This window comes from Neobacillus pocheonensis (assembly GCF_050477905.1).
GTDB lineage: Bacteria > Bacillota > Bacilli > Bacillales > Cytobacillaceae > Neobacillus > Neobacillus pocheonensis_A.
On sequence record NZ_JBCNAD010000021.1, the window covers coordinates 1 to 57,671 of the forward strand.

A 57,671-nucleotide genomic window follows, 5' to 3' on the forward strand; every position below is an offset into this window, starting at 1 on the left:
AGCGCATACAAGAGAAATTAGACTACCATTCACCAATAGAGTTTGGTCAAATGGCAGCCTAAGAGGGTGTTTTATTCGTGTCTCAAATCACTAGGTCAGTCTAGTCTACAAGCTTTTTTAAAGGGTTTGAACTTTATTGGTCGAATACATATTACGTGGTTTTTATAGGATAAGGAGTTGAAAAGATGAAAAGTACGATTGAAATGTTTGTAATCGCTGCAAGAGATGGAAACAACGCGAAAGACTTTTATGAAAGTCTTTTTAATTGGAAAATTATCGATGTGGGCCCTCTGCTGCAAATTTCTGGTGCAGGTATCAACGGACACATTTTAAAATGGCCGCATCAAAATCATCCGACGCATGTCAGCATCTATATGAACGTGGATAACATTCAGGAAAGCTTGGAGAAAGTTGAGGAGACGGGCGGCACTGTTATCTTGCCGGAAATGGCGGTTCCAACTGGCGGTTCCATCGCTCAGCTCGTCGATCCTGATGGAAATATACTCGGCATTTATAAAGGCAGCGGACATAAGTATAAGGAACATAATGAGGAGATAGCATTCCATCAAATTGGATTCTTCGAAATAGCCACAAGAGAAGGGCATCGCTCGCAACAGTTTTATGAAAGTGTCTTTAATTGGAAAATCACTGATGATGGTCCTGTCATGAGTATTTCTAACGAGAATGCTGGACTGAATGGTCACCTCTTCAATTGGACACATGAAGAACTGACCTACCTGACACTGTACATAAAAGTAGATACGATTCCTGATTATTTAGAAAAAGTAACCCAGTTGGGCGGGAAGGTCATCGTCCCAGAGACGCCAATTCCTGAATTCGGTACCTTTGCTCAACTCCAGGATCTCGATGGAAATGTGATGGGAATTTATAGCGGAAGATAATTAATAATGAAACCGGTGGCTGTTAAAAAAGTTGCCGGTTTTTTTGCGTTCACAAAAGATTCGGAATTGTGTAGTTCAGATTGGTTTACGATGATAATAGAATTACAAATCATTTTTGAAAGGGGGAAGAACATCATGAAATATCAAAAGGCTATCAGTATTCTTGTATACACCATCACCATATTAGCCATCGCTGCCACATCCATTGCCATTTTCTCCAACCAAGGACCAGGGGAGTACAAACACTACTCTATTTATGGAGAATCCGTCGCCATTTATGGAAGAGGTCTCTACCAACACGATTCAGCAGCCATGGCGGCTCAAGCCATCGCCCAGGATTATGTCACCTTGTTTTTAGCGATTCCTTTGTTGTTAGTTTCGCTCTATATGACCCGAAAAGGCAAGATTAGAGGAAAACTGCTTCTCGCGGGAACATTAGGATATTTTTTATACACCTATGCCTCTTATTCATTTCTTTCAATGTACAATTCACTGTTCCTAGTCTATGTATCACTAATGTCCGTGTCCTTCTATGCCTTCGTTCTAGTCATGATGTCTTTTGATATTCCTAGCCTGCCGCTTTTTTTTAGCAATAAGCTTCCCATTAAATTAATAGGCATCTTTCTAATCTTTCTATCCGTCGTATTTAGTCTAATGTGGCTGGGTAAAATTGTTCCTTCACTCATAGATCGGACCCCGCCAGATGGCCTTCAGCACTATACCACCCTTGTTATTCAAGCACTAGATCTGGGGTTTGTGATTCCACTAGGAATCTTGGCAGGTGTTTTACTAATGAAGAGAAAACCGTTTGGGTATTTACTTTCATCTATGATGATAATAAAAGAGCTCACTTTATTGACCGCTCTATCTGCGATGGTATTATTCCAAATCCTAGCAGGCATCGAGGTCTTAATGATTATTTTTTGGACCATTCTCCTAATTAATTTGCTGGTGGTTTACTTGATATTTTTGATATTAAAAAATATTAGGGAACCTATTCTAAATGGACCAACGAATATTAGTGCATAAAAAAAGCTATTTGGATCCAGCAAAAATTATTGGATTCAAATAGCTTTTTCTTATTCTATGACTAACCCAGCAATTAATAATGCAAATGGAAAAAGAGCTACGAATAGAATTCTTGCCAAACTCACCCTGCCATATAAAACAATGGTACCAATTTGTTCATCCCAGGTAGATTTCCCATTCTTATTAAGGTCGAAGTAGGAAAAATAAAAGCAAATGAAGTTAAGAATTGGAACGCCAAAACCCATCCCGGCAGCATTCACAAAAATACTTCGCTTTAGTGCAGTCAGAAAGTCAATCGGGTCACCGTTAATGGTTCTCAGTTTAGCATTTAGTAAAGACTTCCCTAGGGTATTTCCAAATATCGAAAGGATTACAGCCTCCACTAAGATCCAGAGGATGAGACTTAACATAAATACAAACAAGCCAGAAGAGTTAACAATAAATTTGGGAGAGAAAATCGATATAAAAGTTATCAGGACTAATGAAAATAAAGATAAATCAAAGAATCGAGCTAAATATCTTACAATAGGTCTACCATTTGGATACGTATCTTTCTTTACTTCTTTCCATTCACTGGCATAATTTAGGAGAAGTGATTCTTCTGTGTAGTTGGAAAATAAATCAAGTGTATTGGCCATTTGCCAACCTGGCAGGTCTTTCGTCCAAATAAAGGTTTCACTGGATAAAATTTTTTGTTCAAACATTTTTTTTAGCTCAAAAAAACCAACTGGTCCTTGCTGTTTGTGATCGCGAATGTAAAACCAGACATTTCCCTCTGCTGGCTCCATTTTACCGCCTCCTTGATTAGGTAAATTATACCATGTAACCGTTTTCGATAGTCTGTATCTATTTTTGAAAAATTTATGACACTTTCAAAGAGCCGGATAAATTTTATGAAAAGAAAAATACTAACAAATGTTCGGAGGTGGAAGGAATGGAACAGAAGGATTTTGAAGAAATTTATGAGCAGTACAAAGAACAAAGCGAGCAGCAAGCCCAAATGGAAGCAGGTCGAAGTAATAGTGATGGGAAAGAAGAGTTCGTCGCGGTAAGGAAAAATGATGACGGGGATATTATTGCCTTTAAAACGAGTACTGGGCGGGAATTAGATTATATTACAGCATTAGACGAAGCCAAGGCTGGTAAGCTTGCCCATGTTGATGTTTTTCATAAATATGGGAGAGACATTATTCGCAGCGAGCCGGATGGGATTAAAGAAAACAATTTAGATCAGTTACCGGAATTTTAATCTTAAAAGACTGAGAGTCCAATGATGCTGCTCAGTTTTTTTCTGTAAGGAAGAACTATCAGTCGGTCAGTAAAAAAAGAGCTTGGAAACCCAAGCTCTTTTACTTATGAGCAAGCTCATATTCACTAATTTTTTCTTCGTAGCTTAATGTGACGCCGATTTCATCCCAGCCGTTAAGCAGCATTTGCTTTGGATAGGGAGCGATATCGAATTTCAGTTCAAAGCCTTCATTGTCATACACGACTTGCTCTTCAAGATTCACGGTTAACGTATAGCCTTCAGTGTCAGCTTTTTTCATAATTGTTTGGACATCGGTTTCGCTTGCTTGGATGGCAAGAATACCATTCTTCACGCAGTTATTTTTAAAAATATCGGCGTAGCTTGGTGCGATAATGACTTTGAAGCCAAAGTCCTGTACAGCCCACGGGGCATGCTCCCGGGAAGAACCGCAGCCAAAATTATCGCCTGCTACCAAAATGGATGCACCTTGATATTGAGGGGCGTTTAATGGAAAATCCTCACGTAGTTCTCCATTGTCATCGAAACGCCAATGATAAAACAGGAATTGACCAAAGCCGCTACGCTCAATCCTCTTTAAAAACTGCTTCGGAATAATTTGGTCTGTATCAACATTAGTCCGGCTTAATGGACAAACAAGGCCTTGATGTATACGTAATGGTTCCATTTTTTAACTAACCTCCTGTGCAGTGAATTGGCGGACATCAACAAAACGGCCAGCGACCGCAGCGGCAGCAGCCATTTCAGGGCTGACTAAGTGGGTACGTGCGCCGTTACCTTGACGGCCTTCAAAGTTTCGGTTAGAAGTTGAAGCACAGCGTCCGCCTGGAGGAACGATATCGTCATTCATCGCCAAGCACATACTGCAGCCGGCTTCGCGCCACTCAAATCCTGCCTCTTTAAAGACTTCGTCTATGCCCTCTTTTTCAGCAGCCAGTTTGATGCTGAAGGAACCTGGAACAACGATTGCTTTTACAGAAGGATTAACCTTACGGCCACGGATAACTTCAGCCGCTTTACGTAAATCACTTAAGCGTGAGTTTGTACATGAACCAATGAATACATGGTCAATCTGAACACTGGAAATCGGCTGACCAGCTTCAAGACCCATGTATTGAAGGGCGCGGTTAATCTCGTCTTTTTCACTTGGTTTATCTGTTTCATCTGGAGTAGGAACAGTTGCTGTGATAGGTATACACATTCCTGGGTTAGTTCCCCATGTTACCTGCGGTTCTACTTCGGATGCTTCAATTTCGACTACAGCATCATATGTGGCACCTTCATCAGTAGCAAGTCCTTTCCAGCGAGCGACAGCTTTTTCGAATTCCTCACCTTGAGGAACATGACGGCGACCTTTTAAGTATTCAAAAGTCGTTTCATCAGGGGTTATAAGTCCGGCTCTTGCACCAGCCTCAATCGACATGTTGCAGACAGTCATTCGTTCTTCCATAGACATGGCGCGGATGGATTCACCTGTGTATTCCATCACATAACCGGTACCAAATTGGACCCCGAACTTTCCAATTATCGCAAGGATTAAATCTTTTGCTGTTACGCCTGTCCCAAGTTTCCCATTTACTTTTACATTTAGGGTTTTTGGTGGTGCCTGCCAAAGGGTTTGTGTTGCAAGGACATGTTCCACTTCGCTTGTACCGATACCAAACGCTAGCGCACCGAATGCACCGTGGGTAGAAGTATGGCTATCACCGCAGACAATCGTTTTTCCAGGCTGAGTAAGGCCTAGTTCTGGACCAATAACATGGACAATTCCGTTATCAGGATGATGAATGTCAGCCAGTGGAACTTCGAAATCTTGGCAATTTTGCTGTAAGGTATCGATTTGTTTTTTCGAGATCGGGTCGTTAATCGTAAGACGCTGGCGAGTTGGAACGTTATGATCCATTGTCGCAAATGTAAGATCCGGCCGGCGCACTTTGCGTCCGTTCATTCGTAAGCCCTCAAACGCCTGAGGAGAGGTTACTTCGTGAACAAGATGCAAATCAATATATAGTAAATCAGGTTTCCCTTCTTCCTGATAGACAACATGCTGTTCCCAAATCTTTTGGATAATATTTTTTGGTGTTTGCATAAGCTTCTCCTTCCTCACATTAATAGATAGGATGAATATTTCTTGCTATTAAGAATTTATCTGCGGAAAAAATCATTTTATCTGCGATAATTAACTATTTATCTGCGAAAACACATATTTTATCTGCGATAATCGACTGTTTATCTGCGGAAATCATTCATTTATCTGCGAAACCCAAAAACTCAGGCAGATTCTAGTAATAAACCGCCAGGACCTCATTCGAGCCTGACGGTTTCACTAACGCTTTTTTAAACGTAACAGCTCATGATACATTTAGAAGGACTTTGAGATTTGATATAATCAACAATCAATCGAGTCATTTCCGCTGTACCTACTTGGCGGCCCTCAGTAATCTGCAGATCGGCTGTGTGGAAGCCGGCATCCAGTACGGATTGGACCGCATCCTCAATCATTTTCGCTTCATCATCTAATTTGAATGAATATCGTAGCATAAGTGCAGCAGATAAAATCATCGCGACAGGATTGGCAATACCCTTGCCGGCAATATCTGGAGCAGAGCCATGAACAGGTTCGTAAAGTCCAACACCGGATTCATTTAAACTAGCAGAAGGGAGCATGCCAAGTGAGCCAGTTAATACCGAAGCCTCATCACTTAAGATATCTCCAAACATATTCTCCGTTACGATAACATCGAAATGAGATGGATTGGTAATCAGCTTCATTGCTGCCGCATCCACTAAAACATGTTCAAGGGCAACATCTGGATATTGTGCCTTTTTCTCTTCGACAATCTCACGCCAAAGCTTACTGGATTCAAGCACATTAGCTTTATCAACTGAAGTAAGGCGTCCGCGCCGGCCTTGTGCTGCCTGAAACGCTTTGTCTACAATTCTTTCAATCTCCCCGCGAGTATAGGCAAGTGTATCAACTACTAGCTGGCCGTTGTCACGACGTTCACTTGGAGATCCAAAGTAAATACCGCCAGTTAATTCACGAACAATAAGGAGGTCGCTTCCTGAAACTACTTCTTCCTTTAATGGTGAAGCATGGAGCAAATTCTTAAACCCTTTAATCGGACGAAGGTTTGCATATAAGTCCAATGCTTTGCGGATACCTAGCAAGCCTCTTTCAGGACGTAAGTGGGAAGGGTTGTTATCCCATTTTGGCCCGCCTACTGCACCAAGTAATACCGCATCTGCTTGCTTGCAGGCATCAACGGTTGATTCTGGAAGGGGAGTGCCGTAAAGGTCAATGGCTGCTCCTCCGATTTCATGGGTTTCGAAGCTAAAAGAGTGGTTATATTCTTCAGCAATTGCATTTAATACATCTTTCGCAGATTCAATAACTTCCTTGCCGATACCATCACCGGGAAGTAAGACAATTTGTTTTTTCATTAGAAGCAACCTCCTCATTTTTTGTATTGGTTCTTTTAAATTTGTCTGTTGATTTCCGCTCCAGGCACTCGCTTTCCGCGGGCGGTTCGGGAGCCTCCTCGGCGCTTGAAGCGCCTGTGGGGTCTCCCTTGACCCGTTTTTCCCGCAGGAGTCTCGCGCCTTCTGCTCCAATCAACAGAGTAGTAAAATCAACGATTAACTCTTGTAATGGATGGGCGCCTGTGAGTGAGGCGCCTAGAACTATTAAAGTGCTGCTGGTTCTTTAACAATAGCTTTTTGGTTAAAAAATACACGATTGACAGCATTCAAAAACGCTTTTGCGGAAGCTTCCAACACATCCTGAGCTGAAGCACGTCCGCTGACATTCGTGCCGTTTACGGTCATTTTTACATGGACTTCAGCAAGTGCATCTCGTCCGCGGCCTACTGAACTTAAGTTAAAATCAGTAAGATGGATTTCTTCTTTTATTAGTGCTTCCAATGTGTTCATTAGAGCTTCTACGCTACCGGACCCAGTTCGGGCAGTTTCAACCCGAATGCCTTCAGGAGTCGTAAGAGCAACTGTGGCAGTCGGCAGATTCGCTGATCCGTATTGAACCTGAAACGCAACAAGTTCATATTTTTTCACATCGATAGCCGCTGTTTGGATATCAATTAAAATCGTAAATAAATCCTCATCGGTTACTTCTTTTTTCCGGTCTGTTAATTGCTTGAAAGACTGGAAGGCTTCATTAAGCTTTTCTTGAGATAATTCAAAGCCCAACTGCTCGATTTTGTCTTTAAAAGCATGACGTCCTGAATGCTTACCAAGGACAAGATCATTGGATCCGACCCCAACCATCGAAGGTGTAATAATTTCATAAGTTAACGCATTTTTTAACACGCCGTCCTGGTGAATCCCGGATTCATGGGCAAAGGCATTTTTTCCAACAACGGCTTTATTAGGAGGGACCTTCATCCCGGTAAAGCGGCTTACTAAGTCGCTGGTGCGTTTGATTTCTTTTAAAACTAGATTCGTAGTAAATGGATATTTATCTTTGCGAATATTTAAGGCAACAGCAATTTCTTCTAATGATGCGTTTCCAGCACGTTCACCAATTCCGTTGATCGTTCCTTCAACTTGAGTTACGCCATTTTCAATCGCTGCGAGCGAGTTAGCAACGGCCATTCCTAAGTCATCATGGCAGTGGCAGGATAATGCTGCCCTATGGATATTTGGAACGTTTTCCCTTACGTAACGGAACATGCGACCGTATTCCTCTGGTGTTGTGTAACCGACCGTATCTGGAAGATTAATAACGGTTGCTCCAGCATCAATGACTTTCGTAATGATTCGGACTAGAAAATCAAGATCGGACCGGGATGCATCTTCAGCTGACCATTCAATATGCGGAAATCTCTGTCTTGCATAAGCGACCATGTCTACCGCAGTCTGAACAACTTGATCCTCAGTTTTCATTAATTTATATTTCATATGGATAGGGGAGGTAGCTAGGAAAACATGCAATCTTGGTTCTGCTGCATCTTTTAATGCATCCCACGCAATGTCAATGTCCGATTTTGTTGCTCGGGCCAAACCAGTGACGGAAGAATTTTTTATCGTTCTGGCAATAGCTCTTACGGCTTCGAAATCGCCTTGAGAGGAAGCCGGGAAGCCGGCCTCCATAATATCCACGCCAAACCGCTCAAGCTGTCTGGCAATTTCTAATTTTTCAAGCTGGTTTAAATTTACACCAGGAGATTGTTCGCCATCGCGTAAGGTCGTATCAAAGATGTTAACGTGAACCATTTACCACCACTTCCTTCTTTTGGTTTACTGGCTTTTTAATAAATGGCATTAAAGCGCGAAGTTCACGGCCAACTACCTCAATTTGGTGATTGTTTTCGCTGCGGTTAATCGCATTGAATTGTGGACGATTAGCCTGGTTTTCTAGGATCCATCCTTTTGCGAAGGCACCTGTTTGGATATCCTTTAATACGTCTTTCATACGTGCTTTTGTATCTTCATTTACAACGCGTGGTCCAGAAACGAAATCTCCCCATTGTGCTGTATCAGAGATAGAATAGCGCATGTTTTCTAATCCACCTTCGTATAAAAGGTCAACGATTAATTTCAATTCATGTAAGCACTCGAAGTAAGCAACTTCAGGCTGATATCCTGCTTCTACTAGCGTTTCGAAGCCTGCTTTGATTAGGGCAGTAGTACCGCCGCAAAGAACTGCCTGCTCTCCGAATAAATCTGTTTCTGTTTCTTCTTGGAAAGTAGTTTCTAGTACACCTGCACGGGCTGCTCCAACTCCCTTTGCATATGCAAGTGCTAGTTCACGTGCTTGACCAGTATAGTCTTGGTAAACGGCATAAAGGGCAGGAACGCCAGCACCTTCTGTATACGTACGACGTACTAAGTGTCCTGGACCTTTTGGAGCAACTAGGAATACGTCAACATCTGCTGGAGGAACGATTTGTGTAAAATGAACGTTGAAACCATGTGCAAAAACTAAAGCATTTCCAGCTTCAAGATTTGGCTTGATGCTTTCTTCATAAACCTTTGGTTGCATTTCATCTGGAAGAAGAACCATAATCACGTCACCTTGACGGGCAGCTTCTGCTACAGTTGTTACTTCAACACCATCTTCAACTGCTTTATCCCAAGATTTACCTCCGCGTAGACCAACAACAACATCAAAGCCGCTTTCCTTTAAGTTAAGTGCGTGTGCATGACCTTGTGAGCCATATCCGATTACTGCGATTTTCTTTCCTTGTAAAACTGCCTCTTGAATATCACCGTTATATAGTACTTTTGCCATTTTAAATCATCCTCTCAAATATATTAGTTATTTTAATAGTGAATATGTTGCTAGTTCGTTTACTTGCGGTTGATGACCGCGTTGGAAAGCAGTCAGGCCAGTTCTGGCAATTTCTTTAATGCCGAATGGTCTTAGTAACTCAATCAAAGCATCGATTTTATCAGGACGGCCTGTGATTTGAACGGCCAAACTATCTTTACTCACATCGATGATCAAGGCACGGAATGGATCGATAATTCCGTTGATTTCGCTGCGGAGTTGTGAACTGCTCGCCACTTTTATTAGTGCTAGTTCCCTTACCACGATTGCTTTATCGGTAATATCGGAAACTTTTAAAACATCAATTTGCTTGTTTAATTGTTTTGTAACCTGCTCAAGGCGTTGGTCATCTTCGACTTCGACGACTAGAGTCATTTTTGAGATTCCTTCTGTTTCGGTTTTTCCTACTGAAATGCTCTCAATATTAAATTGCCGCCTTTGCAAGAGACCAGTAACTCGGTTCAAAACACCACTTCGATCTTGGACCGTTAGAGTGATAATTCGTTTCATGATGGTTTCACCCCAATCATTTCATGTATCCCTTTACCTGGAGCAATCATTGGAAAAACTTTTTCCTGCTGAAACACTCGGCAATCCATGAGTACAGGACCGTTATAAGCAAACACTTCTGGAAGCTTGGTGATTAGTTCTTCCTGGGTTTCGATTTTCAATCCGCGAATATGATAGCTTTCTGCAAGCTTTACAAAATCCGGCTGTGAATGAAGAATCGATTCAGAAATACGATTGCCGTGCAGCAATTCCTGCCACTGACGAACCATTCCGAGTGCTCCATTATTAACGATAATGATTTTGATTGGCAGGTTCTGTTCATAGATTACAGACAGTTCCTGTAAAGTCATTTGGAAACCGGCATCACCGACAATTGCGACAACAGTGCTTTCATGAGAAGCCATTTGTGCTCCAATTGCAGCAGGGAAGCCAAAGCCCATTGTTCCTAGTCCACCGGAGGTGACCCAGCGATGTGGTTTTTCAAAATTGTAATATTGTGCGGCCCACATTTGGTGCTGACCAACATCGGTTGTGACGACTGCATCACCACTTGTTACTTTATGAATGGCTTCAATCAGCCATTGCGGGCTCATTCCGTTTGGAGTGTGTTTATACCAAAGCGGGAATTCATCTTTATATTTGGCCAGTGTTTCTAACCATGGTTCGTGTTCGGGCGATTCAGGTGTTTGATTGATCAGCTCGACTAATGCTTCCTTTGCGTCCGAAACGATAGGTATTACAGTTGGAACATTTTTTCCAATTTCTGCAGGGTCGATATCGATATGAGCGACCTTTGCACTTGGTGCATAGTGTTTTAGATTTCCAGTAAGACGGTCATCAAAACGTGCCCCAATATTGATGAGTAAGTCACATTCGTACATCGCCATGTTGGCTGCATATGTTCCGTGCATACCACCCATTCCAAGAGAGAGAGGGCTGTTAGCAGGGAATGCTCCAAGACCAAGCAGTGTAGTCACTACAGGAAGTTGATGCTTCTGTGCAAAAGCTGTTAATTCTGCAGAAGCTTTGCCGTGAAGGACACCAGCACCCGCTAGTACGAGAGGCTTCTTCGCCTTAACAAGTGCATCTGCCAGTTTTTTGATTTGCAGCGGATTTGGCTTTGTTGTCGGCTGGTAACCTGGCAAGTGAATGCTTACTTCTTCTTGTTCTCCGGTTACAACTCCAGCTGAAATATCTTTTGGTATGTCGATAAGGACTGGTCCTGGTCGGCCGGTAGAAGCAATATGAAAGGCTTCCTTTACGATTCTTGGCAGGTCAGTAATGGATTGAACCTGATAATTATGTTTCGTAATCGGTGTCGTGATCGCCATAACGTCCGCTTCCTGGAAAGCATCGGTTCCAATGACACTGCGTGCAACCTGGCCTGTGAAAATCACGAGTGGTAAGGAGTCCATCATAGCATCTGTAATTCCTGTAACCAGGTTTGTTGCCCCAGGTCCTGAGGTGGCAAGGACTACTCCTGGCTTCCCAGTAATTCTCGCATAACCTTCTGCAGCATGGATACTGCCTTGTTCGTGACGGAAGAGGACATGCTTGATTCTATCCTGTGCCCGATAAATGGCGTCATATATTGGCAAGACAGCACCACCTGGATACCCAAAAATGGTATCAGCTCCTTCATTTATCAGTAAATCAATGAGAAGGTCTGCACCTGTTTTTGGTGCGGTACTGGTTTGGAATTCCAGCTTTGCTTCAACTTTCACCTTGTTTCCCTCCTTAAGGGTATTTGAATATTAAAAAAACTCAGCGTATAGCTTTGTCTTGTTTAAACATAGTAAAAAAGACCTTATTCTCCCCGAATAAACTGCAGTTAAGAAATCAAAGCAGAATAATCGGGGAGAAAAGGCCTTTCATTTTCTCGGTACCACCCGGTTTTTACAGTATCCTTACGAATACTGCCTTATGAAGCGACTATTAAATCAAAAAACGCTTCTTTTTGTAACAGGTGTCAAAGCTAACACCCGGTTGCGCCTACTAAACTCATGGCCGTTCAGCACAACACTCAGGGATGATGTCAGAATAGGTTGTATTACTGGGCTTCCAGCGACCCCAGCTCTCTGAAAATACAATTGTCTATTCCTTTATTCCCGTCATCGATTTTTAATATTTTTTTGTCAAATGATGAATCATTTAACGCTTTAGTACCTTAGCTTCCTTGGGAAGGGGAGGGGTACTACTAATTCCCATTTGTATTCTCTATATCTTCATGATTCCGCCAGTATTGGCAGAGGTAACAAGCTTTGCATATTTTGCAAGATAACCAGTTTTAATTTTTGGCTCTGGTTTAACCCAAGCAGAGCGTCTTTCAGTTAAAACCTCGTCATCGACGAGAAGTTCAATGGATCTTGCTTCAAGATCAATTAAAATTTTGTCACCATTTTCAACTAGAGCGATAGGTCCGCCTTCAGCTGCTTCAGGAGAGATATGACCGATTGAAATTCCTCGGCTGGCTCCTGAGAAACGTCCATCAGTAATGAGGGCGACTTCTTTTCCTAAGCCGCGGCCAGCAATAGCAGAGGTAGGAGCAAGCATTTCTGGCATCCCCGGTCCGCCTTTTGGACCTTCGTAACGAATAACAACAACATGGCCTGATTTTACAGTACCATTATTAATGTTTTCTTGTGCGTCATCCTGTGACTCAAATACAATTGCTTCCCCAAGGAAGGTTTTAATCGATGGATCGACGGCGCCAACCTTGATAACACCGCCATCTGGTGCAATGTTTCCATACAGGATGGAAAGTCCGCCGACAGGGCTATATGGATTGTCTTTTGTCCGAATCACCGCTTCATTTGTGATTGTTGCTTCCTTCACATTTTCGGCAAGTGTTTTTCCAGTAATCGTCAAGCAGTTATCATGCAAGGCGCCTTCAACTTTGTAAAGCTCATTGATGATGGCACTAACACCGCCTGCACGGTGAACATCGTCCATGGAATAATCAGATGCTGGCATAATTTTTGCTAGATAAGGAACTTTTTCTGCAATTTTGTTGATTTCGCGAAGATCGTACTCAATACCAGCTTCATGGGCGATGGCTAAGGTATGTAATACCGTGTTAGTTGAACCGCCCATAGCCATATCAAGTGCAAATGCATTATCAATCGCTTCTCTTGTAATGATATCGCGTGGGCGAATATCTTTTTTCACTAATTCAATTAGATGTCTGGCAGCCTGACGAATTAATTCATGTCTTTCTTCTGAAGTCGCAATGATTGTTCCGTTTCCTGGAACCGTCATTCCTAGAACTTCCATAAGGCAGTTCATGGAGTTTGCTGTAAACATCCCTGAACAAGAGCCGCATGTTGGACAAGCGTTTGTTTCAATGTCAAGGAGCTGCTGCTGAGTAATTGTACCGTTATGATAAGCACCAACTCCTTCAAAAACAGAAGTGAGAGAAAGCTGCTTCCCGGATGAGGATACACCGGCTTCCATTGGACCACCAGATACAAAAACAGATGGTACATTAGTTCTAGCCGCTGCCATTAACATTCCTGGAGTGATTTTGTCACAGTTTGGAATGTAAAACACTCCATCAAACCAATGGGCATTAATAACTGTTTCAGCACTATCCGCGATAATCTCACGGCTTGGAAGAGAATAGCGCATTCCAATATGTCCCATGGCAATACCGTCATCGACACCGATGGTATTAAATTCGAATGGGATACCACCTGCTTCACGGATTGCTTCTTTTACAATCTCACCGAAATGATTAAGGTGTTTATGTCCTGGAATAATTTCAATAAACGAGTTACAAACACCGATGAACGGCTTTTCTAAGTCACTCGTTTTTACCCCGGTTGCGTATAATAAGCTGCGGTGGGGGGCTCGATCAATCCCCTTTTTAATCATATCGCTTCGCATTTTTTTATCTCCTAACTGACGATGGCGTGACCTGCGCTTGTTGGATAACAAGCCACTCCGTCCGTTGTGACAATTCGTCTAAATTCCTCTAATAATTGATTTGTGATTTTCCCTGGTTTACCGTCTTTAATCACTCGTCGATCCACATCAATGACGGCAATCACTTCGACAGCTGTTCCAGTTAAGAAAACTTCATCTGCGGTATAAACATCGTGTCTTGTAAAAGGTGTTTCTCTTACTTCGAAACCTTTAGCCCTTGCGACATCGATAATGGCATTTCGTGTAATTCCTTCTAATGCTCCTAAGTAAACCGGAGGAGTATAGATGACTCCATTTTTTACAATGAAGATATTATCAGCTGATCCTTCCGTAACATAACCTTGGTCATTCAGCATTAATGCTTCCTGGACACCAACCTGATTGGCTTCCAGCTTTACAAGGATATTATTCAAGTAGTTCAGCGATTTAATTTGTGGGCTCAGTACATCTGGGCGATTTCTTCTGCTCGCAACAGAGGCGATTTTGATTCCATGCTCGTAAAACTCCTTTGGATACATGGTCAACTCCTCAGCGATAATGATTACATTTGGATTAGAGCAGGAAGAAGGGTCCAGTCCGAGATTCCCTTTACCGCGTGAAACAACGACACGAATATAGGCGCTTTCTAGCTGATTTTTACTAATCGTTTCTACGATTAGTTGTGTCATTTCCTCCTGTGTATATGGAATCTTCAACATAATGGATTGTGCTGATTCATATAGCCTTTTTAGGTGGGCATCGAGCCTGAAGACGTTTCCGCTGTAAACACGGATACCTTCAAATACTCCATCACCATATAAAAAGCCATGGTCAAATACTGATACTACAGCATCCTCTTTCTTGACGAACTGGCCGCCAAGGAATATCCATTGACTTCCCAACTTAACCACTCCTATATATCAGTTTCTTATTGACGATAATCATACAACCAATCGGAAACATGGTCAATATAAAAATCAGACAATTCAAACTAATCAAAATAATTGGTAGCGTTTTCATTCTTGTTCTAATAAGGAAAAAGCGATTAAAAATTTTTTTGAAATTTTTTTCTATTAAGTATTTTTGGGGTGGTAAGGAGGAGGTGGAAATGAGAGGAAAGTAAGGTGGAGGTTTTAGAAACTATTAAAAAGATAACTCTAAAACTTTATTACAATTCGAACTAAAATACCTACTGTAAGATAGTTTTTTCTATTCCAACTTTGCTAGTTGTTCATATACTTCCTGTAAAGTAGTAAATCCTTTCTTTTGAGCGATTTCTAGATAATACCCCCAAATTTGGGCGGTCATCATGGCATCCCCAAGGGCATGGTGCCGATCACGTATCTCAATCCCACAAGCGATGCATACCTCTTCAAGCGGGGATGATTTCATAGATGAGTCAACAAGACGAATTAAAAAAGAAGTATCTATTATCCGATGGCTAAATTTAGTTCGTAAATGATCTCGAGTCATTTTCTTCATAAAAGAAAGTTCATGGTTGGCGTGATGGGCGACAAGTGTTGCTCCATTAACAAACTTGAAAAACTGCATTAACACATCTGAAGCATTCGGTGCATTCTGTAAATCAATTTCTCCTATATTGGTTAAAGTGGTAATTTCAGCAGATAGTGAGAGGTTTGATTTAATGAGTGAATAAAAAGTTTCTGCTGTCTCAATTTTCAAACCAGTCATCTTAATGGCGCCGATAGAAAGAACATAATCTCCTTTTTCGGGGTAAAATCCTGTTGTTTCCAAATCAAACACGACTACCTTTAACTCGCTAAGAGGGGTGTCTAAGCTGCTTTTTTGTTTCATTTCATTTTGAAGATTCCTAATGAAAGCTAGTTGCTGTGAAGTAGAATACCCCCCCATACCTGCATAAATACTCGAATTGAGCTTCCCGGATATTTGCCGGAAAAATTGGATCATTTCATTCATTCCCATTTTAATCATCCTTTTCTAGTAACTTCCTCACAAGTCGATAAAAGACAGCGCCGTTTCTGATGATGTCCTTTAACTCTCTTTTTTGTTTTTTGGTTAACGTTTGGATGGATAGAAAATGTCCTGATTCATAGTTAGTATGATTTCCAAATAATAGGCGGTAGTTTAAGAGTGTTACTAGATGCCCTTTATATAATTCTTTTTCAGAAGAGGGAAGAATGTTATTTTCCAGTCTATCGAGTCTTGATAGGGTTGAGGTTTCCAACATATTTTCGTGAATGGCTAAAAGGCGTACGGCATTTACATACGGGAATAGACCAATTTCCTTTAGATTAAGTGATCCTGCAAAGGGGCCATGTGTTTCAACTAATAAATTCCCTAAAATGTTTATCCCTCTTTTAACGAACATCGTATTACCTAGAACCTTTGAGATAAGATGTTCTTTATGCACGGTTTGATAAACAAGCGTTTTTAGTTTGTCGATATATTCAGGCTCACCAAACAAGGATCTTCCATCAATAAAAATTAATAGATGTCGAATCGATTCCCAGGAGGAGTCAAGAATCCAATTCATTAATTGCTGCTCCCATTCAAATAAGGATTTACACCACATTGGGTTGCTGGACATGACTCCGCCATCACAGTAATCATAACCGGCTTGGTATAGGCCTTCGGAAATTTCCTTTCCCAATTGTAAAAAATAGACTTGTGTGTCTGGATTTGTTTCCTGATAAATGATTCCGTGGTCTTGATCACTCCAAATAGATTGTTCCGATCGACCTGCACTTCCCATAATAAAAAAAGAGAAAGGACATGGCGGTGGGCCATTTTTTACAACTATTTGATTGATGGATAAATGGATGACTCGCTTCATGATTTCATCATGGAGACGGTTAAGTTTAAAGTGGTCAAGAGAGACCTCAGGTATCTGCCGATTCCTGTAGTCCCTAATCTCTAAGTAGCTGGTTTCATTCATCTATTTCACCACTTTTCTATTAAAAATTGCCCCCAGCCCCAAAAAGGGGCGGGAAGCTAAATATAAGGGTTAAGCATTTAGTTTTTGCTCTGCTTTTACTAATTCCGGATAGCCGTAGCTTCCATGTTCGCTCAAATCAAGACCAATAATTTCTTCCTCTTCTGTCACTCGCAGCCCATTCATGACTGCCTTCATGATGGATAAAAGAATAAAGGAAACGATAAAGGCAAATGCGCCGCAGGCGAGAACCCCAATGGCCTGAACCCCTAACTGATGAAGGCCGCCTCCATAAAATAATCCAGGTTGGCCAACGGTTGCTAATTTCTTTGTAGCAAAAAATCCAGTGGATAATGTACCCCAAACTCCGGCAGCACCATGGACAGATAAAGCTGCGATAGGGTCATCAATTTTTCTATTTTCAAAGAATCTAATGCTGTAAAATACGAGGATCCCGGCAATAAAGCCAATCACAACAGCTGCCCAAGTATCCACAAAGGCACAGGAAGCGGTAATGGCAACTAAACCTGCCAATGCGCCGTTTAACATCATTGGTACATCTGCTTTTCCCATTACTATCCATGATATGATCATTGCTGCTATTGTCCCGGCGGCAGCTGCCAGATTTGTATTTAGGGCAACGAAGCCAAAGAAGCCTTTATCAACGGATAATGTACTGCCGGCATTAAAACCGAACCATCCAACCCATAAGAGTAAGACACTTAACGCTGTAAACACTTGGTTATGTCCAGCTAGATTATTAGCAGAGCCATCTTTATTATATTTCCCAATCCGAGGTTTCAGGATTATTGTTGCTGCTAAAGCTGCCATTGCACCTGTTAAATGGACTACTGTAGAACCGGCAAAGTCTTGTTCACCATGTTCTGCTAACCAGCCGCCGCCCCAAATCCAATGGGCAATTGGGGGATAAACAATAACGGAGAATAAGACCGCGAATACTAGGTATGCTCCTAATTTTGCTCGTTCAGCAAACCCGCCAAACGCAATCGTTAAGGAAATACCTGCAAAGGCTAATTGGAATAAAAAGAAAACCGAACCGGAGAGCGATAGACTATCTATATCATATCCTGAGTAAAAGAAATCAGAGAAGCCGATTAGAGAATTGCCCTTTCCAAAGATTAACCCAAAGCCGACTGCCCAAAATACAATCGAGCCTATCCCAAACGTTAGAATGGTTTTGCCGGCAATGTGTCCAGCGTTTTTCATCCGGGTGGACCCTGTTTCTAATAGGATAAACCCTCCAATCATTAAAATGACAAGGACAGCACCAAGCATGACCCACATACTGTTCATTAAGAATAATGTATCCATCGATTCTCCTCCTTTTTAGTTATGTTAATTTTCTTAACATTCGATGTAGTTGTATTTTTACACGGATGAGGAGATGTTTCTACAAGTTTGTCAGGATATCTAACATGATTTTTTGTTTTACAAAATAAAGGCCCAACTTCTGTTAGGAAGATGGACCTTTTCGTGAACCGAACTGAGCATTTAATTGTCCTTGGATCATTTTTCTTCTGACATCGTTTTGATTTTGTTTTTTCTGAGCGCGAAGCATTTCTTTTCTAATTTCATGTGTCTGGACACCGTCTTCGATTTTGTTAGCGATTTCTACTAGAAGCTCTACATCTGCAAAGGAATATTTTCGACTTCCTCCTGGTGTTCTTTCAGGGAATATTAATTTTCTCTCTTCATAGTAGCGAATTTGTCTTTCGGAAAGACCGGTTAGGTCTCGGACAACCCCAATGGTAATGACCTTTTTATCTTTATAAGATGTCTCATTTGCCATGACTCTCTCTCACCACACAATATTAGCATTCTTAAAAACTATTACGTACAAGATATTTTATGTTATATTTTCTCACATGAGACGGAAAAATTGAACGAAAAATGCTTTATATTGAAAAGATTTTTCCACGGGGGGTCTAATTCTTATTGTTGTTAGGGGAAAGATTTTTTTTATAAATAGCCTCCAATTCACTGATTGTGAAGGAGGTAAGTTTAGGGTCGGATGATTGAAGGATGCCTGAGTCTAACAATCGTTTCATATAAAAATCACGAAGTTGCCCTAATCCATTTCGTAATTGTTTTCCCAATTTTTCCCTCTCCCTTTTTTGTATTTAGCAATTTTGAAGTGTTCGTAAAAGATCATTTGCTTTAGATCCGAGTGCAATCATTAGTTCTTCATACAGCTCATCTCTTAATTGATCTAACTTAATGATTTTTTCAGCTAATTGAATATCATCCTTTTGATACATATCTATCTTCCTTTCGATGGTTATATTGCAAAGTTAGCTGAATTTTTAAAATCTGTCAGTGAATTTGTAAGATTAATTCACATGGTTTTCTTATTATGTAAAAAGAACCGAGCGGGAGCGCCCAGTTCTCTATTTTTAATAGTCTCCGTCAAAAGGTGTAAATGGAAAGTTAAATCTTCTTTCAACTGCACGAAGTCGTTGATTAACACGCTGCAGACGACGTTGGAGTTGGTTTACATCACGCTGGAGCTGATTGATTTCCCTTTCTTGGCGCTCGCTTTGCCTTTCAAGTTGATTGAGGCGGCGCTCTATTTGTTGAGGTTGTCTATCAGGTTCGTAGTCATAATATTCTTGCTGTTCATATGGCATTGATTGTGTATACGGGTTTAATTGTCCGTAAGGGTTATAGTCAACTGGCGTTTGTGGTGCTTGATAATAGTCGTAAGGATACATCGGGCAACTCTCCTTTTGGTAATAGATACCCTATAGATTATGTAGTTATTCGCGGAGAGAGACGGCGAATGCCCATAGACAACCTCTGATTTAGCCCAAATAATGGGTTTTTTGCCTATAAAAAAACGAGATGACGAAGGTCATCCCGTAGTACTGTTCATTTATAATTTGGCTCTGTTAAATTTGTCTGTTGATTTCCGCTCCAGGCGCTCGCTTTCCGCGGGCGTGCCGGGGGGCCTCCTCGGCGCATTAGCGCCTGTGGGGTCTCCCCTGCCCCGTACTCCCGCAGGAGTCGAGCGCCTTCCGCTCCAATCAACAAAGTATAAAAAACAACAATATCGTTTAACAGAGCCTATAATTTAACAATCGTCCTTCCCCGGATGTTCCCTTTAAGAATGGAGGAGAGGTATTCTGGCAATTCGTCGAGCGATACTTCGGCATTTATCACGTTCATTAAATGATCTGGTTTAAAGTCCGTCGCCATTCGCTGCCACAATGCGATTCGTGTTTCCATCGGACAATAAACGGAATCAATTCCAAGTAGATTAATGCCTCTTAAAATGAATGGGAAAACTGTCGTTGGCACATCGCCGCCCCCTGTAAGGCCACTGACGGCTACAGAACCGTTATAAGCTGTTTTACTAAGAACGGAGGCCAATGTTCGACCGCCAACAGGATCAACCGCGGCTGCCCATAATTGCTTATCTAATGCTTTTATTTTTTCCCCGGCAACCTCTTCGCGAGAAAGAATTTCTTGAGCACCAATTTCGGTTAAATAGCCATGCTCAGAGCCTTTCCCAGTACTGGCGACAACATGATAGCCGCGTTTTGAAAGGATCGCGACAGCCATGCTGCCAACTCCACCGGTAGCACCTGTCACAAGAACTTTCCCTTTTTCAGGTGTTAAGCCGTTTTCTTCTAAGCGCTGCACCGACAATGCCGCCGTAAATCCAGCAGTTCCGTAAACCATCGCTTCTTTTAAGGTTAGGCCATCAGGTAATGGTACGACCCAATCAGCAGGGATTCGGGCATACTCGCTAAAACCGCCGTAATGGGAGACACCAATCTCATAGCTAGTGGCAATGACTTCGTCGCCTTCATTAAAGCGTGAATCATTCGAGCTAACCACAGTACCAGCCAAGTCGATACCGGGGATGAAGGGGTAGGACCTGACAATTTTCCCATTAGGGCTAGCCGCTAATCCATCCTTATAGTTCACGCTGGAAAAATTGACTTTGATAAGTACCTCACCTTGTGGCAGGGCGTCAATCTTTAATTCCTGTACTTTCACAGTAAATTCACTTTCAGATTTTTTTACTACCAATGCTTTAAATGGCTGATTCAACATAATTCCCCCTTAATTCCAATTATTTAAATATATTAAAACATATCGATTGAATCAATGACAGGGTTGTGACAGATTTACGGGAGGTTCGTGACATAGGAAGAGCAAGATGGTTTAGATTACTTTTTTTAGAATATTTATGAGTAAGATAATGCTTTACCCTATTAGTATAGTAAAAAATTAAAATATTGAATAAAAAAACATAAAAAGTTATAATTATTTTTATTCAAAATATTATTAATTTTTGATAATATTATTTTTATAAAAAAATATTTAGGAGGTCAAAAGATGAAGAAATTTAAATTTATTTCGACAGTGTTAGTAGCTGCTTTTGTTTTTATTCTCTCTGCTTGTGGGACAAGTAAAACAACTGGAGGCAATGGAGGCGGCGATGAGAAAACGCTAAAGGTTGTAACAGACGCAGCCTATGCTCCATTTGAATACTTGGATAAGGGGAAAGTAGTCGGATTTGATGTTGATTTCACGAATGCTGTTGCAAAAGAAGCGGGAATTAAAATTAAGATTGAGAATGTAGGCTGGGATCCTTTATTCGTGGAATTAGACAAGAAAACGGCTGATATCGGTATGTCAGCGATTACCATTAACGATGAAAGAAAGCAAACATATGATTTTACAAGACCATACTTCTTATCTACAAACAAGATTCTCGTGCCAAAAGGCAGCGATATCAAGAGCGGTGCTGATTTAAAAAATAATAAAAAAGTTGCTGTTCAAAATGCAACAACTGGACAGGAAGCTGTTGAAGGCCTTCTTGGTAAAAATAATGAGAAAATCAAAAAATTTGAAAATAACAATCTTGCAATCCAAGAACTAAAAAGCGGCGGTGCAGATGCAGTCGTAGCTGATAACACAGTTATTGAACAATACGTAAAAAACAATCCAAATGATAATTTTGTTGTTATTGAAGATTCAACTGCCTTTGCTCAGGAATTTTATGGGCTTATGCTCCCTAAGGGAAGTAAGCTAAAAGCTGATTTAGATAAAGCGATTAATACTCTAATGGAGAATGGTGAATATACAAAAATTTACAAAAAGTGGTTTAAAGTAGAACCTGATTTAACCAAAATACCAAAAGAATAAGAATCAAATGTAAAAAGAAATTGCGTAACTCACTTAAACTGGCAGTTACGCAATTTTTGGTTATATTGCTGAAACTTTACTTCATTAGTACCATGCAGAAAACAGGCAGGGGGATGTTAAATGGATATTAGATGGGATATTTTAGCCGAATACGCTCCGTTTTTTCTAAAAGGGACGTTATTAACGATAGGTCTTTCAATTGCAAGTATAATAATTGGAACTGTACTAGGCTTATTAATAGGCTTAGGAAAAATGATGCAAAATAAGCTGCTTTCATTACCGTTTAGAGTGTACATTACATTTTTTAGAGGTACACCTTTACTCGTGCAAATTTTATTAATCCATTTTGCTGTTGTACCTCTTTTTCTTGGGGAAACAAATGCGGTTATTGCTGCCATTGTAACACTTTCGTTAAATGCCGCAGCCTACATCGCTGAAATTTTCCGCGCTGGTATCCAATCGATTGATCGAGGGCAAATGGAGGCAGCACGCTCACTCGGGATGAATCATGTACAAGCTATGCGACATGTTATCCTGCCTCAGGCAATTAAACGAATGATTCCTCCGCTAGGAAATGAATTTGTTGTCTTGATCAAAGAGTCATCGCTGGCATCAATTGTTGCCGCTCCGGAGCTAATGTATTGGGGAAAAGCGATGCAGGGCCAATATTTTCGAGTCTGGGAGCCGTATGTAACCGCGGCAATTATATATCTAGTGTTAACACTTTCCCTAAGCTTCCTGTTAACGCGTCTTGAAAGGAGATTGGCAACAGAATGATAAAAGTAGAGAAATTAAAAAAGTCTTTTGGAAGTAATGAAGTCCTCAAGGATATCAATGTTACCGTCAAACCTCAAGAAGTAGTTGTAGTTATCGGACCTTCAGGTTCAGGGAAATCAACGTTTCTCCGTTGTCTCAATATGTTAGAGACGATTACGGGAGGGCATGTCTATATAGAGGGAATCGATTTAACTGACAAAAAAACAGATATTAATAAGGTACGGACTGAGGTAGGGATGGTTTTTCAGCAATTTAACCTGTTTCCTCACAAAACCGTCATCCAAAATATTATGCTTGCACCAATGAAGGTAAGAAATGTGCCAGCAGAAAAGGCAAAAGCAAAAGGTTTAGAGCTTTTAAGAAAAGTAGGCTTAGAGGAAAAAGCAGAGGCTTATCCGGATTCATTATCTGGCGGGCAGAAGCAGCGTGTGGCCATTGCACGAGCGCTTGCAATGGAGCCAAAAATCATGCTTTTTGACGAGCCAACCTCGGCACTCGACCCAGAAATGGTCGGCGAGGTACTAGAGGTAATGAAGCAGCTTGCTAAAGAAGGTATGACCATGGTAGTGGTAACGCATGAAATGGGCTTTGCGAAGGAAGTAGGTGACCGCGTCATTTTTATGGACGGCGGTGTCATTGTCGAAGAAAACCTTCCGAAGGAATTATTTGAAAATCCTAAAGAAGATCGTACGAAGGCGTTTCTAAGTAAAGTGTTATAAAAAATTGGAGGCTGAAGAAGCCTCCTTTTCGTTTTGTTAAAAATATTAATTCCATCTTTCAAGCTTATGGATATTTCTCGTAAACATCACAGCAATGAATTTAGGCATGCCGAATTCGACGATTTTTTGTTTTACTCTTCCCTTCATTTCTTCTACTGTAATATTCGGTAATGTAAATTCGCCATTCATATAGCAATGGCTGCAATATTTGGTGCTTTTTGCACCGCTCTTTTCCGTCCCGCCGCCTTGCTCATCCTTTGCCATAGGCATTCCGCAGCCTTGACAGTTTTTATATGCCGCCATTAGAAAAACTCCTTTATTTTTCAACATCAAATACGTCAACAATGCGATCAGCTTTTATCCTGTTTTGGCATAACTTGAATAATTGGGTATAAAATTCATCTACTTCATTTGCAGACGCAGGCAGTTTGATTTGTACCGTTGTTGAGCCAAACATTTGCTTGAAATAGGCTTTCCGCTGATCGTTTTTTCCGTCCCGTTTAAAAGGCTGGTACCTCCAAACAATGTGGGGGGAGCCGTCTATTTCTTGTACCTGACGCAGCTCTGCTACCGTTGTTGATTTATCATGTGCGTAAATTACCAAATAATAAATATCATTTCGATGCCAATCAATAAAGACAAAATAATAGCCAGTGTCGGTGCTTGGTCTTCTTACATCATAAGCCGCTAACGTTTTCTTTCCGTTCGTCCACTGGTGAAATTTCGGAAGGGTGCCTGACACCGTTTCTAATTTTATTAGCTCGTAATTAGTAGAATTTGCATTCTCCATACAATTTGCGATAAAGAGGGCTTGTTCCTTTTCCACGGAAGATTTCTCCTTTAATTCTTTGTCCTCATTATACGTTCTGAGGAATAAAAAAGGAAGAAAGGTCACTTTAGAAGGTTTGTTGCCAAACTGAAATACAATTGACATCTTATTACAAAATTCCTTTGATAGAATTGTAACAATTGGGACTTAAATTCTAACCTTTATTCGAATCGTATGAGGAATAAATATGCCTCTTTACCATATGAATGACATAGAGTGGTTGCCATTGGAGGGAAAGAAATGACGTTAGAGAAGCAATTGAAGCAAAAGAAATATTATGAAATGTTCATCAATGAGCATGAAAATATCCATCCTATTCGCGTCCTTGGTGAAGCGTTTCAAGAAGAAGCCCAAAAAGATATGCCTGATTTATCGCATATCCGCTTTGCGCAGGGAGAAGTCTATTTTCACCATAAGGATTTTGAAACAGCGATTTTTAAATGGGGAAACATCGCCAATGAGCTTGAACAGTGGGCAAAGAAAAATACTGCCGATGCTTACTATGAGCTCGGAATGCTATCAACTGCCGAAGATATTTACAGTGGTATTGAAACCGATGATCTTACGTTAACAACTGAGGTAGCCTTACAATTATTTTCGCTTTATATCGAACGAGGAAAACTGGAAGCGGCTATAGCAATTATTAAAAAGACCATCAATTCTAACCCTGACTATCCAAACGTAACAGAAATCGCCCGCGCATTTTTTGAGGAGCAGCATGACTGGAATAATGCCATTGAGTTGGCCGTGAATGAAGCAAAACGGACAGAAACGTTGGAATGGTTTGAAGTTCTACATAATTATGTGGAAAAAGGTGTGACGAAAAACTTCGCTCCTAGCTATTTTTCACAAGCGTTAATCGTTCTGTTTAACTTGGATAAGAAGGGCTTCGAGCAGCTTGTTTCTTCGCTATGGAATAGCTATCGAAGTGAAGAATCCTATTTTTCTTGGTTAAGAGAAATAAACCACTTGTTACTTAATCTAGAGTTAAATCGGAATGATGATTATGACGAGCTTTCTAAACATCATAAAGAAGCATATTTTAGCTTTATTGATGGAAGGTATTTTATTAAAACACTACAAGAACTTATCCCGGATCTTTTAACGAATTGGCTGCGGTTGGCAGACAAAGCCAATACTGTATTGGCTGCAGCATCCGTTCTCTCCTGGAATGAGCTTTTTCCAGCAAGCATCAGTCAGTCGATCGTTAGTGAGGCTGAAAACCTGATCAGCATAACGGAATCCGACATGGATGAACTTGAAGAATGCCTGTCACTTTTTGATTCTATTTTAAAATGGGCTTATACCCATGAGATGGGTGCGAATAACCGAGTAAAATGGCTTGCCGGTCAGTTGGTGGATTTTCAAACTCAGCATATTCTTGTTGCCGGGTTTAAGGGCAGCGGGAAATCTTCATTTATTAACACGATTCTTGGCGACGAATTACAAGTTGGCCCAACATCGTCTGTTGTCATGTTCAAAGCTGCAGAGGAATTAACCATCTCAGAAATCACCGACAGGGAAATTAGCAATCTATCTGGTCTAGAGGAATTCCAGGAAAAAATGGATCGTAAACGAAATGCATTAGAATCGATAATAGAATTGAAGAGTCCAATGTCATTTTTAGAGGAAAATAAGGTTGCGTTTTTGGATACGCCTGGGCTTACTGGTTCGCTCCATTATGATCGCTATGAGGTGCTTAAGAACCTTCAGGTTGCCGACACAATTCTATTCGTGGTAGATGCCAATGCCTCGTTTGCGGATAAAGAGTGGACAGCGCTTGGACAAATACAAGAGATTGCGCCTGATATTCCGGTTCATTTCTTGATTAGCAAAATGGAGACGATTGATAATGAGCAGGAAGCACTTAAGATATATGATGATATAAAAGCGATGGTTAATTCTTATTTACCAGACGCTAAAGTGTTTGCCTTTTCAACAAAATATGAACGAAATCAGCAGTTGAATGAACTAAAAGGGTTTATTCAATCCATCAAAAATACAAGAAATCTAGCGGATAAACGCCTTGCTAAGTTGTTGTATTTTATCCGGACAACAATTTCTAGTCTGCTACAAAAACGAATCGATGTTGAAAATCAGTTAATCGAATCTGTTCGATGGAATGAAGATATGCTGATGAAGCTAAATGGGGCAGTAAATCAGCTAAGCGATACCGAAGTACAAAGAGCAAAAGCAGTTATGAAGTCTTACCGGGCAATTAAGGAATCCATTGAGACGGATATTGCGGTTGCCGTGCCGAGGATGCTTCAGGAGTGCTCTTCTTTCATTACGGAAGACAGTGATTTTAGCAAAATTCACCTTGATCTCAATGATGAGATGAACAAAAGACTTCAAGATTATTTGGAGCAAAAGGTGATGCCGAAATATTACAGCAAACTTCAAGAATGGATTGAACGCTCTCATGGAGAGTTTAACGAAAGCCAAGAATTTTTGGTTGAGATGAGAGATGGCTTCAATCAGATGTATGGAGAAGAACGAATGGAGTTAGCTTGTGATTTTAGGGTGCTCGATGATTGGCGTCGTGATACCGATCGGATGACAACAAGGTTCCAGCTCGAAACTGTCAATATCCTGCTGCGTCGGACGCCTTCGCAATTTTTATTAAAAAGTGCAGGGAAGCTATTTGGGGCACTATCACAGAACAAAACGATGCTTTTCAATAAATACAAGTCCTTTATTGAAAATGAGGATTATTCTGAAGCTATTTCAGCTGTTAATAAGCAATTCTTCCAGCCATTTGAGCTGTTTGAAAAATCTCTCGAGCGGGATGTCACTATATTTTTCAAAGGTCCAAAAGCTATATTAAATCGATCTGTTGATGAAGCGCGCACAGAAATAGAGAAAAACCAAGAGATGCTAAATAAAATGAATGAGAATCCGGAAATGTTCCGCGATCCTTTAACCCTATTTGAAGTAAGGCTTCGTCAGTTCGAATGGATGACAGTGGCGGGGAAGGGCATGCAAACGATCTATTAATAATTATGAAAATGGAGGATGTTCCGTTGGGGCATCTTCTTTTTTATCCAAATTTTAGTTACTTATAACATTTTTTTCGGAACTTACGACATAATTTCGGAGACTTACAACATAGATTAAAAAACTTACGACATTTACTGGATATTAATTGGAAATATCAGCGAACTTCTGTAACTTATTACATATTTTTCGGAACTTACGACATAATTTCGAAGACTTACAACATAAATTAAGAAACTTACGACATTTGCTGGATATTAATTGGAAATATCAGCGAACTTCTGTAACTTATTACATATTTTTCGGAACTTACGACATAATTTCGGAGACTTATTACATAAATTAAGAAACTTACGACATTTGCTGGATATTAATTGGAAATATCAACAAACTTCTGTAACTTATTACATATTTTTCGGAACTTACGACATAATTTCGGAGGCTTACAACATAAATTAAGAAACTTACGACATTTGCTGGATATTAATTGGTAATCCACCTAACTTCAATTACTTATTACATGTTTTTAGTTACTAATGAAATATTTTTTCCAACCTATAATCTCCTATGTGACTCATTGAAATTAAGAGAAGAGGAGAATAACATTTGACAGCGAATAATAGATGTTGGATTAAAATAATACTAAGGATACTTTAGGAGTGTATTACTTATTAATAATGGAGGAGCAATTATAAAAATTTTAAGAATTACAAGGAATAACTGGATAATTTATACACTTATATTTTTGATCATTTTATCCATTCTTACCGAGATATTGAATAATTATGTTTTTAATTTTTTAGTTGGAGTTTTTATCATTTTTCCTTTAATGTTGGCTTTATTTATTGGTGGCATTGTGCTTTTCATAATTTCGATCATTCATATTTTCAAAAAATATAAAGCGACCAAGATCAATAGTCTACTTCCTTTACTTCTAAGTGCAGTGTTACTTTTCCTAGTTATTGAGCGGCCCTTTTCACCATTATTCCAACATGTAGAGTTTTCACTTAAGCTTGATGAACGCGAAAAAGTTGCTGGTCAAATCTTAAAAGGGGAAATTAAGGCTTCAGATGAGAACAGTGATCTATTTCCAGTATCCAAAAACCTTTCCGACGGAAATGAAGTAATGAAGATGGGTGATAAATTACTCTTTTTTACAGTAAGGGGGATTCTTGATAATTTTGCAGGTTATGTTTATTCCCCAGATGGTTCGGAACCAACCAATGGAGATGTTCAGGCGAATATCGTAGAAATTAAAAAATTGAATAAACACTGGTATTTTGTTTCGTGCACGTAATATAGTTTAGTTATGAAAAATTCATTGCTTGAACGGATTGCCCATGATAGCCTATTCTTAATCTATTTTACAAAAGGAGGGAAAACTCGTGATTAAAATAACCGGGTCGCAAACAGAAGCGAAGGTATTCTCCAACTATCCTCAGGAGACGGCGCTTGAGCAGATTCAAGAGTTGTGTAATCAAGCTTTTTTAAAGGATTCAAAGATTAGTATTATGCCGGACTATCATGCTGGAAAGGGCTGCGTGATTGGAACAACCATTCAGTTAAAGGATAAAGTCGTCCCGAATCTAGTAGGAGTCGACGTCGGCTGTGGCGTCTTAACCGTAAAGCTTCAGGATAAAAAGGTTGATTTTAATAAACTTGATCAGGTCATCCGCAACTATGTGCCAAGTGGGATGGAGATTCATTCCGATGAAACGGCCCAGTTTATTAACACGAACTTTCCATCTACGGAGGAGTTTAAAGCTAAGCACATCCTAAGCCAGAATAAAAGCCGTTATAGCTTAGGAACTCTAGGCGGTGGCAACCATTTTATCGAGGTTTCTGTCGACACTGATGGCTATCACTATTTAACGATTCATACTGGAAGCCGATATGTGGGGGCAAGGATTGCCGCCTATTATCAAAAAGTAGCCATCTCTAAACTCAGGAACCATGACTTAATGGAGATGATTGATAAATTAAAGGCTGAAGGGCGCCAAAAAGAAATTCAAGCTGCCATTCAGAACTACAAGGAAAAGAATCCTTTCATTCCCAATGACTTAGCTTATTTGGAAGGCGAGGATTTTGATCATTATATTCACGACATGAAATTGGCCCAAGCGTTTGCAAAGGCAAACCGTGAAGAAATTGCCAGTGCCATAACGGAATATATGGAGTTTGAGGAGCAAGACCGTTTCGATACCGTGCATAATTATATTGATACAGAAAACCTGATTTTACGTAAAGGGGCTGTTTCTGCGCAAAGGGGGGAACGCCTCATTATTCCAATTAATATGAGAGATGGTTCAATTTTGGCTGTGGGCAAAGGTAATGAGGAATGGAATTACTCTGCACCACATGGGGCTGGTCGGGTCTTAAGTCGAACTAAAGCAATGAATACTCTTAATATGGATGATTTCCAAAATACTATGAAGGGTATCTGGACAACATCTGTTTCTGAAGAAACTTTGGATGAGGCTCCAATGGCTTACAAATCGATGAATGAAATCTTAGAAAAAGTGGAAGAAACAGTTGAGATTGCGAGCTTTATTAAACCTGTTTATAACTTTAAAGCCAGCGAAAAATATGATGCTGGTAGATATAAAAAGTCATAGAGTCTGTCAAAAAGGGTACCTCACACAGTGGAGGTGCCCTTTTATGACAGGGACCTAATTAATAAGTTCATTTACTATTTTTAACAGCAAATCCGGCCGATTCGTCAAAATCCCGTCGGCACCTGCATCAAGTAATCTCTTCATTTCCTTCGGATCATCAATCGTCCAATAATGCATTTGCATTCCACGGCGATGCGCTCCGTAAATCAACTTTTTATCGGTTAAATCAAATCCGCTGTCTGCTACTGGGATCTGAAATGCATCAACATGGGGCTGATAAAGGTTGCGTAAAAAGAATTTATGGAAAATCACAAAGCTTTTCACTTCTTGTTTACCCGCTGAGGTAGCAACCCTGCCCTTTGCATATTTATTGAAGGTATTTAGAATTTCTTGATCAAAGGAGGCAACCAAAATTTTATCTTCCATGTGATATTTTTTTATCAGACTCCAAAGCTTGGAGGCCATTTCATCATATCGTTCAGGCGGATTATCGTCTTTAATCTCCATCTCGATTCGCATATTGCCAAAAGTTTGGAACATTTCTTCGGCAGTCGGGATATAGACACCCTTTCCGCGGTAACTATATTGACCTTGCAAATCTTTAAAATGATATCCGGCATCAAGCTTTTGAATTTCTTCCAGGGTCATATCGGCCACTTTTCCATGTCCATTGGTTGTCCTGTCCACTGTTGGGTCGTGGATCGCTACCAAATATCCATCCTTTGTAATATGGAGGTCTGTTTCAAGAACATCCACCCCGATGTTGGCAGCATTCTTAAACGCCGCCATTGTATTAGAAGGGGCAAGCAGCTCGCCGCCTTGATGGGCAATCACCAACGGACGGTTATTTTTGAAAAAGCTTTTCTCTTTGATGGTGCCAACATGTAGAAAATTAACTGCCAATAAAAAAATAAGCAGGGTAGGAATTACCCATTTAAGTGCTTCTAACATGCGTTTCTTTTTTGGTGTTTTTTCAATGGTTACTTGCTGCATGAAAAAGCTCCTTTGTTAATATCCTTTTGAGTAATCAACAAGATTTATGGATGGTGCTTTACCCATTAGATAGTCTTTAAGGTTAGGAATCAAAATATTTTCTACCACCCTCTTGTTGTAATGCTCTGTTGAGCCTGAAGTGTGAGGAGTGATGATCACATTTTCCATCTCCCATAAAGGACTATCAGGAATTAATGGTTCTTTTTCAAATACATCAAGCCCCGCTCCAGCAATGGTACCTTCTCTAAGTGCTTCAATTAGGTCGGTTTCAACAACAATTTCACCACGGCCGATATTAATGAAAAAGGCCGAAGATTTCATTTCCTTAAATTGCTTGGCACCAAATAACTGTTTGGTCTCTTTGGTTAGAGGCAAGGTAACCACCACATAATCACAATTCGGAAGGATTACATCTAACTGATCTGGGGTGTACATTTCATCAACAAACTCTTCGGATTTCCCTGAGTGCCTGATACCAAGTACCTTCATCCCGAATGCTTTGGCAATTTTAGCTGTTTCTTTACCAATTGCACCAACGCCAATAATTCCAACGGTCTTTTCGTGTAATTCCAAATTCATATTAGCATGATGCCATGTTTTCGTTTGTTGATTTTTTACATATGTATGGATTTTTCTTGTTAATCCAAGCATTAATGCAAAAATCGTTTCGGAAATCGGAAAAGCATGCACGCCATTTGCACTTGTTAATTGAATATTCCTAGATTCAAGTTCAGCAAGTGGAAAGGAATTGACGCCTGCACTCCATGATTGCAGCCAATTTAAACGGGAATTTGGAGCAAGACAATACTCTTCTAACCCCTTCTTCCAGCCGGCAATGATTTCTGCATCCTTTACATGCCCTTGCCAAACTTCTTTATCCTTGCCAACAATCAGTTCCCATTCGGGAATAGTCTCTTTAATTTGTTCAACCAGTTCTTGTTCAAGATTATGGGTAACGACTAATTTGCGCATTACGAATTTCCTCCATTCAGATAGTATTATCTACATTTATGATAACAGCTTTTTATACTAAAAGATGTACAATAATTGGTCACTTTTACTCTTAAAGTGTCCAGTTGAAATACAGGAAGGTATTGGAATGCCTAGTTTTCTATTCTTTTTTCTTGGCACAATACTTGCAAATTAAATATATAGTAATTTTTTGGAGGGATAGATTATGAATATACAAGAATGCCGTGCAATTGTGACAGGAGGAGCATCTGGACTGGGTGAAGCCACTATCCGTAAAATCATAGAAAAGGGAGGAAAGGCAGTCATCTTTGACCAATCAGAAGAACATGGGCGCCGTCTTCAAGAAGAATTAGGTGAGTCTGTATTATTTTTAAAAACTGATGTAACCAAAGAAGAGGATATTCAAGAAGCCCTCAACAAAGCAGCTGATTTTATGGGGTCTGTAAATGCTGTTGTAAACTGTGCCGGAATTGGCATTGCTGAGAAAGTAATTGGCCGGAATGGGGCACATAACCTATCACTTTTTTCGAGAGTAATAAATGTAAATTTAGTAGGAACTTTTAATGTGATTCGCCTCGCTGCCGAGAAAATGGTAACAAATATAGTGAATGACCAAAATGAAAGAGGTGTGATTATTAATACTGCCTCTGTAGCGGCTTTTGATGGACAAATCGGTCAGGCAGCCTATAGTGCTTCAAAAGGCGGAATTGTTGGAATGACACTGCCAATTGCAAGAGAGTTAGCCCGATACGGTATTCGCGTCATGACCATTGCTCCTGGTCTTTTCCACACCCCAATGTTTGATACACTGCCACAAGAAGCCAGGGATTCCCTTGGAAAAATGGTTCCGTTTCCTCCAAGGCTTGGCTATCCAGGTGAATATGCACAGCTTGTCCAAAGCATTATCGAAAACTCAATGTTAAATGGTGAAACCATTCGTCTTGATGGAGCAATTAGAATGCAGCCGAAATAATCACAAAAATGGGAAGGCACGAATGCCTTCCCTTTAATATGTCATCGGCTACTGAAAAAAAGATTCAGTATATTTGAAGCATTAGAGGATTACTTGTTAATAAAGAAGGATAAAGGTTTCAAATAAAAATTTAGTATTGTTAAAATATTCAAAAATATCTCTCATTTTTGATACAATAAAGGTATGTGAAGAAGTGAGGAGTGAGGAGATGCTCCAATTTAAAGATATTATTACGCCTGTTGATTGTGTAGTAACAGAGGGAACAACGCTGAAAGAAGCGGTCGATTTAATAGACAGGAAGAAGTGGAACCTGCTGCCTGTAACAGACCAATCTAGAAAATTAATGGGAATTTTTACGAGAAGCAGTTTATTACACATGGTTTTAGCAGAACTTCCTCTATCCACACCTATTAAAAAATACATAAAAGAGCAGGTTGAGACTGTTTCGGTTGATACGCCATACGAAAAAGTTGAAGAGATTGTAAAAAACAGCAAAGTCGGAACTGGCGTGGTCGTGGATGATGAATACCGTGTAGTCGGTATCCTAACCAAAACGGATATGATCATGTCTCTGCTCCAAACCTCCCAAGAATTACAAACGATTAAAAACTTAAAGAGAACGTTAGAGACAGCCCTTGACCACGCCTTTGACGGAATTGTGATGACCGATGAAAAGAAGGACATCCAGATGGTTAGTCCTCCCCTTCTTGAATTATTCAATCTACCTTTAGAGCAGGTATTGTACCAACCGTCTTCAAAAGTTTTGCCGCAATTGCAATTAGATCAAGTGTATGAATCGGAGACAGCCGAGGTAAGTGGCTTTTTAGAAATGAAGGGTATTAAATATATCGTTCATCGCATACCTATTCTTGAAGATGGTAAAGTCATCGGCGCCATTGGAAAAGTGGTATTCAGGCAGTTAAATGAAGTAAGTGAACTATTCAAAAAACTGCAGAAAGCGGAAAATAAAGCAAACTTTTATCATCAGCAGTATCAGAAGTCGGAATCAGCCAGGTTTACCTGGGAGCATATCAAAAGTATGGATCCTTATATGGAGAAGCTGAAAAAAAGTGCGGTAAAAGCGGCGAAAGGCCGGTCAACGGTTCTAATCCGTGGTGAGAGCGGAACCGGAAAAGAGCTGTTTGCTCACGCCATACATAACAGCAGTGCCAGGAGTACCGGCAAGTTTGTTGTCGTTAACTGTGCGGCCATCCCAGAGGATTTGCTAGAATCAGAGTTTTTTGGCTATGAAGAAGGGGCCTTTACCGGGGCTAAGCTAAAAGGAAAAATTGGCAAGTTCGATTTGGCCAATGGAGGAACCCTTTTTCTTGATGAGATTGGTGATATGTCTTTAACCTTGCAAGCAAAGCTCTTGCGAGTCCTTCAAGAGAGGGAATTCTACCGGGTGGGGGGAACGGTAAGAATTCAAGTGGACGTCAGAATTATCGCGGCGACTAATCGGAATTTGGAGGAAATGGTCAAAGAGGGACTTTTTAGGGAAGATTTATATTACCGTCTCAATGTCATTTCGTTAAATGTTCCACCGCTTCGTAACCGTCTTTATGATACTGATTTTTTAATCGGGAAGTTTATGGTGGAATTCAATCAAATACTCGGCACAAGTATTACTGGAATTGAGGAAATGGCAAGAGAATCTCTGCTTGGTTACGATTGGCCGGGGAATGTCCGGGAATTACGGAATGTAATGGAGAGGGCGATGACTTTTGCGGAAAGCGGAAAAATCAAATACGAGGATCTTCCTGATTATTTATTGAAGCAGGCCAATAAATCGGAGCCTGCTCAAAAGGTGTCCATGGTCGAAACTGCTGAACTCGAAGCTATTAAAAAAGCACTGATTCAAGTGCAAGGAAATAAGGTTCAGGCTGCTAGATTACTAGGAATCAGCCGCTCAGGATTATATGAAAAAATAAAGAAGTATAAACTGCCTACTTGATACAGTGTCCATTAATTGGACACTAGATTGTTTTTTATGTGTGTACGGTAAACATATAAATTGCACAATGAACCTCTATATCCATTTTCTGAATATTGGCACATAAATTGCATATTTAAAAATGGATATATATTTTTAAAGGAGGTTTGACCAGATGAAGATTGGAAGCCTTTTATCCCAAAGTGCCCGCAAGTTTCCCGAATTATTAGCGATTGAGTGCGAGGGAAGAAGCTATACCTATCGCCAATTTAATGAGGAAGTAAATAGGCTTGCACATGGTTTACTTTCCCTAGGATTAAAAAAAGGTGACAAACTGGTATTGATGATGAAAAATTCAGACCACTTTGTCTTTACCTTTTTTGCTGCTGCAAAACTCGGCGCTATTGCCGTTCCCGTTAACTTTCGGCTGACCGAATCAGAGGTTCATTACATTTTAGAGCAATCGGACTCAAGTTTTGTGGTGTGTGACAAAGAGTTTGAAAATATTATTTCTGAAGCAAAACAAGGAACGGTTGTCCGGTCTGTGATTTCGGTAGGAGAACCTGAAACGGTAGGCTTCAATTCCTATGAAAAAGTACTATCAGAGAACAAGCATGAGCCAGAAATAGAAGTTTCCGAAAAGGATGATTTAGAAATATTGTATACCTCTGGGACAACAGGGCGCCCAAAGGGAGCTCTTTTTGATCATAGCCAGATTTTTAAGGTTGGCATTTCCGTTTCTATCAATATGGGGCTGCGGCAGCATGAACGAATTCTCCACCTAGCACCATTATTCCACTCAGCCCAGTTGAATCTTTTCCTTATCTCAGGCGTAGCTCTTGGCGCAACACATATTATCCATCGTGATTTTCACCCAGTTAAAACCCTGCAAGCGATCCAAGAACATAAGATAACCCACCTGTTTGCGGTTCCAGCTATGTATACATTTCTTCTCCAGGTGCCTAATGCAGCAGAATATAATTTGACCTCTATTAAGAGAGTTGGATACGGTGCGGCCCCAATGGCACCGGAGCTCGTCAAAAAAAGTATGGAGCTTTTTAAAACCGATCAGTTTTACAATCTATGCGGCTTAACGGAGGGAGGGCCAGGCGGCATTCTCCTAGACCCTGAGGGGCATAAGCAGCATCTTGGCAAAGGCGGAAAAGCGATTTTCATGACGGAAACACGGGTCGTGAATGAGGAAGGTATGGATGTGCTGCCAGGTGTGATAGGAGAATTTATCCTTCGCAGTCCGATGGTCATGAAAGAATATTATAAAAAACCAGAGGAAACAAAGAGTACTTTAAGGGGGGGATGGCTTTATACAGGTGATTTAGCAACGATTGATGAGGAAGGCTACATCACGTTAGTTGACCGAAAAAAAGACATGATTATCTCCGGCGGGGAAAATGTTTACTCTGTTGAGGTAGAAAGCGTCCTATATGAACATCCTGCCATTCTCGAAGCGGCCATTATTGGCCTGCCGGATGAGGTCTGGGGGGAAGCCGTATGCGCGGTCATTGTCCCGAAAGAGGGGGCAGTGTTGGATGAACAGGAATTACGAAGCTTCTGTCGTCAAAAGCTCGCGGGCTATAAGGTTCCAAGAAGAATTTTTATTGAAGAGCAGCTGCCGCGCAATGCGTCAGGGAAAATATTAAAATATCAGCTGCGTCAAAAGATGAATCAAATTAACGTTTAAAACGGAAGCGTTTTCATACAAAGAAAGGAGTTTTTTCAATGAAACATCCATATTTAAACGAGGATCATGAAATTTTTCGGGCATCGTTGCGAAAGTTTTTGGAAAAAGAAGCATATCCCTTTTATGAGCAGTGGGAGGAGGACAGGATGATACCCCGCTCCTTCTGGAGGAAAATGGGCGAGCAGGGTTTTCTATGCCCTGATATTGACGAGAAATATGGGGGAAGTGAGGTCGACTGGGGATTTGCTGTTGTGATCAATGAGGAATTAGAACGGGTCGGTACTGGTTTGGTAGGGATTGGTTTGCACAATGATATTGTAGTGCCTTACATTACTGCATATGGAACAGACGAGCAAAAGCAGCGCTGGCTTCCGAAATGTGTCACCGGTGAAATCATTACCGCGATTGCGATGACGGAGCCAGGTACGGGCTCTGACCTCGCGAATATCAAAACAACGGCGAAACTTGACGGTGACCATTATATTGTCAATGGACAAAAAACGTTTATCACAAATGGAATCCAATCAGACCTTATTATTGTCGCTGTTAAGACAGACCTTCATGCTGTTCCGAAACATAAAGGGGTTTCACTATTGGTCATTGAGCGGGACACTCCAGGTTTTTCAAGAGGCAGAAAGCTGAACAAAGTCGGTCTGCACTCCCAGGATACTGCGGAATTAATCTTTGAGGACTGCCGTGTACCGAAGGAAAACTTGCTTGGAGTGGAGGGCAAGGGGTTCCTATATTTAATGGAGAAACTCCAGCAAGAGAGGCTGCTTACTGCGATTGGCGCACAAACGGCAGCGGAAGTCATGCTAAAGACGACCATTGATTATGTAAAAAGCAGAGAAGCATTTGGAAAACGAATCAGCCAGTTCCAAAATACGCAATTTAAAATCGTTGAAATGGCTGCAGATGTACAAATGGGCCGCTCCTTTTTAGACCAGTTAATCGCGGAGCATATTGAGGGGCAAAACATTGTGACCAAGGTGTCGATGGCGAAATGGAAGTTGACGGAAACCGCTAAGAAAATTGCCTCGGAATGCATGCAGCTCCATGGAGGCTATGGTTACATGGAAGAATACGAGATTGCGAGACGATTCCGTGATATTCAGGTCGCAAGCATCTACGCCGGCACAAATGAAATTATGAAAACAATCGTTGCAAAAAATCTAGGATTATAGAAAGAGAGGATGATCGTTATGCGTGAAGTAGTAATTGTTGAAGGTGTCCGTACTCCGGTGGGAAGAAGAAATGGATTATTAAAGGATATCCGTCCTGATGACCTGGCAGGATTAACACTAAAAGAGTTGGTGAACCGTGCTGGTATTGACCCAGCCATTATTGAGGATGTTATTTTGGGCTGCGTTACCCAATCGGGCGAACAGGCAGGAGATATTGCTAGAGTCGCTGCTCTTATTGCCGGCTTTCCAATTGAGGTGCCAGGCACCACGATCGACCGCCAATGCGGCTCGAGCCAACAGGCGGTACACTTTGCCGCGCAAGCTATTCTAGCAGGTGATATGGATGTCGTGATTGCCGGCGGTGTCGAAAGCATGTCCCGTGTCCCAATGGGCTCGAACTATAAAGGTGCCGAAGAGCCTTTTAGCCCAAATTTAAGGTCCAAATATGAAATGATCCATCAGGGATTATCTGCCGAGCGGATAGCCGAAAACTATGGTTTTACCCGTGAGGAACTCGATCAGTTTTCGCTTGAAAGTCATCAAAAAGCATTAAAGGCCCAGGAAGAAGGCTATTTTGCTAGAGAAATATTCCCATTAGAAGTAACGCTTCCGGATGGAACTACGGCTGTCATCAAAGATGATTCAGGCCCTCGAAAAGGAAGCTCCCTTGAAGCATTGGCAGGACTCAAAACTTCCTTTAAAGAAGATGGAGTGATTCATGCCGGGAATTCCAGCCAAATTAGTGACGGGGCTGCTGCGGTATTGCTAATGTCTCGTGAAAAAGCGGAACAACTTGGTCTTAAACCGCGTTTCCGTGTTCATACCCGCGTGGTTGTTGGCTCTGATCCGACATTAATGCTGACAGGACCTATCCCGGCGACACAAAAAGCATTAGAAAAGGCTGGTTTATCCATTGATGATATTGATGTATTTGAAGTGAATGAAGCGTTTGCTCCAGTTCCGCTCGCCTGGTTGAAGGACACTGGTGCAGATCCAAAGAAACTTAATCCAAACGGCGGAGCGATTGCTCTTGGTCATCCCTTAGGAGGAAGCGGTGCTCGTTTAATGGTAACAATGATGCATGAGTTAGAGAGAAGTGGTGGCCGCTATGGTCTACAAACGATGTGCGAAGGCCATGGGATGGCGAATGCGACGATTATTGAACGATTGGATTAATTCGTGATTTTGGATTCGCAAATAAAAGTCAAAAAAGGCAGTCGGCCTCGCCGATTGCCTCCAAAATTTACTGGTGGAGGCGATTGAATGAGCATTACAATAGGAAAAGTCTTCGATTTAACGGTAAAAAAGTTCCCAAACAAGGAAGCGATTTATGATGTAAGAAAAAATGTCCGCTACACATATCTAGAATGGAGCGAACAAGTCAACCGCCTTGCCAATGCCCTTTTAAATGAAGGTGTAAAAAAAGGAGACCGTGTTTCCACGTTCATGTTTAATACCGAAGAATTAGGAACCGCCTTTTTTGCTTGTGCGAAAATCGGTGCTGTTTTCAACCCGATCAATTTCCGGCTAATGCCCGAAGAAGTGGCCTATATTTTATCTGATGCTGCTCCTAAGGTTGTTCTGTTTGAAAAAGCCCTGGAGCCTGTCATATCCGCAATCGAAAAGCGCTTTGATAAAATTTCTTTCTGGTTTATTGATGAAGAAATGCCATCTTATGCGTCTAGTTATCAAGAGAAATTGTCTTCCTCCAAAGGAGAGGACGTTCAAAGTGAAGTGAATGAAAATGACCTGTATGCATTTATCTATACAAGCGGGACAACCGGAAGACCTAAAGGTGTTATGCATAGTCACCGCAATATGATTGAGCAAAGCGTCCTTTGTATTGCATCCTGCAAACTTGAGCCAAATGATGTTGGCCTCGTGACAGCACCAATGTTTCATTGCGCCGAACTTCATTGCAACTTCCTTCCAAGAGTACATGTAGGCGCAAAAAATGTCGTTCTTCACCAATTCAATCCTCCAAAGATCCTTCAACTTATGGAACAAGAAAAAATAACAAAGCTTTTTGCGGCTCCAACGATGTGGAATATGCTACTTCAGGAGGACTTAAGTAAGTACAATCTATCAAGTTTGAAGCTTGGGTTATATGGTGCAGCCCCGATGGCGCCATCACTTGTTCATGGCCTGCATGATCGATTAGCAATCTCTTTAGTTCAGGCTTATGGTATGACAGAAATGGGTCCAGCGATCACCTTCCTGTCAGAAACCGACCAATTGAGAAAGGCGGGATCTGCGGGTCAGGCCGCCCTAAGTCACGATATCCGGATTGTCCGGACGAGAGAGGACGGGCCATCTGACCCAGATGATGTTGTCCCAGCTGGAGAAACAGGTGAAATCATTGTTAAAGGCCCAAGTATGATGATTGGTTATTACAATCGAGAAGAAACAACTGAGAAAGCAATGTATAAGGGTTGGTATCATTCAGGGGATATTGGCTATCTCGATGATGAAGGCTACCTTTTTGTAAACGACCGTGTCGACGATATGATTATCAGCGGTGGTGAAAACATTTATCCACGTGAAGTAGAAGATGTTTTACATGCCCATCCTGGTGTTCTAGATGTAGCGATTGTCGGTCAACCGGACGACCGCTGGGGTGAAACGGTTACTGCTTTTGTTGTAAAAAAGGACCCGAATGTAACGGAACAAGAATTAGATGAATTCTGCAAAACTAGCGATAAACTCGCAAACTATAAACGGCCTCGTAAATATATATTCTGTGAGGCACTGCCGCGAAATGCCAGTGGGAAAATCCAAAAGTTTATTCTTCGCAAACAATTGGAAGAGCTATTTGCTCCTGGGTCAACGAATTCGTAGAAAGGAATTTGAATATGCTGCAAGGAATTAAAGTAATTGATTTTACCAACTATCTGCCAGGGCCCTTCGCGACATTACGATTAGCTGATTTGGGTGCGGATATTATTAAAGTAGAACCGCCCGGTGGTGACCCCGCACGTCACACCGGGATTTCCAAACAGGGAGATGGGATAGTTTTTCAAGCCAATAATCGGCAAAAGAAAAGCATCACCCTAAACTTGAAGGAAAAAGACGGACTGGAGACCGCTTTAAAATTGATTGCCAATGCCGATGTTGTCATTGAAAGCTTTAGGCCTGGGGTAATGGGAAAGCTTGGGCTCGGGTATGAGGATGTTAAAAAAGTGAAGCCGGATATCGTTTACTGTTCTATATCGGGCTATGGTCAAAAGGGGATGCTGAGCGGGCTTGGCAACCATGATATTAACTATATGGCGTTAAGTGGTGTGCTCGCGCAGTTCAAAGATAAACAGGGACGGCCGGTTCATCCTACGATTACATTTGCTGATTATTTAGGAGGGTTCGCGGCCAATGAACGGATTTTGGCTGGGCTGGTTTCTCGTTTTTTGACTGGCAAAGGAAGCTATCATTCTATTGCGATTACCGACCAACTAGTTTCCTTACTAGGTAATCATGTCATGGTTGAAAAAGAAACAGGAGAGGGCACGGGCATTTCCGTTTTAAATGGAAGCACCATCTCGTACGCTTTATATGAAACGAGGGACGGCCGCTATATGAGTATGGGGGCACTGGAGCCAAAGTTTTGGGAGAATTTTTGTCTCGCTCATGGCAGGGGAGATTGGATCCGGGCTCATTTTTCAAAAACGGACGAGTCAAACCCTGTATATCAAGAAGTTAAAGCTATTTTTAAAAGTAAGCCATTCTACGAGTGGATCGAGTTTTCCCAAAAAGTAGACTGCTGTATGGCACCTGTGCTGGAAATAAGGGAGCTAGTGGAAAATCCATATTTCAAAGAGAGGGAGCTCATTTTTACTTCTTCTTGGGGGGACTGCCAAGTAAAAATGCACAGTGACATTTCGCAGGAACAAATGGCAGGTCCGCCTAGAGTTGGCGAACACAAAGATGAAATTTTAAATAGTATTTTAATATAAATGGGATTGAAGGCTATCGATAAGAAATCGATAGTCTCTTTTTTGCGGTTTTTTCTACAGTGCCCGTGAAGGGGAAAAAAGAAGGCTAACGGTCACTGTGAGTGCGTAAGATGAAGAAATCAAACAAAGTTTTAATACTGATTTTCCAAATACTATTAGACAGGAGTATAATAGAGTAAGGTAAAAAAATGCATTTTAAAAATTGAAAGGAGGAAAATTCTTGTTTGCAAAAGCACTACCCCTACTTGAATCTCATTTCGGCTATAGCTCTTTTCGTAAAGGTCAAGAGCAAGCAATTCAATCGGTACTAGAGGGCAGGAATACCATTTGTGTCATGCCAACTGGCGGTGGAAAGTCCATATGCTACCAAATTCCTGCCCTTGTACTATCAGGCACAACAATTGTAATATCCCCGTTGATTTCTTTAATGAAAGATCAGGTCGATGCCCTCAATCAAGTCGGTATTCCAGCCACATTTATCAATAGCTCCCTTAGTTTTCATGAGGCAAATGAGCGAATTCGCGATGCGCAGCAAGGGAAATACAAATTACTATACATAGCACCAGAGCGTTTGGAATCGCGTGAGTTTATCGAAGACCTTCAAGGGATGGAAATCCCATTAGTGGCCGTCGATGAAGCCCACTGTATTTCTCAATGGGGACACGATTTCCGTCCAAGCTACCGCCACATCCAGCAAATGGTCAAAATTCTTTCCCAGAAGCCGATTGTTATGGCCCTTACAGCAACTGCAACACCAAGGGTACGGGAGGATATTTGCCATCTGCTTAACATTGATGAGGAAAATACCATTATTACAGGATTTGAAAGAGAAAACCTGTCTTTCTCGGTAATTAAAGGACAGGATCGTCTAAAATTTCTCCTAGATTACCTTAAAAAGAACGAAAAAGAAGCAGGTATCATTTATGCGGCAACACGAAAAAATGTTGACCAGCTTTTTGAACGGCTGCGAAAAGAGAATATTAATGTGGCGCGGTACCATGCCGGCATGGGAGATTCAGAGCGCGTTCGTGAACAGGAACGCTTTTTAGAAGACAAAGCATCCGTCATGGTGGCCACCTCCGCCTTCGGAATGGGAATTGATAAGAGTAATATCCGATATGTCCTCCATTTTCAGATGCCGAAAAACATGGAGAGCTATTACCAAGAAGCAGGGCGTGCTGGACGTGACGGTCTCGCAAGTGAATGTACCCTTTTATATTCCCCGCAGGATGTTCAAATCCAGCGCTTCTTAATTGACCAAGCTATTGATCGGAGCAGGATTCATGCAGAATTAGAAAAACTGCAGCAGATGGTGGATTACTGTCATACGGAGAACTGTCTCCAGGAATTTATTTTAAAATATTTCGGTGAAACAGAAACCGAGCCTTGCGGCAGATGCGGAAACTGCACCGATTCACGGACAAGCATCGAGGTCACAAAAGAAGCACAAATGGTCATGTCCTGCATGATACGAATGGGACAGCGCTTTGGCAAAACACTTATAGCACAGGTGTTAACGGGCTCGAAAAATAAAAAAGTAACGGAGCTTGGCTTCGAAAGACTATCAACCTATGGAATAATGAAGGACAAAGGTGCAAAAGAGGTCAGCGATTTTATTGAATTCCTGATTTCGCAGGAGTTAATCGCTATTGAACAAGGGCAATTCCCTACACTTTATGTTTCCACAAAAGGTAAGGACATCTTGCTTGGGAAAGAGAAAGTATATCGCAGAGAGATTGTCCAGGTGAAACAGGTTTCAAAAACTGACCCATTATTTGAGGCATTAAGAGAAGTACGGAAAAGAATAGCCGAGGCTGAAAAAGTGCCGCCATTTGTGATATTTTCTGATGCAGCGTTGAAAGATATGTGTGCTAAGCAGCCGAAAACCAACGAAGAGTTCTTACAGGTCAGCGGTGTCGGAGAACTTAAACTGCAGAAATACGGGCTTGAGTTTCTTCAGGCCATCCGTGCTTTTCTGCAAACCAATCTAGACTATCAAAGCGAGTATGAATCAGAAATGAAAGCAGTGAAAAAGCCTGCCAAGAAGGCCGTCCGCGATTCTCACCTTGAAACCTATGCCTTGCACTTGGATAACTATTCTCTAGAAGAAATTGCAGAAAAGCGAGAACTGTCAATGTACACCGTTGGCGAGCATTTAATCCAGTGCGGCCAGCAGGGAATGGAAGTGGATTTCGCTAAATTAATCCCAGAGGAATTCATGCCATTAATAGAAAAAGCAGTCGCTGAAGCAGGTAGGAGTCGCTTAAAACCGATTAAGGAACTCCTGCCTGAGGAAGTTAGCTATTTCATGGTAAAGGCCTATTTATATTTTCTAAGTTAAGATAAAAAGTTAAATGGCTGACACAGGAAGCATTCCCATTGTCAGCCATTTTGCTTTTTATTCTTCTTATAGAATAACAGGTAGAATATGTTAATATTAAGCTACCAATATGTGAGAAGGTGATGACCATCGAAGCGAACCAGGAAGTGGTACTTTCCTTGACGGATTTAAAGAAGAATTATGGCACAAAAAATGTTTTAAAAGGCATTGATCTAACAGTCCATCGCGGGCAGATTATCGGTTATATCGGGCCAAACGGTGCGGGGAAAAGTACGACGATAAAGATTTTGCTCGGGCTCGAAGGGGAATACGACGGCAAGGTTGAGATTTTTGGCGAGGAAATCACTGAAAATAATATTAACTACAAAAGAAAAATAGGCTATGTTCCCGAAGTGGCTGAGCTGTTTGATAATCTTACTGCGATGGAGTATTTAACTTTTGTTGGTGAATTATATGGAATGGACATACAGAGTGCTGATGAAAAAGCACAAAAGCTGATGAAGGTCTTTGGATTGGAAGAAGTTTATCATTCGCGAATCGCATCTTATTCAAAAGGGATGCGCCAAAAGGTTCTCATCATCTCAAGCTTATTACATAATCCTGACCTGTTATTTTTAGATGAGCCGTTAAGCGGACTTGATGCCAATAGTGTCATGGTATTTAAAGAAATTTTAGCTGTGCTTGCTTCCCAAGGTAAAACAATTTTCTACTCCTCCCATATCATGGATGTGGTTGAGAAAATCAGCAACCGCATTATTCTCATTAATGCTGGAAAAATTGTCGCCGACGGCAGCTTTAATGAGTTGAAGGAGCAAAACAAGGAAGGGACACTGGAGCAGATTTTTAATCAGCTGACAGGATTTAATGAATATAAAGCGTTAGCCGAGGAATTTGTGTCTATCGTTCAAGAGGTATAACGATGAAAAACTTTCGAACGCTAAGATTCCTGGATTTATTTCGCGGTCTTTTTGAAAGCTTTGGCATCAATTATACAGTTATGAGAAAAATTTTGGCTGTCAAACTGACCATGGATGGAAGAAGAACTCCGACTATATTCAATCAGCAGGCAAAGAAAAAAAAGAGACCGGAAGAAAACGGTTTTATCAAATCATTAGGGATTTATGTGTTATTAAGCCTCATGCTCATCCCATTTACCATACTTAGTGAAAATTTTCTCTATCAAATGAGCATTTTTTATGGTATTGTCATGTTTCTTGTTATGACGTCGATGATTTCTGACTTTTCGAATGTCCTCCTTGATGTCAGGGATAAGGGAATTATACTGACAAAACCGGTCGATAAGAAAACACTAAATGCGGCAAAGATTATTCATATTTGTATTTATTTAAGCTTTTTATCGGCTGCCCTTACCGTTATTCCTTTAGTGATTGGGACATTTAGACATGGGATATTATTTTTACTCCTATCATTAATAGGGCTTATTTTAGTAAATTTATTTATTGTGGTGTAACGGCTATTATTTATTATTTCATTTTGCGCTATTTTGATGGGGAAAAACTGAAGGATATTATCAATTATGTGCAAATTGGTTTATCAGTTTCGATTGCGGTTGGATACCAGGTAGTGGCAAGAGCCTTTAATGTTGTCGATATGAACATTACGTTTACACCAAGTTGGTGGCAATTCTTTGTACCGCCAATATGGTTTGGGGCTCCCTTTGAGTTATTCTTACAGAACCATTCAAATATGTATCTTATTTCATTTTCGCTGCTAGCCCTGGCTATTCCGATTTTCTCCATTATCATCTATAGTCGGATGATGCCTTCTTTTGAAAGAAATTTGTTAAAACTGACGAACAACAGCGAGGGAAGTAAACGAAAGAAACACTGGTGGATTAATCGGCTCCTTCCTATTATTTGCCGAAGCAGAGAGGAAAGGATATTTTTCCGCTTCGCCGATAACATGATGCGAAACGAAAGAGAATTTCGCTTAAAGGTCTATCCGTCTTTGGGGCTGTCACTTATTTTTCCGTTTATCTTCATGTTTAATGAAATTCAAATGCATTCTTTTGCCCATATGGTTTCAAGTAAATGGTATTTAGCGATTTATTTTTGTTGTTTAATGATTCCTAATGCAATAACCATGTTAAAATACTCGGGGAAATACAAAGGGGCTTGGATCTATCAAACTGCGCCGATTCAAAATCTTGCTCCGGTATACAGTTCGGTCTTAAAGGTGTTTATAGTCAATCTCTTTATACCAATCTATGTAATATTATGTGTGATTTTTGCAAGCATCTTTGGAGTGAGAATCATCGATGATTTAATAGTTGTACTGGTGACAGCTATTTTATACACGGTCATTTGCTCGAACTATCTGAGAGGGACACTGCCATTTTCTGAATCCTTTGAGGATGCCCTTCAAAGTGGGGGATTAAAAGTGATTCTTGCTTTGATTTGCCTTGCGGTTTTTGCTGGAATTCATTTTGCTTTTACATTGATTCCATTTGGAGTGCCTATTTATATGCTACTCCTTATAATGATTACTATTTTTTCATGGAAACAGGCTTTTAAGACCATTTGGAATTATTAAGGGCTTTTAACTGTCAATCGGGAGAAACTGATAAATGATAAAATTTATATTTTTCTAAATATTCATAATTATTGTCGATATCACTCTGCAATTGCAATATTTCCCCGGTAATTTGTCGATATAAAGAACAGGGGAGTTTAACTTCCCTGTTCTTTATCATATTCATCTAGAAACGGCTTATTGGCATAATAGTACATCATCGCCATAAAAACAGCCCCGCCGATTAGATTTCCAATGGTTACCGGCACTAAATTATGAATCACACCACCCCATGAAATTGTTCCTGGGTGGTTTAGGACTAAGGCGATGGCAAAGGTACACATATTGGCAATGCTATGTTCATAGCCGGAAATAAAGAAACAAAACACGAACAGCATCATTGCAAACATTTTTGGTCCATCCCCTTTTAATCCCATCGGAAGAAAAAAGGCCATGCAAACGAGCCAATTACATAGGATGGCACGGAAAAACAACATCGTTGTGGGGACTTGCATTTTAATCTCGACAACATGTAGTAAGAATCCATTAACGCTTGCATCTGCATAAAGTCCTGTCGTAAAAATGATAAAGGCAAAGACCGCAGCCCCAAGAATATTGCCCGCATAACTACAGACCCATAGCTTCAACACATCAGCCCAGTTCATTTTTTTCCTAAGAGCGGCATAGGTGTAATAGAACGTATTTCCTGTAAACAAATCCCCGCCGCCATAAGCGATTAATATAATGGCTGCTCCAAAGGTGAGTGCCGCCATTGGATAGGCGAATGGAGAGTTTTCAAGGTAAAAGAAATTTCCTGTTTTAAAAGCGACAATAACCCCAAAACCAATAAACATACTCGCGAGCATTGCCCGCATGATATAACGCAGAATGCTTTGCTGAAATATTTTTATCTTTTTTAAGGCTAATTTCTCAGCTTCATGTAATGGCTGCGTTTCCATCTTTGAATACCCACCAATCTATTTTGATTTCATCCTTTTATTTTGATACGGAACAATTTGGAATATGTATAAAGGAATAAAAAGCTTTTCATCCCTTGAATAATCCTATTTTTACACTCATAAGCTTTTCTAACAGTTGAAAATAGCAAATACATTCCTAAATCAGATATAATGAAATGGTTTTGAAGACTGATTGTTAAGGAGTTAAATATGTTAAAAATGAAAAAAATTACCCCTTCATATGATCCGTGGGAAGCTTATTTGGATGTCAAAGAATATGGAAAGCGGCAGCTTACCAATATTGAATTCACTACAACCACTTTATGTAATATGCGCTGCGAACATTGTGCAGTAGGATATACGCTGCAGACCAAAGATCCCATTGCACTTCCACTAGATTTAATTTTAAAAAGATTAGATGAAATTCCGACCTTGCGCTCTTTAAGTATTACCGGCGGGGAACCAATGCTGTCATTATCCTCCGTAAAAAATTACGTTGCACCAATCCTAAAATATGCCCATGATCGAGGGGTGCGGACACAAATAAACTCAAATTTAACTCTTGATTTGGCCAGGTATGAATTAATCATTCCCTATTTAGATGTCTTACATATCTCACACAATTGGGGCACGGTAGATGATTTTGTTGAGGGCGGCTTTGCAAGAATGGAAAAACAGCCTGATTACCAGCAACGAGAAAAATATTTTCTGAGAATGATAGAAAATAGCCGTGAGCTTGTGAGAGCTGGGGTGATGGTTTCTGCCGAAACAATGTTAAACAAGCGGACACTGCCTCATTTAGAAAAAATCCACCGCCAAATTGTCGATGAAATGCTTTGCCAGCGTCATGAGGTACACCCTATGTACCCAAGTGATTTTGCCAGCAATCTTGAAACGATTACCCTCGATGAAATCAGAGCCGCCATCCATTATTTACTCGATATAAGGGATGAAAAGGTGTGGATGCTTTTTGGTACCCTGCCATTTTACGCGTGCAGTAGCAAGCAGGAGGATTTAGATTTATTAAACCGGTTATATAAGAGTAAAAATGTTACAGTCCGAAATGACCCGGATGGCCGTTCACGTCTGAATGTGAATATATTTAATGGCGATATCATTGTCACGGATTTCGGTGATACTCCACCGCTCGGGAATATTCAAACCAATCATTTACTTGATGCGTACCAAGCATGGCAATCTTCAAGTATCGCGAAGGAATTAAACTGCCATTGCCCGGCCGTTTCTTGTCTCGGCCCTAATATTTTGGTCAAGAATAGTTATTATCGAGAAACCGAATTCACAAAATTGAAAACTAATCTAGTAAAATAGCAGGAAATCCCTGCTTTTTTATTTTCTGAAAAAAAAACTTCCCTTATACTAAATTTATAGTTAGATGAAGGGAGTTTTCTCATGAGATTTTTAGTTGTTGGTGCTGGTGCAGTTGGCGGGTATTTTGGCGGGCGGTTACAAGAAAAAGGGGAAGATGTTACCTTTTTAGTCCGGGAGGGAAGAAAAAAGCAATTAGAGAAAACAGGACTTGTCATCGAAAGTGTCCATGGAAATGTGACCTTTAAACCGAAAACTATTTTAGCCGGTGAGGAAGTGGAAGCTTTTGATGTTATTTTACTATCAACAAAGGCTTATCACCTTGAAGGAGCTATGGAGGGCATTAAACCGTATGTCGGCCAAGAAACGGTCATTCTTCCATTGTTAAACGGGATTTTACATATTGATAGATTGAAAGAAACGTTTGGGGAAGAGCGGGTTATCGGGGGCCTTTGCTTTATTGAAACGACCCTTGATCAAACCGGCAAAGTCATTCAAACAAGTGCGAAGCATGATTTAGTTTTTGGAGAACTTTCAAGTGAACGCTCAGTACGAGTATTAAAAATAGAAGATGCTTTTAGTGGATCCAAGATAGAGTACCGGTTAAGTGAAAATATCAACCAAGATCTATGGAATAAGTATTTATTTATTTCAACGATGTCAGGAATTACTACTTTAATGAGAGCGCCGATTGGACCTATCCTCGAACAGCCAAGTGGCCGTGCAACGATATCTTTGCTAATAGAAGAGATTGTTTCCTTGATGAAACGAATCGAGGCCCCACTCCCTGAGAATATAGAAACACAATTACTGAAACAAATTGAAGGTTTAGGGTATTCGATGAAATCCTCGATGCAAAGAGATATGGAAAAATTGCTTCCTGTTGAAGCCGACCATTTGCACGGATATTTACTGGAGATTGCCAAAAAGGAACAGATTTCTGTCCCAATTTTAGAAGCCATTTATACAAATTTAAAAGTGTATGAAAAAGATTTGAGATAAAGAAAAGTCCCATTTATGTGGGACTTTTCTATTGGAGTTTTTAGGCTGTATGTTTTAATAGCTTTGGATTTCGCTGCATAGATACGAGCAAGATAATTCCGCTAATCACCAATAATGCACTAGTACTGATAAATACCGCAGAAAACCCAAAGTAACCGGAAAGGAAGCCGCCTAGCATTGGTCCGATTATATTGCCAAGAAATCTCAGACTATTGTTATATCCCAATACCTCACCTTGCATGGCAATCGGAGCTTCCTGACGAATGTAAGCAATTCGGACAGGTATTATTCCGCCAATCGTGACACCAAGCGCGAAACGGATGATGACGAGCTGCCATAGGCTGGTTACGGCTGCACCTGGTAAGTAAACCACTCCTGCAAGGAATAGGAGAATAACCAGTATTTTGATATAACCATATTTGTCAGCAATCTTTCCCCATTTCCGTGACATCATTAGATTTCCAAGTCCAGCTGCTGAAAAAGCAATTCCCGAATAAAAGGCAACATTTGTTTTTCCATGCAGGTCACTAACAAATAAAGACAAAATCGGCTGAATGCTAAAATGGGCAATCTGAACGAGAGCAGAGATTAAAAGGACGGTTAATAAAACAGGGTTGCGGGTAATATGCTTTAACACCTCTTTACTCGAATAACTTGTTATTGATCCCTTTTTCACTTCGACCCGAAATTCTTTTGTGGCAATAACTAGCAGAGCAGAAATGAAAATAGAAATTGAGGTCCACTTAAATGTGGTGGCATAGCCCAGTGAATCTGCTAATATTCCTCCTAGCATCGGTCCCAATAAAGAACCGGTAATACTGCCAGTTTGCAATGTTCCAAGGACACGGCCGGCAATCTGTTTCGGTGTTTGAGTTGAAATAAATGCCTGGGACATCGGAATGAAGCCAGAAAAGAATCCCATGAAAAAGCGTAGCAGCAATAATTGCCAGACAGAATGGACAAAGCCGATAAGGAAAATGGAGAATGCCATTCCAAGGCCAGATATGATGAGGATTTTTTTTCGCCCATATCGATCTCCAATTTTGCCCCAAATAGGCGAAAATAGAAAAGCTGATACGAACGTTATTCCAAACGTGATCCCAGACCAATGTTGTACGTATTTCTCTGAAAAATCTCCAAACGACTCAATGTACAGTGAAATAAATGGCATGACCATCGTCATACTTCCGGCAACAAAAAAGTTAGCAAACCACATAATCATTAAATTACGTTTTGCACGATCCTGCTGATTCACGGTACATAACACTTCTTTCTTAAAAATATTTCGGTTCTCTAAATATAATAATACCGAAGTTAATCAATAATTCAAATATTAAACATATTTTTAAAAAGTTATTTATTAAAAATATTCATAATACTATTGACAACTTGTTAATGGGAGTTTAAATTAAATTTAATACTTTAAATCAATTAAATTATTTTACGTTCTCTTATCAAGAGTGGCAGAGGGACTGGCCCGATGACGCCCAGCAACCGTTCCAAAAGGAATTGGTGCTAAATCCTGCAAAACAAGTTTTTGTTTTGAGAGATAAGAGAGGAGTAGTCCATTTATTGTGATGAAACCTCTCTTTTCTGGAGAGGTTTTTTATTTTTTAAATAAAATCAGACTTTTCCAATAGGAGTAACGAGAATTACGTAAAAAGAAAAGGGGAGTTATCATCATGAAGAGAAATTTGTTAAAAAGCACACTTGTTTCAGCACTAGCGGCTACACTTCTTCTTACAGGATGTGCATCAAGTGGAGAAACAAAGCAAGCAAGCGGTAATAAAAATGTATCGCTTGAAGGGGTGCCTGAACGATTTGCCAAAGGTGATCCGGTTAAAATCAAGGTCATACGTAAAATTGGCGGTGACGACCATACTGCTCAATTCTTAGCTGGTGCGAAAGAAGAAGGACAAGCATTAGGTTTTCAGGTGGATGTGTTCACTGCAAATGGTGACACGGCAAAGTTCCATGATGCGATCAATCAAGCTTTAGATCAGGATTATGACGGATTTGTTATTTCCCATGGTGATGACGACGCTACCATTAATGATGTGAAGAAAATTGTTGAAAAAGGAAAAAGTGTAGTTGCTTTTGACTCCAATCCCAAGCTTGCTGAAGTAGAAGGGGTAACGCTGACTTCACAGGATGATGAAGCATTAGCAACATTAGCACTTGATCAGCTTGTAAAAGAGACAAAAGGAAAAGCTAAGATTGCCTACCTTTGGGTGGACGGCTTCCCGCCAATGGTGAGAAGAAATAAAGTTTATCAGGACGTACTTGCGAAAAACCCTGGTATTAAAGAGGTCGAACGCTTCGGTGTAGCGTCTGCCGACACAAGTGTGCAAACACAAAATGCTGTTGCGGCGATGTTAAATAAGTATCCTAAAGGAAAATTAGATGCGATTTTTGCGACTTGGGATGCGTTTGCCATTGGTGCTGCCCGCGCTCTGAAGGAAGCGGGACGTGAAGAAGTAAAAATTTATGGAATTGATGTTTCCAATGCCGATCTTCAAGAAGTTCAAAGAAAAGGCAGTGCTTGGAAGTATACGGCTGCAGTTGATCCTAAGCTTATTGGCGCAGTCGATATGAGATTACTAGCGAAAAAACTAGCGGGGGAAGAAACGCCAAAAACCTACGACCTAGAAGCATCACTCGTGTCACAGAAAAACGTTCAGGACTCTAACGAAGCAGTTAATATGGTAAATCTCGCAAAAATCATACCAGGCTGGGGTCAATCTACTGCGTTTGAAGAAGATTGGATGAAAACATTAAAGAAGCACTACAAGAAATAATCGCTGGGCACTCTCTTTTTCGTCAGATGAAGGGAGTGTCTGCATGATGGGAGGTGCCATTTTTGACGACTACAACTTTAGAAATGAAAAACATCTCAATAGAGTTTCCTGGTGTAAAGGCCCTGAATCAGGTCGATTTTTCAATCGAAACAGGCGTCATTCATGCTTTGATAGGAGCAAACGGTGCGGGGAAATCCACATTAATGAAGGTTCTTTCCGGTGCTTATGATCACTATACCGGTGAAATTGGTCTGGACGGACAAAGCTTAAAAATCCGCACACCGAAAAATGCTCAGGACGCCGGCATACAAATCGTTTACCAGGAAGTAGATACAGCCCTGATTCCGTACCTATCTGTCGCTGAAAATATTATGCTGCTTGATTCGGTTCATAACATGGGGAAAAAGCAGTGGATAAAGTGGAAGGAAATTCATGATCGAGCTAGTAAAATACTTGCTGATTTAAATATTAATCTTTCTTCGAAAAAACTAGTAAGTGAATTAACGCTGGCAGAAAAACAAATGGTTTTAATTGCTAGAGCGATTTCCAAGCAGTGTAGGTTTCTTATTTTGGATGAACCGACGGCACCGTTGAGCCATACTGAAACAACGGAACTATTTCGTATCGTTAGAGATTTAAAAAAGCAAAATGTAGGAATTATATTTATCTCACATCGACTGCCGGAGATTTTTGAAATCTGTGATGTGATAACGGTGATGCGTAATGGTGAAATAGTGGTAAAAGAGAAGAGTGTAGAAACGACACCGAATAAAGTGGTCGAGCAAATGCTAGGTCAAAAGCTAGAGGAACAATTTCCTGAAAAAAGTTCGACTTTTGGCAACAATGTTCTTGAAGTAAAAGGACTTAACGACGGTGAAAAAATTAATGATTTACATATCCATGTGAAAGCTGGAGAAATTGTCGGAATTGCTGGGCTTGTCGGTGCTGGGAAAACAGAATTATGTAAGGCCCTTTTTGGTTCCTCGAAACGAACTGGGGGAGAAATTTTTCTAAAAGGAAAGAATGTTAGGTTAAGGAGCCCTTACGATGCAGTTAAAAATGGTCTTGCATTAGTTCCTGAAGAACGGCGAAAAGAAGGAATTCTCGTTTTAGAATCCGTTGAGGCCAATTTGACAGCAGCAAATTTAGGAAGGTTTTCAAAAGCTTTAAGTTTTTTGGATCGGCAAAAGGAAAAAGCCACTGCCAAGCAAATGATTAGCTCACTTGGAATTAAGACACCAACGGAGGAAACAAAGGTTCAAAATTTGTCTGGAGGAAATCAGCAGAAGGTGGCCATTGGGAAATGGCTGGTTGCAGAAGCTGATGTTTACATTTTTGATGAGCCAACTAAAGGAGTAGATGTTGGTGCGAAGAGGGATATCTTCAATTTAATCTCGGGATTAGCTAAGCAAGGTAAAGGAGTAATTTATGCTTCCTCAGAATTATCCGAAATTATGGGGATAACTAATCGAGTCTATGTTTTATATGACGGGAAGTCCGTTAAGGAACTTGAAACTAATCAAACGAATGAAGAAGAACTTTTATTCTATTCAACAGGGGGCAGGTAAAATGGAAGCAAATATGACGGCTAGCAAACAGACCCCAACGAAAAAGACCTTTGAGCTTTTTCAATTCTTTTATAAATACGGTACGATTATTACCATTGTCGCACTTATTGTGATTTTTTCACTAGCGAACCCAACCTTTATTCAAGGAAGCAACATCGTCAATATCTTACGTTCTATTTCGATTGTAACCATTATTGCAATTGGGATTACGATTTCATTATCTGTCGACGGGTTTGATCTTTCGGTTGGATCCGTTGCCTCTCTATCAAATGCGATCGTTATCTCGATGTTTGTTTGGTTCTCGCAAAACACATTGGTCGCGGTCCTTTCAGCGATTGCGGCATCTTTAGTAGTGGGTGCTGTCAATTCGTTTATGATTGTTAAATTGCGGATTCCTGATATGTTATTAACGCTCGCGACAATGTTTATCATTCAAGGAACGGCTTTAACGTACACAAAAGGAGCGACTGTTTCACAAAACATGGTTATGCCCGATGGCTCGATGGCAGAGGGTCTTATCAGTCCATTCTTTGCTAAAATCGGCGAAGTCCCATGGATCATTATCATTATGGCTGTAACTGTAATCCTGGTACATGTCTTTTTGACTTATACAAAGCACGGACGTTATATGTACGTCATTGGCGGTAATAAAGAGGCTGCAAGATTATCGGGTATTCCAGTGAACAAATATAAGGTAGCGGCATACTTGTTATCAGCGTTATTTGCTTCCATTGGCGGAATTGTCTTGGCTTCGAGGGTCATGACCTCAGAAATAAATTCAGGTGCCCCTTATTTAATGGATTCCGTTGCCGCAGCATTTATTGGATTTTCTGTCTTGGGCTCTGGAAAGCCGAATGCCTTTGGTACATTTATTGGAGCGGTCCTCATCGGGATTTTGCAAAATGGACTCGTGATGATGTCAGTACCTTATTATGCGATGGACATTGTTAAAGGGGCTGTATTAGCATTTGCTTTAGCTATAACTTACTATAAACAAAAATAAATTAGACCTTGCAATTTATCGAAAAAAATCTTTAGGAGACAATTTTAGTTGTCTTCTTTTTTTATGATTTTGGAACAATATAAGGAGAAAGGGTGAAGAACATGGAACACTATGAAGCATTTTTGCACAGCAAGAATTGGATTGATAATGATTTAGATGCAAGGTACATAAATGTGAATCATCCCTATGCCATCTTAATTTCAGAAGACGAAGGACAAATAACGTTAAGAGGAAATGCTGGCTTTGATAACGGTCAAAACGGTGAAGAAATTTTCTCTTTTACTTCGTTGAAGGATCTTCAAGAATGGTTTGAAAACAATATTGGGGAGTAAGGCTTTACACGACGGGCTATACGAGACCCGTCCTTTTTTTATTTTTTCCAAAAAAAGTATTTACAAAATTTACAGACATTATATAATTAACACTGTAATATAAGTTAACGGTGTTAATTTAAATAACTGTGTTAATAAAATTTGGAGTGTGAGCACAATATGGGCACCAAGGAAAGACGAAAACGAGAAATTGAGGAGATGAGGCTCGAAATCATTGAAGCGGCGGTTCAATTGTTTCTAACAGACGGGTATGAAAATGTTTCGATGAGAAAAATAGCCCAGCAAATCGATTACTCCGCAACAGCCATTTATAAATATTTTGCCAACAAAGAAGAGATTTTGATTCACTTATTAAAACATGGCTATTCTATTTTTCTCACTAGTTTAAAAGAAGGAGTAGCTAAAAGTAAATCTCTGGATGCCGGAGAAAGATTGAATGCTTCATTATATGCCTATATTGATTTTGGTTTAAAGTATCCAGAATATTACAGATTGATTTTTATCGAAAACTTGCATCAGCTTCAAAAGGTGATGACAGAAGAGGATGACCGGGTAAGAGGATTTGTCTTATTAACTGAAATGGTAATGGCAGCAATGAATGAGGGAGTGTTAAGGAAGCATGATGCACAAATGGTGGCACAGTCTTTATGGGCATCACTTCATGGCATTACAAGTTTATTAATCACTTTCCCAGACTTTAGCTGGCATGAAAAAGAAAACTTTGTCACTTTCCAAGTAGATACCATGATAAAGGGATTAACTTAAAAATTAGGGGGTAGGAGTGAAATGGGTAAACGTAAAATAAATTGGACAGTTTGGTTTAGTTATCTTGTCGTCATTGGGTTTATAGGATATATTTTGGTGATGTATGGACTCAACAATCCACGCAGTACTGGTATTGTTTCAGGAAAATTAGAAAACCCTAATTTCCACTACAATACATGGAAAATCTTATTCTTCATTCATATCACAACTGGATCCATTGCTTTACTTCTTGGCCCATTTCAGTTATTAAAGGCAAGTCGTAAAAAAATAAAAACACACCGCATCATTGGAAAAATATATGTTTCATCGATTTTCCTCAGTGTGCCTGCAGGAATCTATCTTGCGTTTTATGCAACTGGTGGAATCGGCAGTACAATTGGCTTTCTCATTCTAGATGCCGCTTGGTTCATAACTACTTTCCTAGGACTTAAACGGATTCATGAAAGAAATATCCAAAGCCACCAGGAATGGATGCTCCGCAGCTATGCCATTACCCTTGTCTTTGTCACCTTCCGTCTCTTAGTGCCAATCTTCATGTTTATTCTCCATTTAGGATTTGCCATTAGTTTTCCTCTTGCCGTTATCGTTGGGATTATGATCAATTTATCTTTGGTGGAAAGATATCTTAAAAGAAAGCTTAAAGGAACCAAAAATACCGGATCCACCATTCTTAAGGTAGACGTCAAATAAAAATAAGGAAGGAGCCTTTTACAACTGTGGTGAATACACCTGAGATTGACTGAATAAAAAATTATAGATTAGAGCTAAAAAGGGGTGGGGGGAAATGGACGGATTAAAAGCCATTAATTTAGGGTTACGATTCCTTTTAGAAATTATGGTACTTGTCATTTTAGGATACTGGGGATTTCATGTTTCACAAGGAACAATGATCAAAATCTTACTAGGGATCGGTACCCCCATATTAACTGCAGTCATCTGGGGAATGTTTGGCGCACCTAAAGCACCGTACGTGTTAAGTGGATTTTCATTTCTATTATTAGAGATTGTCATATTTGGTTTGCCAGTTGTTGTCTTGTATGTGATAGAGAAGCAAACATTAGCCTTCATTTATGGTCTGATCGTTGTTATCAATCTTTTCTTAATGAAAATATGGGACCAATAAATAAACAGCCTGCACCAAATTGGTGTCAGGCTGTTTGTTAGTTAACAGCATCTTGATACTTTTCCGCCCTTTGCGTTATACCGTGCTTCCTGTGCCTCACAGAAAAACTCTTTCCGCGATTTAACTGGTTGTCCAGGGTGGTGTGATTCCATATGTTCGACGTAGGTTTCATAGCTGGGAACACCGACTAGTAAGCTGAGAAATTGCTTTCTGAATGAGTTAATTTCTTTTAATTTATTAAGCATATTTTTTGAATTCTCCCTTGTCACGAGGCACATATGGTGACTCATGC

55 protein-coding genes and 1 riboswitch (1 of these 56 running past the window's edge) are annotated in these 57,671 nt (G+C 40.4%); of the genes, 29 read left to right on the top strand and 26 right to left on the bottom strand.

What is annotated here, in order from left to right:
* Positions 1-185: 185 nt before the first annotated feature.
* Both ABES02_RS12395 and ABES02_RS12400 read left to right on the top strand, forming a co-directional pair.
* Positions 186-902 (top strand): VOC family protein, encoded by a 717-nt coding sequence (locus ABES02_RS12395; protein WP_430134948.1) that lies wholly within the window; start codon positions 186-188, stop codon positions 900-902.
* Between the two features lie 135 nt (positions 903-1,037).
* Positions 1,038-1,931 (top strand): hypothetical protein, encoded by an 894-nt coding sequence (locus tag ABES02_RS12400; protein WP_430134951.1) that lies wholly within the window; start codon positions 1,038-1,040, stop codon positions 1,929-1,931.
* Between the two features lie 50 nt (positions 1,932-1,981).
* Here ABES02_RS12400 and ABES02_RS12405 read toward each other — a convergent pair whose 3' ends face one another.
* Positions 1,982-2,719 (bottom strand): RDD family protein, encoded by a 738-nt coding sequence (locus ABES02_RS12405; RefSeq protein ID WP_430134954.1) that lies wholly within the window; start codon positions 2,717-2,719, stop codon positions 1,982-1,984.
* A gap of 146 nt (positions 2,720-2,865) precedes the next feature.
* Here ABES02_RS12405 and ABES02_RS12410 point away from each other — a divergent pair, with 146 nt between their 5' ends.
* Complete coding sequence (locus ABES02_RS12410; protein ID WP_430134957.1) at positions 2,866-3,180, top strand: DUF3892 domain-containing protein; 315 nt, start codon at positions 2,866-2,868, stop codon at positions 3,178-3,180.
* A gap of 100 nt (positions 3,181-3,280) precedes the next feature.
* Here the strand turns inward: ABES02_RS12410 and leuD are convergent, their stop codons facing one another.
* The 17 genes from leuD to ABES02_RS12495 all read right to left on the bottom strand — a co-directional run bounded on the left by leuD (position 3,281) and on the right by ABES02_RS12495 (position 20,894).
* Positions 3,281-3,865, bottom strand: a complete 585-nt coding sequence (gene leuD, locus ABES02_RS12415) for a 3-isopropylmalate dehydratase small subunit (RefSeq protein ID WP_430134960.1) — start codon at positions 3,863-3,865, stop codon at positions 3,281-3,283.
* A gap of 3 nt (positions 3,866-3,868) precedes the next feature.
* On the bottom strand, positions 3,869-5,287 hold the full coding sequence (gene leuC / locus ABES02_RS12420; RefSeq protein WP_430134963.1) for a 3-isopropylmalate dehydratase large subunit: 1,419 nt from the start codon (positions 5,285-5,287) through the stop codon (positions 3,869-3,871).
* Between the two features lie 248 nt (positions 5,288-5,535).
* A complete protein-coding gene (leuB, locus tag ABES02_RS12425) occupies positions 5,536-6,642 on the bottom strand; it encodes a 3-isopropylmalate dehydrogenase (protein WP_430134966.1) in 1,107 nt (368 codons plus the stop codon).
* Positions 6,643-6,885: 243 nt separating this feature from the next.
* Complete coding sequence (locus ABES02_RS12430) at positions 6,886-8,430, bottom strand: 2-isopropylmalate synthase (RefSeq protein WP_430134968.1); 1,545 nt, start codon at positions 8,428-8,430, stop codon at positions 6,886-6,888.
* A complete protein-coding gene (ilvC, locus tag ABES02_RS12435; RefSeq protein WP_430134970.1) occupies positions 8,417-9,448 on the bottom strand; it encodes a ketol-acid reductoisomerase in 1,032 nt (343 codons plus the stop codon). Before ilvC ends, ABES02_RS12430 begins: the two co-directional genes overlap by 14 nt.
* Positions 9,449-9,475: 27 nt before the next feature.
* Positions 9,476-9,997 carry an acetolactate synthase small subunit gene (gene ilvN, locus ABES02_RS12440; protein WP_430134972.1) on the bottom strand — a complete coding sequence of 174 codons (522 nt, stop codon included), beginning with the start codon at positions 9,995-9,997 and terminating at the stop codon, positions 9,476-9,478.
* Complete coding sequence (gene ilvB / locus ABES02_RS12445; RefSeq protein ID WP_430134975.1) at positions 9,994-11,721, bottom strand: biosynthetic-type acetolactate synthase large subunit; 1,728 nt, start codon at positions 11,719-11,721, stop codon at positions 9,994-9,996. Before ilvB ends, ilvN begins: the two co-directional genes overlap by 4 nt.
* Positions 11,722-12,214: 493 nt before the next feature.
* The gene (gene ilvD / locus ABES02_RS12450) at positions 12,215-13,882 is read right to left on the bottom strand and encodes a dihydroxy-acid dehydratase (RefSeq protein WP_430134978.1); all 1,668 of its coding nucleotides are present in this window, start codon (positions 13,880-13,882) and stop codon (positions 12,215-12,217) included.
* Positions 13,883-13,893: 11 nt separating this feature from the next.
* Positions 13,894-14,802 (bottom strand): branched-chain-amino-acid transaminase, encoded by a 909-nt coding sequence (gene ilvE / locus ABES02_RS12455; RefSeq protein ID WP_430134981.1) that lies wholly within the window; start codon positions 14,800-14,802, stop codon positions 13,894-13,896.
* 307 nt (positions 14,803-15,109) lie between these two features.
* The gene (locus ABES02_RS12460) at positions 15,110-15,844 is read right to left on the bottom strand and encodes an exonuclease domain-containing protein (RefSeq protein ID WP_430134983.1); all 735 of its coding nucleotides are present in this window, start codon (positions 15,842-15,844) and stop codon (positions 15,110-15,112) included.
* Between the two features lies 1 nt (position 15,845).
* The gene (locus ABES02_RS12465; protein WP_430134985.1) at positions 15,846-16,817 is read right to left on the bottom strand and encodes a DUF294 nucleotidyltransferase-like domain-containing protein; all 972 of its coding nucleotides are present in this window, start codon (positions 16,815-16,817) and stop codon (positions 15,846-15,848) included.
* Positions 16,818-16,886: 69 nt separating this feature from the next.
* Entirely contained in the window at positions 16,887-18,146 is a 1,260-nt protein-coding gene (locus ABES02_RS12470) for an ammonium transporter (RefSeq protein WP_430134988.1), read from the bottom strand.
* A 142-nt stretch (positions 18,147-18,288) separates the two neighbouring features.
* Complete coding sequence (locus ABES02_RS12475) at positions 18,289-18,624, bottom strand: MerR family transcriptional regulator (RefSeq protein ID WP_430134991.1); 336 nt, start codon at positions 18,622-18,624, stop codon at positions 18,289-18,291.
* A gap of 136 nt (positions 18,625-18,760) precedes the next feature.
* Positions 18,761-18,931, bottom strand: coding sequence for a Fur-regulated basic protein FbpA (gene fbpA / locus ABES02_RS12480; protein WP_430134994.1), 171 nt, complete (start codon positions 18,929-18,931; stop codon positions 18,761-18,763).
* Between the two features lie 24 nt (positions 18,932-18,955).
* The gene (locus tag ABES02_RS12485; RefSeq protein ID WP_430134996.1) at positions 18,956-19,093 is read right to left on the bottom strand and encodes a hypothetical protein; all 138 of its coding nucleotides are present in this window, start codon (positions 19,091-19,093) and stop codon (positions 18,956-18,958) included.
* 135 nt (positions 19,094-19,228) lie between these two features.
* Positions 19,229-19,546: a hypothetical protein gene (locus ABES02_RS12490; protein ID WP_430134997.1), complete on the bottom strand. Its 318-nt coding sequence runs from the start codon at positions 19,544-19,546 to the stop codon at positions 19,229-19,231.
* Between the two features lie 352 nt (positions 19,547-19,898).
* The gene (locus ABES02_RS12495) at positions 19,899-20,894 is read right to left on the bottom strand and encodes an NADPH:quinone oxidoreductase family protein (RefSeq protein ID WP_430134999.1); all 996 of its coding nucleotides are present in this window, start codon (positions 20,892-20,894) and stop codon (positions 19,899-19,901) included.
* 285 nt (positions 20,895-21,179) lie between these two features.
* Between ABES02_RS12495 and ABES02_RS12500 the strand changes: the two genes are divergently transcribed.
* The 3 genes from ABES02_RS12500 to ABES02_RS12510 all read left to right on the top strand — a co-directional run bounded on the left by ABES02_RS12500 (position 21,180) and on the right by ABES02_RS12510 (position 23,488).
* Positions 21,180-21,992 (top strand): basic amino acid ABC transporter substrate-binding protein, encoded by an 813-nt coding sequence (locus ABES02_RS12500; RefSeq protein WP_430135001.1) that lies wholly within the window; start codon positions 21,180-21,182, stop codon positions 21,990-21,992.
* A gap of 120 nt (positions 21,993-22,112) precedes the next feature.
* Positions 22,113-22,769 carry an amino acid ABC transporter permease gene (locus tag ABES02_RS12505; protein WP_430135004.1) on the top strand — a complete coding sequence of 219 codons (657 nt, stop codon included), beginning with the start codon at positions 22,113-22,115 and terminating at the stop codon, positions 22,767-22,769.
* Entirely contained in the window at positions 22,766-23,488 is a 723-nt protein-coding gene (locus tag ABES02_RS12510) for an amino acid ABC transporter ATP-binding protein (protein WP_430135007.1), read from the top strand. The genes ABES02_RS12505 and ABES02_RS12510 overlap by 4 nt, the downstream gene beginning before the upstream one ends.
* A gap of 45 nt (positions 23,489-23,533) precedes the next feature.
* Here the strand turns inward: ABES02_RS12510 and ABES02_RS12515 are convergent, their stop codons facing one another.
* Entirely contained in the window at positions 23,534-23,791 is a 258-nt protein-coding gene (locus tag ABES02_RS12515; protein ID WP_430135009.1) for a zinc ribbon domain-containing protein, read from the bottom strand.
* Between the two features lie 13 nt (positions 23,792-23,804).
* Positions 23,805-24,314, bottom strand: a complete 510-nt coding sequence (locus tag ABES02_RS12520; protein WP_430135012.1) for a hypothetical protein — start codon at positions 24,312-24,314, stop codon at positions 23,805-23,807.
* 243 nt (positions 24,315-24,557) lie between these two features.
* Here ABES02_RS12520 and ABES02_RS12525 point away from each other — a divergent pair, with 243 nt between their 5' ends.
* The 3 genes from ABES02_RS12525 to ABES02_RS12535 all read left to right on the top strand — a co-directional run bounded on the left by ABES02_RS12525 (position 24,558) and on the right by ABES02_RS12535 (position 29,929).
* Complete coding sequence (locus ABES02_RS12525) at positions 24,558-27,314, top strand: dynamin family protein (protein ID WP_430135014.1); 2,757 nt, start codon at positions 24,558-24,560, stop codon at positions 27,312-27,314.
* Between the two features lie 856 nt (positions 27,315-28,170).
* A complete protein-coding gene (locus tag ABES02_RS12530) occupies positions 28,171-28,611 on the top strand; it encodes a hypothetical protein (RefSeq protein WP_430135016.1) in 441 nt (146 codons plus the stop codon).
* A gap of 88 nt (positions 28,612-28,699) precedes the next feature.
* The gene (locus ABES02_RS12535; RefSeq protein WP_430135018.1) at positions 28,700-29,929 is read left to right on the top strand and encodes an RtcB family protein; all 1,230 of its coding nucleotides are present in this window, start codon (positions 28,700-28,702) and stop codon (positions 29,927-29,929) included.
* Positions 29,930-29,983: 54 nt separating this feature from the next.
* Here ABES02_RS12535 and ABES02_RS12540 read toward each other — a convergent pair whose 3' ends face one another.
* Together ABES02_RS12540 and ABES02_RS12545 are read right to left on the bottom strand one after the other, a co-directional pair.
* Positions 29,984-30,922 (bottom strand): glycerophosphodiester phosphodiesterase, encoded by a 939-nt coding sequence (locus ABES02_RS12540; RefSeq protein WP_430135021.1) that lies wholly within the window; start codon positions 30,920-30,922, stop codon positions 29,984-29,986.
* Positions 30,923-30,937: 15 nt separating this feature from the next.
* Complete coding sequence (locus ABES02_RS12545) at positions 30,938-31,894, bottom strand: D-2-hydroxyacid dehydrogenase (RefSeq protein WP_430135024.1); 957 nt, start codon at positions 31,892-31,894, stop codon at positions 30,938-30,940.
* A gap of 205 nt (positions 31,895-32,099) precedes the next feature.
* Between ABES02_RS12545 and ABES02_RS12550 the strand changes: the two genes are divergently transcribed.
* The 11 genes from ABES02_RS12550 (at position 32,100) to ABES02_RS12600 (ending at position 46,524) form a co-directional block, all read left to right on the top strand.
* Positions 32,100-32,867, top strand: a complete 768-nt coding sequence (locus ABES02_RS12550) for a 3-hydroxyacyl-CoA dehydrogenase (protein WP_430135026.1) — start codon at positions 32,100-32,102, stop codon at positions 32,865-32,867.
* A 208-nt stretch (positions 32,868-33,075) separates the two neighbouring features.
* Complete coding sequence (locus ABES02_RS12555) at positions 33,076-34,821, top strand: sigma 54-interacting transcriptional regulator (protein WP_430135028.1); 1,746 nt, start codon at positions 33,076-33,078, stop codon at positions 34,819-34,821.
* A gap of 154 nt (positions 34,822-34,975) precedes the next feature.
* Complete coding sequence (locus tag ABES02_RS12560; protein ID WP_430135030.1) at positions 34,976-36,499, top strand: acyl-CoA synthetase; 1,524 nt, start codon at positions 34,976-34,978, stop codon at positions 36,497-36,499.
* Positions 36,500-36,537: 38 nt separating this feature from the next.
* On the top strand, positions 36,538-37,683 hold the full coding sequence (locus ABES02_RS12565) for an acyl-CoA dehydrogenase family protein (RefSeq protein WP_430135032.1): 1,146 nt from the start codon (positions 36,538-36,540) through the stop codon (positions 37,681-37,683).
* Between the two features lie 18 nt (positions 37,684-37,701).
* Positions 37,702-38,859 (top strand): thiolase family protein, encoded by a 1,158-nt coding sequence (locus ABES02_RS12570; RefSeq protein WP_430135035.1) that lies wholly within the window; start codon positions 37,702-37,704, stop codon positions 38,857-38,859.
* An 87-nt stretch (positions 38,860-38,946) separates the two neighbouring features.
* Complete coding sequence (locus ABES02_RS12575; RefSeq protein ID WP_430135038.1) at positions 38,947-40,521, top strand: fatty acid--CoA ligase; 1,575 nt, start codon at positions 38,947-38,949, stop codon at positions 40,519-40,521.
* A gap of 14 nt (positions 40,522-40,535) precedes the next feature.
* Entirely contained in the window at positions 40,536-41,630 is a 1,095-nt protein-coding gene (locus tag ABES02_RS12580; RefSeq protein ID WP_430135040.1) for a CaiB/BaiF CoA transferase family protein, read from the top strand.
* Between the two features lie 220 nt (positions 41,631-41,850).
* Positions 41,851-43,971: a DNA helicase RecQ gene (recQ, locus tag ABES02_RS12585; RefSeq protein WP_430135041.1), complete on the top strand. Its 2,121-nt coding sequence runs from the start codon at positions 41,851-41,853 to the stop codon at positions 43,969-43,971.
* 122 nt (positions 43,972-44,093) lie between these two features.
* Positions 44,094-44,888 carry an ABC transporter ATP-binding protein gene (locus tag ABES02_RS12590; protein ID WP_430135042.1) on the top strand — a complete coding sequence of 265 codons (795 nt, stop codon included), beginning with the start codon at positions 44,094-44,096 and terminating at the stop codon, positions 44,886-44,888.
* A gap of 2 nt (positions 44,889-44,890) precedes the next feature.
* Complete coding sequence (locus ABES02_RS12595) at positions 44,891-45,442, top strand: hypothetical protein (protein WP_430135044.1); 552 nt, start codon at positions 44,891-44,893, stop codon at positions 45,440-45,442.
* A gap of 68 nt (positions 45,443-45,510) precedes the next feature.
* On the top strand, positions 45,511-46,524 hold the full coding sequence (locus ABES02_RS12600; protein WP_430135046.1) for a hypothetical protein: 1,014 nt from the start codon (positions 45,511-45,513) through the stop codon (positions 46,522-46,524).
* Positions 46,525-46,661: 137 nt separating this feature from the next.
* Here the strand turns inward: ABES02_RS12600 and ABES02_RS12605 are convergent, their stop codons facing one another.
* Entirely contained in the window at positions 46,662-47,462 is an 801-nt protein-coding gene (locus ABES02_RS12605) for a formate/nitrite transporter family protein (protein ID WP_430135049.1), read from the bottom strand.
* A 210-nt stretch (positions 47,463-47,672) separates the two neighbouring features.
* On the opposite strand from ABES02_RS12605, the gene yfkAB reads away from it, so the two are divergent.
* Both yfkAB and ABES02_RS12615 read left to right on the top strand, forming a co-directional pair.
* On the top strand, positions 47,673-48,791 hold the full coding sequence (gene yfkAB, locus ABES02_RS12610; protein ID WP_430135051.1) for a radical SAM/CxCxxxxC motif protein YfkAB: 1,119 nt from the start codon (positions 47,673-47,675) through the stop codon (positions 48,789-48,791).
* 81 nt (positions 48,792-48,872) lie between these two features.
* Positions 48,873-49,790: a ketopantoate reductase family protein gene (locus ABES02_RS12615; RefSeq protein ID WP_430135053.1), complete on the top strand. Its 918-nt coding sequence runs from the start codon at positions 48,873-48,875 to the stop codon at positions 49,788-49,790.
* 40 nt (positions 49,791-49,830) lie between these two features.
* Here ABES02_RS12615 and ABES02_RS12620 read toward each other — a convergent pair whose 3' ends face one another.
* On the bottom strand, positions 49,831-51,012 hold the full coding sequence (locus tag ABES02_RS12620; protein WP_430135206.1) for an MFS transporter: 1,182 nt from the start codon (positions 51,010-51,012) through the stop codon (positions 49,831-49,833).
* 226 nt (positions 51,013-51,238) lie between these two features.
* Positions 51,239-51,346, top strand: a riboswitch (SAM riboswitch).
* 126 nt (positions 51,347-51,472) lie between these two features.
* Here ABES02_RS12620 and ABES02_RS12625 point away from each other — a divergent pair.
* The 7 genes from ABES02_RS12625 (at position 51,473) to ABES02_RS12655 (ending at position 57,379) form a co-directional block, all read left to right on the top strand.
* Complete coding sequence (locus tag ABES02_RS12625; RefSeq protein WP_430135056.1) at positions 51,473-52,588, top strand: sugar ABC transporter substrate-binding protein; 1,116 nt, start codon at positions 51,473-51,475, stop codon at positions 52,586-52,588.
* Between the two features lie 83 nt (positions 52,589-52,671).
* Positions 52,672-54,156, top strand: coding sequence for a sugar ABC transporter ATP-binding protein (locus tag ABES02_RS12630; RefSeq protein WP_430135209.1), 1,485 nt, complete (start codon positions 52,672-52,674; stop codon positions 54,154-54,156).
* Position 54,157: 1 nt separating this feature from the next.
* Positions 54,158-55,159 carry an ABC transporter permease gene (locus ABES02_RS12635; protein ID WP_430135058.1) on the top strand — a complete coding sequence of 334 codons (1,002 nt, stop codon included), beginning with the start codon at positions 54,158-54,160 and terminating at the stop codon, positions 55,157-55,159.
* Between the two features lie 101 nt (positions 55,160-55,260).
* Positions 55,261-55,491, top strand: coding sequence for a hypothetical protein (locus ABES02_RS12640; RefSeq protein ID WP_430135061.1), 231 nt, complete (start codon positions 55,261-55,263; stop codon positions 55,489-55,491).
* Between the two features lie 159 nt (positions 55,492-55,650).
* Positions 55,651-56,256, top strand: a complete 606-nt coding sequence (locus tag ABES02_RS12645) for a TetR/AcrR family transcriptional regulator (protein ID WP_430135064.1) — start codon at positions 55,651-55,653, stop codon at positions 56,254-56,256.
* 21 nt (positions 56,257-56,277) lie between these two features.
* Positions 56,278-56,946 (top strand): DUF2306 domain-containing protein, encoded by a 669-nt coding sequence (locus ABES02_RS12650; RefSeq protein ID WP_430135066.1) that lies wholly within the window; start codon positions 56,278-56,280, stop codon positions 56,944-56,946.
* Between the two features lie 94 nt (positions 56,947-57,040).
* Positions 57,041-57,379: a YrdB family protein gene (locus ABES02_RS12655; protein WP_430135069.1), complete on the top strand. Its 339-nt coding sequence runs from the start codon at positions 57,041-57,043 to the stop codon at positions 57,377-57,379.
* 41 nt (positions 57,380-57,420) lie between these two features.
* Here ABES02_RS12655 and ABES02_RS12660 read toward each other — a convergent pair whose 3' ends face one another.
* Both ABES02_RS12660 and ABES02_RS12665 read right to left on the bottom strand, forming a co-directional pair.
* A complete protein-coding gene (locus tag ABES02_RS12660; RefSeq protein WP_430135072.1) occupies positions 57,421-57,624 on the bottom strand; it encodes a YbdD/YjiX family protein in 204 nt (67 codons plus the stop codon).
* Positions 57,617-57,671, bottom strand: the final stretch of a protein-coding gene (locus tag ABES02_RS12665) for a carbon starvation CstA family protein (protein ID WP_430135075.1). The gene runs 2,021 nt beyond the window's last position; the window shows 55 of its 2,076 coding nt (coding positions 2,022-2,076); the start codon falls outside the window, past its right edge; its stop codon occupies positions 57,617-57,619. Before ABES02_RS12665 ends, ABES02_RS12660 begins: the two co-directional genes overlap by 8 nt.

What these genes read in the sequence shown, in the direction of transcription:
- ABES02_RS12655 (WP_430135069.1), top strand. Translation starts at nt 57,041, where the DNA reads ATGGACGGATTAAAAGCCATTAATTTAGGGTTACGATTCCTTTTAGAA.
- ABES02_RS12540 (WP_430135021.1), bottom strand. Translation starts at nt 30,922, where the DNA reads ATGCAGCAAGTAACCATTGAAAAAACACCAAAAAAGAAACGCATGTTA.
- ABES02_RS12645 (WP_430135064.1), top strand. Translation starts at nt 55,651, where the DNA reads ATGGGCACCAAGGAAAGACGAAAACGAGAAATTGAGGAGATGAGGCTC.
- ABES02_RS12470 (WP_430134988.1), bottom strand. Translation starts at nt 18,146, where the DNA reads ATGGATACATTATTCTTAATGAACAGTATGTGGGTCATGCTTGGTGCT.
- ABES02_RS12625 (WP_430135056.1), top strand. Translation starts at nt 51,473, where the DNA reads ATGAAGAGAAATTTGTTAAAAAGCACACTTGTTTCAGCACTAGCGGCT.
- ABES02_RS12545 (WP_430135024.1), bottom strand. Translation starts at nt 31,894, where the DNA reads ATGCGCAAATTAGTCGTTACCCATAATCTTGAACAAGAACTGGTTGAA.
- ABES02_RS12475 (WP_430134991.1), bottom strand. Translation starts at nt 18,624, where the DNA reads ATGGCAAATGAGACATCTTATAAAGATAAAAAGGTCATTACCATTGGG.
- ABES02_RS12410 (WP_430134957.1), top strand. Translation starts at nt 2,866, where the DNA reads ATGGAACAGAAGGATTTTGAAGAAATTTATGAGCAGTACAAAGAACAA.
- ABES02_RS12635 (WP_430135058.1), top strand. Translation starts at nt 54,158, where the DNA reads ATGGAAGCAAATATGACGGCTAGCAAACAGACCCCAACGAAAAAGACC.
- ABES02_RS12405 (WP_430134954.1), bottom strand. Translation starts at nt 2,719, where the DNA reads ATGGAGCCAGCAGAGGGAAATGTCTGGTTTTACATTCGCGATCACAAA.
- ABES02_RS12490 (WP_430134997.1), bottom strand. Translation starts at nt 19,546, where the DNA reads ATGTATCCTTACGACTATTATCAAGCACCACAAACGCCAGTTGACTAT.
- ABES02_RS12515 (WP_430135009.1), bottom strand. Translation starts at nt 23,791, where the DNA reads ATGGCGGCATATAAAAACTGTCAAGGCTGCGGAATGCCTATGGCAAAG.
- leuC (WP_430134963.1), bottom strand. Translation starts at nt 5,287, where the DNA reads ATGCAAACACCAAAAAATATTATCCAAAAGATTTGGGAACAGCATGTT.
- ABES02_RS12615 (WP_430135053.1), top strand. Translation starts at nt 48,873, where the DNA reads ATGAGATTTTTAGTTGTTGGTGCTGGTGCAGTTGGCGGGTATTTTGGC.
- ABES02_RS12495 (WP_430134999.1), bottom strand. Translation starts at nt 20,894, where the DNA reads ATGTTGAATCAGCCATTTAAAGCATTGGTAGTAAAAAAATCTGAAAGT.
- ABES02_RS12660 (WP_430135072.1), bottom strand. Translation starts at nt 57,624, where the DNA reads ATGCTTAATAAATTAAAAGAAATTAACTCATTCAGAAAGCAATTTCTC.
- ABES02_RS12560 (WP_430135030.1), top strand. Translation starts at nt 34,976, where the DNA reads ATGAAGATTGGAAGCCTTTTATCCCAAAGTGCCCGCAAGTTTCCCGAA.
- ilvN (WP_430134972.1), bottom strand. Translation starts at nt 9,997, where the DNA reads ATGAAACGAATTATCACTCTAACGGTCCAAGATCGAAGTGGTGTTTTG.
- ABES02_RS12500 (WP_430135001.1), top strand. Translation starts at nt 21,180, where the DNA reads ATGAAGAAATTTAAATTTATTTCGACAGTGTTAGTAGCTGCTTTTGTT.
- ABES02_RS12650 (WP_430135066.1), top strand. Translation starts at nt 56,278, where the DNA reads ATGGGTAAACGTAAAATAAATTGGACAGTTTGGTTTAGTTATCTTGTC.
- ABES02_RS12505 (WP_430135004.1), top strand. Translation starts at nt 22,113, where the DNA reads ATGGATATTAGATGGGATATTTTAGCCGAATACGCTCCGTTTTTTCTA.
- ABES02_RS12630 (WP_430135209.1), top strand. Translation starts at nt 52,672, where the DNA reads ATGAAAAACATCTCAATAGAGTTTCCTGGTGTAAAGGCCCTGAATCAG.
- ABES02_RS12430 (WP_430134968.1), bottom strand. Translation starts at nt 8,430, where the DNA reads ATGGTTCACGTTAACATCTTTGATACGACCTTACGCGATGGCGAACAA.
- ABES02_RS12570 (WP_430135035.1), top strand. Translation starts at nt 37,702, where the DNA reads ATGCGTGAAGTAGTAATTGTTGAAGGTGTCCGTACTCCGGTGGGAAGA.
- ABES02_RS12605 (WP_430135049.1), bottom strand. Translation starts at nt 47,462, where the DNA reads ATGGAAACGCAGCCATTACATGAAGCTGAGAAATTAGCCTTAAAAAAG.
- ABES02_RS12485 (WP_430134996.1), bottom strand. Translation starts at nt 19,093, where the DNA reads ATGTATCAAAAGGATGATATTCAATTAGCTGAAAAAATCATTAAGTTA.
- ABES02_RS12595 (WP_430135044.1), top strand. Translation starts at nt 44,891, where the DNA reads ATGAAAAACTTTCGAACGCTAAGATTCCTGGATTTATTTCGCGGTCTT.
- ABES02_RS12640 (WP_430135061.1), top strand. Translation starts at nt 55,261, where the DNA reads ATGGAACACTATGAAGCATTTTTGCACAGCAAGAATTGGATTGATAAT.
- ilvD (WP_430134978.1), bottom strand. Translation starts at nt 13,882, where the DNA reads ATGCGAAGCGATATGATTAAAAAGGGGATTGATCGAGCCCCCCACCGC.
- ABES02_RS12460 (WP_430134983.1), bottom strand. Translation starts at nt 15,844, where the DNA reads ATGGGAATGAATGAAATGATCCAATTTTTCCGGCAAATATCCGGGAAG.
- ABES02_RS12590 (WP_430135042.1), top strand. Translation starts at nt 44,094, where the DNA reads ATGACCATCGAAGCGAACCAGGAAGTGGTACTTTCCTTGACGGATTTA.
- ABES02_RS12400 (WP_430134951.1), top strand. Translation starts at nt 1,038, where the DNA reads ATGAAATATCAAAAGGCTATCAGTATTCTTGTATACACCATCACCATA.
- ilvC (WP_430134970.1), bottom strand. Translation starts at nt 9,448, where the DNA reads ATGGCAAAAGTACTATATAACGGTGATATTCAAGAGGCAGTTTTACAA.
- leuB (WP_430134966.1), bottom strand. Translation starts at nt 6,642, where the DNA reads ATGAAAAAACAAATTGTCTTACTTCCCGGTGATGGTATCGGCAAGGAA.
- yfkAB (WP_430135051.1), top strand. Translation starts at nt 47,673, where the DNA reads ATGTTAAAAATGAAAAAAATTACCCCTTCATATGATCCGTGGGAAGCT.
- ABES02_RS12620 (WP_430135206.1), bottom strand. Translation starts at nt 51,012, where the DNA reads ATGATTATGTGGTTTGCTAACTTTTTTGTTGCCGGAAGTATGACGATG.
- leuD (WP_430134960.1), bottom strand. Translation starts at nt 3,865, where the DNA reads ATGGAACCATTACGTATACATCAAGGCCTTGTTTGTCCATTAAGCCGG.
- ABES02_RS12555 (WP_430135028.1), top strand. Translation starts at nt 33,076, where the DNA reads ATGCTCCAATTTAAAGATATTATTACGCCTGTTGATTGTGTAGTAACA.
- ABES02_RS12395 (WP_430134948.1), top strand. Translation starts at nt 186, where the DNA reads ATGAAAAGTACGATTGAAATGTTTGTAATCGCTGCAAGAGATGGAAAC.
- ABES02_RS12465 (WP_430134985.1), bottom strand. Translation starts at nt 16,817, where the DNA reads ATGAATGAAACCAGCTACTTAGAGATTAGGGACTACAGGAATCGGCAG.
- ABES02_RS12565 (WP_430135032.1), top strand. Translation starts at nt 36,538, where the DNA reads ATGAAACATCCATATTTAAACGAGGATCATGAAATTTTTCGGGCATCG.
- ABES02_RS12580 (WP_430135040.1), top strand. Translation starts at nt 40,536, where the DNA reads ATGCTGCAAGGAATTAAAGTAATTGATTTTACCAACTATCTGCCAGGG.
- ABES02_RS12550 (WP_430135026.1), top strand. Translation starts at nt 32,100, where the DNA reads ATGAATATACAAGAATGCCGTGCAATTGTGACAGGAGGAGCATCTGGA.
- ABES02_RS12575 (WP_430135038.1), top strand. Translation starts at nt 38,947, where the DNA reads ATGAGCATTACAATAGGAAAAGTCTTCGATTTAACGGTAAAAAAGTTC.
- ABES02_RS12510 (WP_430135007.1), top strand. Translation starts at nt 22,766, where the DNA reads ATGATAAAAGTAGAGAAATTAAAAAAGTCTTTTGGAAGTAATGAAGTC.
- ABES02_RS12525 (WP_430135014.1), top strand. Translation starts at nt 24,558, where the DNA reads ATGACGTTAGAGAAGCAATTGAAGCAAAAGAAATATTATGAAATGTTC.